The sequence below is a fragment of the Pseudomonas sp. MYb13 genome (genome assembly GCF_002980075.1).
Taxonomy (GTDB): Bacteria; Pseudomonadota; Gammaproteobacteria; order Pseudomonadales; family Pseudomonadaceae; genus Aquipseudomonas; species Aquipseudomonas lurida.
This window is the reverse complement of record NZ_PCQI01000013.1, coordinates 1-57,671: the sequence shown is the minus strand read 5'-3', so window position 1 is coordinate 57,671 and position 57,671 is coordinate 1. Positions and strand designations below refer to the sequence as shown.

Here is a 57,671-nt window from a genome sequence, read left to right as displayed (position 1 = left end):
AACTGTGGGAGCTGGCAAGCCAGCGCCCACAGTTGCGCTGCGGTGTTTCAGGTTTATTGCGCGTCAAATGCCTGCCCGTTGATCCCGGCACTGTCCGGCCCCATCAGGTACAGGTACACCGGCATGATCTCTTCCGGCGCAGGCCTTTCCATCGGGTTTTCCCCCGGATACGCCTGGGCGCGCATGCTGGTGCGCGTGCCGCCTGGATTGATGCTGTTGGACCGTACCGCCGCCACATCCTCGAGCTCGTCCGCCAGGGTTTGCATCAAGCCTTCAGTGGCAAACTTCGACACGCCATACGCTCCCCAATACGCCCGACCCTTGCGCCCGACACTGCTGGAGGTGAACACCACCGAGGCATCCTGGGACAGCTTGAGCAGCGGCAGCAGGGTGCTGGTCAGCATGAACATCGCGTTGACGTTCACGTGCATGACCCGCATGAAGTTCTCGCCGGACAACTGCTCGAGCGGTGTGCGTGGGCCGATGATCGACGCGTTGTGCAGCAGCCCGTCGAGGTGGCCGAATTCCTTTTCGATCATCGCAGCCAGCTCATCGTATTGATGGGGCAGGGCGGTCTCCAGGTTGAAAGGGATCACCACCGGTTGCGGTTGGCCCGCCGCTTCGATCTCGTCATACACCTGGGCCAGGTTGGCTTCGGTCTTGCCCAGCAACAATACTGTAGCGCCATGGGCGGCGTAGGTTTTTGCCGCCGCCGCGCCAATCCCGCGCCCGGCGCCGGTCACCAGGATGATTCGGCCTTTGAGCAGGTCTGGACGTGCGGAGTAATCAAACATAAATAGCCTCGACAAAATTCAAGGTTATACAGCTCTCAATGTGGAATCCAATTCCCACATTGACCTCAGTGTTTGCAGGGGCGGCAACCCATCAGCAACTGCACAGTGCGTTATCCAGCATCTTGCGCAATTCCAGCGGGTGATCCACCACCACATCGGCGCCCCAATGGCGCGGGTTGTCGTCCGGGTGGATATAGCCGTAGGTAACCGCTGCGGTGCGGGTGCCGGCGTCGCGGCCGGATTCGATATCGCGCAGGTCATCGCCCACGAACAGCACGCTGGCCGGGTCCAGGTCGAGCATCTTGCACGCCAGGATCATCGGCTCCGGGTCCGGCTTGCTGTTTTTCACGTGGTCGGGGCAGATCAGCAGCGCCGAGCGCTCGGCCAGGCCCAGTTGCTGCATGATCGGTTCGGCAAAGCGCAGTGGTTTGTTGGTGACCACGCCCCAGATCAGCTTGGCTTTCTCGATGTCTTCCAGCAGCTCGGCCATGCCGTCGAACAGCCGGCTGTGGACCGCGCAGCCCTTGAGGTAGCGCTCGAGGAATTCCTGGCGCAGTTCTTCAAAACCTGGGGATTCCGGGTCCATCGAGAAGGTCACGGCGACCATCGCCCGTGCGCCGCCGGAGATCTCATCGCGGATATGCTCAGGGTTGATCGGGGCCAGGCCGCGGTCGGCGCGCATCGCCTGGCAGATGGCGATAAAGTCCGGCGCGGTGTCCAGCAGGGTACCGTCCATATCGAAGAGAACCGCTCGCAACTTCACAGGCTCACTCCTCGCGCAGGGTTTGGATCATGTAGTTGACGTCAACATCGTTGGCCAGCTTGTAGTGCTTGGTCAGCGGGTTGTAGGTCAGGCCAATGATGTCCTTGACGGTCAGGCCGGCCTGGCGGCTCCAGGCGCCCAGTTCGGATGGGCGGATGAATTTCTTGAAGTCGTGGGTGCCGCGCGGCAGCAACTTCATGATGTATTCGGCGCCAATGATCGCGAACAGGTAGGCCTTGGGGTTGCGGTTAATGGTGGAGAAGAACACCTGGCCGCCCGGCTTGACCATGCGGAAGCAGGCACGGATGACCGAGGATGGGTCCGGCACGTGTTCGAGCATTTCCAGGCAGGTGACCACATCGAACTGCTCGGGCAGCTCTTCGGCCAGGGCTTCGGCGGTGATCTGGCGGTACTCCACGCTCACGCCGGATTCCAGCTGGTGCAACTGGGCCACGGCCAACGGCGCTTCGCCCATGTCGATGCCCATCACGGTCGAGCCGCGCTGGGCCATGGCTTCGCTGAGGATGCCGCCGCCGCAACCGACGTCCAGCACCTTCTTGCCGGCCAGGTTGACGCGCTCGTCAATCCAGTTGACCCGCAGCGGGTTGATGTCGTGCAGGGGCTTGAACTCGCTCTCGCGGTCCCACCAGCGGTGAGCCAGGGCTTCGAATTTGGCGATTTCGGCGTGGTCGACGTTGCTCATGGTGAATCCTCTAAATCTGATAAATCGGTTTGTCAGTCCTGAACGCCAGGGTTCAAGACCGGCGTTATTCGCTGTGCCCGCTGATCCGTTGACCCCAGGCAATGGCCGTCTCGGTCAACTGGTGTTCATCCATGCGGGTCAATTGCCGGTCGTCGAGCAGTTGCTTGCCGGCGACCCAAAGGTGTTTCACGCAATCGCGTCCGGTGGCATATATAAGTTGTGAGACCGGATCGTAGATCGGTTGTTGCGCCAGCCCCGACAGATCGAAGGCGACGATATCCGCCGCCTTGCCAACTTCCAGCGAGCCAATCTCGCTTTCCAGTCCCATGGCCCGCGCGCCGTTGAGCGTCGCCATGCGCAGCGCCCGATGGGCATCCAGCGCAGTGGCCGAGCCGGCGACAGCCTTGGCCAGCATCGCTGCGGTGCGGGTTTCGCCCAGCAGGTCGAGGTCATTGTTACTGGCGGCGCCATCGGTGCCGATGGCCACGTTAACGCCAGCCTGCCACAGACGCTCCACCGGGCAAAAGCCGCTGGCCAGTTTCAGGTTCGATTCCGGGCAATGGATGACGCTGGTGTTGCTTTCTACCAGCAAAGCCAGGTCGTCCTCGCTGATTTGGGTCATATGAACGGCCTGGAAGCGCGGCCCCAGCAGCCCGAGGCGACCCAGGCGCGCCAGTGGGCGCTCGCCGGTCTGCTCGACGGCTTGCTGCACCTCGAAGGCGGTTTCATGGACATGCATGTGGATCGCGGCGTCCAGCTCTTCGGCGATCACCCGGATTTTTTCCAGGTTGCCATCGCACACCGTGTAGGGCGCGTGGGGGCCGAAGGTGATCTTGATGCGCGGGTGGTGCTTGAGGTCGCCGAACAGTTCGATGCCCTGGCGCAGCGCCTCATCGGGCGTGCTGGCGCCGGGAATCGGGAAGTCGAGGATCGGGATGGCGATCTGCGCGCGCATGCCGCTGTTGTGCACGCAATCGCTGGCGACCTTGGGGAAGAAGTACATGTCGGAGAAACAGGTAATGCCGCCCTTGAGCTGTTCGGCGATGGCCAGGTCGGTGCCGTCGCGCACGAAGGCTTCATCGACCCATTTGGCCTCGGCGGGCCAGATGTGTTTTTCCAGCCAGGTCATCAGCGGCAGGTCGTCGGCCAAGCCACGAAACAGGCTCATCGCCGCGTGCCCGTGGGCGTTGATCAGGCCGGGGCTGAGCAGCATGCCCGGCAGCTCGCGCACGTCGGTGGCCGACAGCTTCAACGCCGCTGCCCGTGGCCCGATAAAGGCAATGCGCCCATCGCGAATGCCCAGGCCATGCTCCTTGAGCACCACGCCGGCGGGTTCGACAGGCACCAGCCAGGTTGGCAGCAGCAACAGGTCGAGCGGGGCGGCAGTGGAGGTCATCGCAGGCTTCTTCCCAGGCAGCTATAAAAGAAGGGCGAAGTATACCCGAGCGTCCTGGCTGGCGGATCGCTATAATCGGCGGCTTTGTTCATGAGTGCGGAGTAAGGGATGCGCGATCGACTGTTGGCAGCGGAGAAGGTGAAGGCCATCGATTGGCGTGATGGCGCGCTGTACCTGCTCGATCAGCGTGCCCTGCCGTCCCGGGAAAGCTGGGTGGCCTGTGTGACGGTCGATGACGTGGCGGCGGCCATCCGTTCGATGGTGGTGCGCGGGGCACCGGCCATTGGCATCAGCGCCGCGTACGGCCTGGTGCTGGCTGCCCGCGAGCGGATCGCCGAGGGCGGTGACTGGCAGGCCGCCTGGGAGGAAGACTACGCACTGTTAGCCGATACCCGTCCCACTGCGTCGAACCTGTTCTGGGCGTTGAAGCGCATGCGCGACCGGCTCGACCGCGTCAAGAAGCACGCGGACCCGCTGTCGGTGCTGGAAGCCGAGGCGATTGCGATCCACGAAAGTGATCGCGAAGCCAACCTGACCATGGCGCAGCTGGGCGTCGAACTGATCCGCAAGCACCAGGGCAACGCCCAGGCCATCCTCACCCATGGCAATGCAGGCGCCTTGGCGACCGGCGGCGTCGGTACGGCGCTGGGGGTGATTCGCGCGGCCTACCTGGAAGGCATGGTCGAGCAGGTTTACGCCAATGAAACCCGGCCGTGGCTGCAAGGTTCGCGGCTGACCGCCTGGGAGCTGGCGGGCGAGGGCATCCCGGTGACGGTGAATGCCGACTCGGCCGGCGCGCACATCCTCAAGACCAAGGGCGTGACCTGGGTGATCGTCGGCGCCGATTGCATTGCCGCCAATGGTGATGTGATCGGCAAGATCGGCACCTACCAGTTGGCGGTGTGCGCCATGCACCACGGTGTGCGTTTCATGGTGGTGGCGCCGAGCTCGACCCTGGACATGATGATCGCCACCGGCGATGACGTCGCCCTGGAAGAGCGCGATGCCGGTGAGTTGCTGGACGTGCCGGGACAGCGCCTCGAGGTGGCGGCGTTCAACCCGGTATTCGATGTCACGCCGGCTGACCTGATTGATGTGATCGTCACCGAAAAAGGCGTTGTCGAGCGGCCGGATACGGCCAAGCTGGCCAAGTTGATGTGCCGCAAGCGCTTGCATTGAGGGGCTTGGCGCTTGTGACTTTGCTATCGCAGGCAAGCCAACGCCCACACTTGGATGTGTGAACACTGTCCAAGTGTGGGGGCAGGTTCGCCCGCGATTGGCCATTTAAGTCAATAAAAACCTTGGAACCACGCCCGAAAAATAGCACCACCCCACTTCTGAGCCCCTCTCGTCGCCCTCAAGCCTGTCATCCGTCAACTTACTATGCTCCATGCGCATCAGGGGGATAGGTGCGTGGCGGCGATTGTGATAACATCCGGCGGTTTCCAGGGTTGCCCCGAGGGGTGGCCTATAACGTGCAGATCCGTGTCATAACTCGTTGATTTGTCGTAAGTCGTTGTCAGGCACTTTGCCGGCAGCGGCGAGCTTCGTTCGTCCCATATGGATGTGACGAGGTTTCACCCGAAAAAGGAATCAGGCTTCTCATGGGCGAACTGGCCAAAGAAATCCTCCCGGTCAATATCGAAGACGAGCTGAAACAGTCCTACCTCGACTACGCGATGAGCGTAATTGTCGGTCGGGCACTGCCTGATGCGCGCGATGGCTTGAAGCCCGTGCACCGGCGTGTGCTGTTCGCGATGAGCGAGCTGGGTAACGACTGGAACAAGCCGTACAAGAAATCTGCCCGTGTTGTCGGTGACGTGATCGGTAAGTATCACCCTCACGGCGACACTGCGGTGTACGACACCATCGTTCGGATGGCCCAGCCGTTTTCCCTGCGCTACCTGCTGGTAGACGGCCAGGGCAACTTCGGTTCGGTCGACGGCGACAACGCCGCGGCCATGCGATACACCGAAGTGCGCATGACCAAGCTGGCGCACGAGCTGCTGGCCGACCTGCACAAAGAAACCGTGGACTGGGTGCCGAACTACGACGGCACCGAAATGATCCCGGCCGTCATGCCGACCAAGATCCCCAACCTGCTGGTCAACGGTTCCAGCGGTATCGCCGTGGGCATGGCGACCAACATCCCGCCGCACAACCTCGGTGAAGTCATCGACGGTTGCCTGGCCCTCATCGACAACCCCGAGCTGACGGTCGATGAGCTGATGCAATACATCCCCGGTCCGGACTTCCCGACCGCCGCGATCATCAACGGTCGCGCCGGCATCATCGAAGCCTACCGCACCGGTCGCGGCCGCATTTACATGCGCGCCCGCTCGATCATCGAAGACATCGACAAGGTCGGTGGCCGCCAGCAGATCGTCATCACCGAGCTCCCGTACCAGCTGAACAAGGCGCGTCTGATCGAGAAGATCGCCGAGCTGGTCAAAGAGAAGAAGCTCGAAGGCATCACCGAGCTGCGCGACGAGTCCGACAAAGACGGCATGCGCGTGGTGATCGAGCTGCGTCGTGGCGAAGTGCCCGAGGTGATCCTCAACAACCTCTACGCCCAGACCCAGCTGCAAAGCGTGTTTGGTATCAACGTGGTTGCACTGATCGACGGCCGCCCGCGCATCCTGAACCTCAAGGACCTGCTGGAAGCCTTCGTGCGTCACCGCCGCGAAGTGGTCACCCGCCGCACCGTGTTCGAACTGCGCAAGGCCCGCGAGCGCGGCCATATCCTGGAAGGCCAGGCGGTTGCGCTGTCGAACATCGACCCGGTGATCGCCCTCATCAAGGCGTCGCCTACCCCGTCGGAAGCCAAAGAGGCGCTGATCAGCACCCCTTGGGAATCCAGCGCCGTGGTGGCCATGGTTGAACGTGCCGGCGCCGACTCGTGCCGTCCGGAGACCCTGGACCCACAATACGGTCTGCGCGAAGGCAAGTACTTCCTGTCGCCGGAACAGGCCCAGGCCATCCTGGAACTGCGCCTGCACCGCCTCACCGGCCTGGAGCACGAGAAGCTGCTGGCCGAGTACCAGGAGATCCTCAACCAGATCGGCGAGTTGATCCGCATCCTCAGCAGCGCCGTGCGCCTGATGGAAGTGATCCGCGAAGAACTGGAAGTGATCCGCGCCGAGTACGGCGACGTGCGCCGCACCGAGATCCTCGATGCGCGCCTCGACCTGACCCTGGGTGACATGATCCCGGAAGAAGAGCGTGTGGTGACCATCTCCCACGGTGGCTACGCCAAGACCCAGCCCCTGGCTGCGTACCAGGCCCAGCGTCGTGGTGGTAAAGGTAAATCGGCTACTGGCGTGAAGGATGAGGACTACATCGCTCACCTGCTGGTCGCCAACAGCCACACCACGCTGCTGCTGTTCTCCAGCAAAGGCAAGGTGTACTGGCTGAAAACCTACGAAATCCCGGAAGCGTCCCGTGCCGCCCGTGGTCGTCCGCTGGTCAACCTGCTGCCGCTGGACAGTGATGAATACATCACCACCATGCTGCCGGTCGAGGAATACACCGAAGGTCACTTCATCTTCATGGCCACCGCCAAAGGCACCGTGAAGAAGACCCCGCTGGAATCCTTCAGTCGTCAGCGCAGCGTGGGCCTGATCGCCCTGGAGCTGGACGAAGGCGACGTGCTGATCTCCGCTGCCATTACCGATGGCGAGCGTGAAGTCATGCTGTTCTCCGACGGCGGCAAGGTCACGCGCTTCAAGGAATCCGACGTTCGCGCCATGGGCCGTACCGCTCGCGGTGTGCGCGGCATGCGCCTGCCAGAAGGGCAGAAGCTGATTTCGATGCTGATCCCGGAAGAAGGCAGCCAGATCCTCACCGCTTCCGAACGCGGTTATGGCAAGCGCACCGCCATCAGCGAGTTCCCGGAGTACAAGCGTGGCGGCCAGGGCGTTATTGCCATGGTCAGCAACGACCGCAATGGCCGTCTGGTCGGCGCGGTCCAGGTGCTCGATGGCGAGGAGATCATGCTGATTTCCGACCAGGGCACTTTGGTACGTACCCGTGTGGCTGAAGTGTCGAGCCTGGGCCGTAACACCCAGGGCGTGACCCTGATCAAGCTGGCCAAGGACGAGAAGCTGGTCGGCCTGGAGCGTGTCCAGGAGCCGTCGGAAGTCGAAGGCGAAGAGCTGGAAGGCGAGGAATTCGAAGGCGAGGTGATCGCAGCAGGCGATGACAACGTCGACGAGCCAACCCTCGACGCTGCCGCAGACGAAGAAGAACCGCAGGAATAAGCGGACACACAGGGGGCGGATGAAGATTCGCCCCCTTGTTGTTTGTCCCTTGTGAAATAACACGTCCTTTGGCTGGACGCGGTCAATGTGGGAGCTGGCTTGCCTGCGATGGCAGCGCCGCGGTATCACTGCGCTACCGAGGTGCCCTTATCGCAGGCAAGCCAGCTCCCACAAGGGTTCGCTCCAGAGAAAGGATGTTGCCGAACATGATTGCAGCCCCACCAGATCAGAGTGAGATTGGATGTGAGCAAGAGAGCCTATAACTTCTGTGCCGGTCCCGCGGCGCTTCCTGAAGCAGTCCTGCAGCGCGCGCAGGGTGAACTCCTCGACTGGCATGGAAAAGGCCTCTCCGTGATGGAAATGAGCCATCGCAGCGATGAGTTCGTGTCCATTGCCACCAAGGCCGAGCAGGATCTGCGCGACTTGCTGGACATCCCATCCAACTACAAAGTGTTGTTCCTGCAAGGCGGCGCCAGCCAGCAGTTCGCCCAGCTGCCGCTGAACCTGTTGCCGGAAGATGGCACCGCCGACTACATCGACACCGGTATCTGGGGCCAGAAGGCCATTGAAGAGGCCTCCCGCTACGGCCACGTCAATGTGGCGGGCACCGCCAAGCCTTATGACTACTTCGCTATTCCAGGCCAGAACGAGTGGAAGCTGTCCAAGGACGCTGCCTACGTGCACTACGTCGCGAACGAAACCATCGGCGGCCTGGAATTCGACTGGGTACCGGAAGTGGGCGACGTCCCGCTGGTGTGCGACATGTCCTCGGACATCCTCTCGCGCCCGATCGACGTGTCCAAGTACGGCATGATCTACGCCGGCGCGCAGAAGAACATCGGCCCGAGCGGCATCCTGGTCAACATCATCCGCGAAGACCTGCTCGGTCGTGCCCGTTCGCTCTGCCCGACCATGCTCAACTACAAGGTCGCGGCCGATAACGGCTCGATGTACAACACCCCGCCGGCGTTCGCCTGGTACTTGTCCGGCCTGGTCTTCGAGTGGCTGAAAGAGCAGGGCGGCGTAGCGGCCATGGGCAAGCTGAACGAAGAGAAGAAGCGCACCCTGTACGACTTCATCGACGCCAGCGGCCTGTACAGCAACCCGATCAACCTGAGCGACCGCTCGTGGATGAACGTGCCGTTCCGCCTGGCTGACGATCGCCTGGACAAGCCATTCCTGGCCGGTGCCGACGAGCGCGGCCTGCTGAACCTCAAGGGCCATCGTTCGGTCGGTGGCATGCGCGCCTCCATCTACAACGCTGTCGACATCAACGCCATCAAGGCGCTGGTTGCCTACATGGCAGAGTTCGAAAAGGAACACGGCTAATGTCTGAGCAAGAACTCAAGGCCCTGCGTGTACGCATTGACAGCCTGGACGAGAAAGTCCTGGAGCTGATCAGTGAGCGCGCGCGGTGCGCCCAGGAAGTGGCACGGGTGAAAATGGCGTCCCTGGCGGAAGGCGAAGTGCCGGTGTTCTACCGCCCCGAGCGTGAAGCCCAGGTGCTCAAGCGCGTGATGGAGCGCAACAAAGGCCCGTTGGGCAACGAAGAGATGGCGCGGTTGTTTCGTGAAATCATGTCCTCGTGCCTGGCCCTTGAGCAGCCGCTGAAAGTCGCCTATCTCGGCCCTGAAGGCACCTTCACCCAAGCGGCGGCCATGAAGCACTTCGGCCACGCGGTGATCAGCAAGCCCATGGCGGCGATCGATGAAGTGTTCCGTGAAGTCGCGGCCGGTGCGGTGAACTTTGGCGTGGTGCCGGTGGAAAACTCCACCGAAGGCGCGGTCAACCACACGCTGGACAGTTTCCTCGAACACGACATGGTGATCTGTGGCGAAGTCGAGCTGCGCATCCACCATCACCTGCTGGTGGGCGAGAACACCAAGACCGACAGCATCAGCCGCATCTACTCCCACGCCCAGTCCCTGGCCCAGTGCCGCAAGTGGCTGGATGCGCACTACCCGAATGTCGAGCGCGTGGCGGTCTCCAGCAACGCCGAGGCGGCCAAGCGGGTCAAGGGTGAGTGGAATTCGGCAGCCATCGCCGGTGACATGGCCGCGGGCCTTTACGGCCTGACGCGCCTGGCCGAGAAAATCGAGGACCGCCCGGACAACTCCACGCGCTTCCTGATGATCGGCAGCCAGGAAGTGCCGCCGACCGGCGACGACAAGACCTCGATCATCGTCTCCATGAGCAACAAGCCCGGCGCGCTGCATGAGCTGCTGGTGCCGTTCCACGATAACGGGATTGACCTGACGCGCATCGAGACACGTCCTTCGCGCAGCGGTAAATGGACGTACGTGTTCTTTATCGACTTCATCGGCCACCACCGCGACCCACTGGTCAAGGGCGTGCTCGAGAAAATCAGTCAGGAAGCCGTGGCACTCAAGGTGCTGGGCTCTTACCCGAAAGCGGTTTTGTGAGGCTTTAACATGAGTGGCAACTTCCTCGCCCTGGCCCAGCCGGGCGTGCAACAACTGTCGCCTTACGTTCCGGGCAAGCCTGTGGACGAGCTGGCGCGTGAGTTGAACCTGGATCCTTCCAAGATCGTCAAGTTGGCGAGTAACGAGAACCCGCTGGGCCCTAGCCCCAAAGTCTTGGCGGCGATCCGTGAGGAATTGGCCGAGCTGACCCGCTACCCCGATGGCAACGGCTTTGCGCTCAAGTCCCTGCTGGCGCGCAAGTGCCGGGTCGAACTGAACCAGGTGACCTTGGGTAACGGCTCCAACGACATCCTTGAGCTGGTCGGTCGTGCCTACCTGGCGCCGGGCTTGAACGCGGTGTTCAGCGAGCACGCGTTTGCGGTCTATCCGATCGTGACCCAGGCTGTCGGCGCCGACGCGCGCGTCATTCCTGCGAAGGACTGGGGCCATGACCTGCCGGCCATGCTGGCGGCCATCGACGCACAGACCCGCGTGGTGTTTATCGCCAACCCGAACAACCCGACCGGCACCTGGTTCGATGCCCAGGCGTTGGACGACTTCCTGCAAGACGTGCCGGAGCACGTGCTGGTGGTGCTGGACGAGGCCTACATCGAGTATGCCGAGGGCAGCGACCTGCCGGACGGCCTCGATTTCCTGGCGGCGTACCCCAACTTGCTGGTCTCGCGCACCTTCTCCAAGGCCTATGGCCTGGCGTCGCTGCGCGTCGGCTATGGCCTGTCCACTGCGGTGGTCGCCGATGTGCTGAACCGCGTGCGCCAGCCGTTCAACGTCAACAGCCTCGCCCTGGCCGCGGCCTGTGCGGCGGTGAAGGATGCCGAGTACCTGGAAGAGGGCCGTCGCCTCAACGAAAGCGGCATGCTGCAGTTGCAGGACGGTTTCCGTGAGCTGGGCCTGGGCTGGATTCCGTCCAAGGGCAACTTCATCTGCGTCGACCTCGGCCAAGAGGCTGCCCCGGTATTCCAGGGCCTGTTGCGCGAAGGCGTGATCGTGCGTCCGGTAGCCAACTACGGCATGCCGAACCACCTGCGTATCACCATCGGTTTGCCGGCTGAAAACAGCCGCTTCCTGGAGGCGTTGGCCAAGGTCCTGGCTCGTGGTTGATGTCACTGCATTGCAACCTGCTGTGCCTATGATCGGTCGCCTGGTGGTGGTCGGCCTGGGGTTGATCGGCGGATCCTTCGCCAAAGGCCTGCGTGAAAGCGGGTTGTGTGGCGAAGTGGTTGGCGTGGACCTGGACCCGCAATCGCGCACGTTGGCGGTTGAGTTGGGGGTTGTGGATCGCTGTGAGGCGGACCTGGCGCTCGCGTGCCAGGGCGCTGATGTGATCCAGCTGGCCGTGCCGATCCTGGCCATGGAGAAATTGCTGGCCGTGTTGGCGGGCATGGACCTGGGCCAGGCGATCCTGACGGATGTCGGCAGTGCCAAGGGCAATGTGGTGCGCGCGGCGCAACAGGCGTTTGGCGGTATGCCAGCGCGTTTCGTGCCGGGCCATCCGATCGCCGGTTCCGAGCAGAGCGGGGTGGAGGCGTCGAATGCGCAGCTGTTCCGTCGTCACAAAGTGATCCTGACACCGCTGGAGCAAACCGATCCGGCGGCCTTGGCGGTGGTGGATCGCTTGTGGCGTGAGCTGGGTGCGGATGTCGAGCACATGCAGGTTGAGCGTCACGACGAAGTGCTGGCCGCGACCAGCCATCTGCCGCATTTGCTGGCATTTGGCCTGGTGGATTCCCTGGCCAAGCGCAACGAGAACCTCGAGATTTTCCGTTACGCCGCCGGTGGCTTCCGCGACTTCACGCGGATTGCCGGCAGCGACCCGGTGATGTGGCACGACATCTTCCTCGCCAATCGCGAAGCGGTGTTGCGCACCCTGGACACCTTCCGCAGCGACCTCGACGCCTTGCGCGACGCGGTTGATGCCGGCGATGGCCATCAATTATTGGGCGTGTTCACCCGTGCGCGGGTGGCGCGTGAGCATTTCAGCAAGATCCTGGCGCGCCGGGCCTACATGGAAACTGCTGTGAGCACCGATGACCTGACCTTCCTCGCCAACCCGGGCGGCCGCTTGAGCGGACGCATGCGGGTGCCGGGCGACAAGTCGATCTCCCATCGGTCGATCATGCTGGGTTCGTTGGCCGAGGGCGTGACCGAGGTCGAGGGTTTCCTCGAAGGTGAAGACGCCCTGGCGACCTTGCAGGCGTTTCGCGACATGGGCGTGGTCATCGAAGGCCCGCACCATGGACGCGTGACCATCCATGGCGTGGGCTTGCATGGCTTGAAGCCAGCGCCGGGGCCTATCTATCTCGGTAATTCGGGCACCTCCATGCGCCTGCTGTCGGGCCTACTGGCCGCGCAGCGCTTCGACAGCGTGCTGACGGGCGACGCTTCGCTGTCCAAGCGCCCGATGAACCGCGTCGCCAAGCCGCTGCAGGAAATGGGCGCAGTGATCGAGACGGGGCCGCAAGGGCGCCCGCCGCTGACGATCCGTGGCGGCCAATCCTTGAAAGGCCTGACCTACGCCATGCCGATGGCCAGTGCCCAGGTCAAATCCTGCCTGTTGCTGGCGGGGTTGTATGCCGAGGGCAAGACTGCGGTGATCGAGCCTGCGCCGACCCGAGACCACACCGAGCGCATGTTGCGCGGTTTTGGTTATCCGGTCGCGGTGGAGGGGGCGACGGCTTCGCTGGAGTCGGGCCATACCTTGACCGCTACCCATATAGAGGTGCCAGGGGACATTTCCTCGTCGGCGTTCTTCCTGGTGGCCGCTTCGATCGCCGAGGGCTCCGAGTTGTTGCTGGAGCATGTAGGTGTCAATCCGACGCGTACGGGTGTCATCGATATCCTGCGCCTGATGGGGGCGGACATCACCCTGCAAAACCAGCGCGAAGTCGGCGGCGAGCCGGTTGCCGACCTACGGGTGCGCGCGGCGAAGCTGAAAGGGATCGACATTCCCGAAGCACTGGTGCCGTTGGCAATCGATGAGTTCCCGGTGCTGTTCATCGCAGCAGCCTGTGCCGAGGGGCGTACCGTGTTGCGAGGCGCACAAGAGCTGCGCGTGAAGGAATCCGACCGCATCCAGGTCATGGCCGACGGTCTGCTGGCGTTGGGCGTGAAGTGTGAACCGACCCCCGATGGGATTATCATTGACGGTGGCCTGATGGGCGGTGGTGAGGTCCATGCCCATGGCGATCACCGGATTGCCATGGCGTTCAGCGTTGCTTCCCTGCGGGCGGCGGCGCCGATTCGTATCCGTGACTGCGCCAATGTTGCTACGTCTTTTCCGAACTTTCTTACACTGTGTGCCCAAGTCGGCATCCGTGTTGCCCAAGAGGCTCAATTGTGAATATCAAAGCACCGGTGATTACCATCGACGGGCCAAGTGGCTCGGGCAAAGGCACGATCGCCGGCATCCTGGCCAAGCGCCTGGGCTGGTGCCTGCTGGATTCGGGCGCGTTGTACCGCTTGCTGGCATTTGCCGCTCGCAACCATGGCGTCGACCTGACCAACGAAGAATCCCTGAAGCTGCTGGCAGCGCACCTCGACGTGCAGTTCGTCGGCGCGACGGAAGGTCATCCCCAGCGCATCATCCTCGAAGGGGACGATGTGACGGATGACCTGCGTAATGAACAAGTTGGCTCCTGGGCTTCCCAGGTTGCCGCGCTGCCGGCCGTGCGCGATGCGCTGCTGCAGCGTCAGCGGGCTTTCCAGGAGCCGCCGGGGCTGGTGGCCGATGGCCGTGACATGGGGACCGTAGTGTTTCCCGACGCGCCATTGAAGATTTTCCTGACCGCCAGCGCCGAGGAGCGAGCTCGCCGCCGTTACTTGCAGTTGAAGGGCAAAGTCGATGGTGTTAGTCTGTCGAGTCTGCTAGATGAGATCCGTGCACGCGATGAGCGTGATACCCAGCGCGCAGTAGCCCCGCTCAAGCCGGCGGCTGATGCCATACAGCTGGATTCCACGGAGCTGTCCATCGAGCAGGTGCTGGAACGCATCATGAGCGAGATCGCCATTCGCGATATCGCCGGGTGACCAAGAAGGCCGCAGGGGACCAGTCATAGTCCTGTGGTGCTTCTTTTAATTGAAACTGACCCATACCGTCTGGGGTGTGGAGATGGGCGTATTCTTCGCCCTTATCAACAGGAATTAAAATGAGCGAAAGCTTTGCGGAACTCTTTGAAGAAAGCCTAAAAACCCTGAACCTTCAGGCAGGCTCCATCATCACCGGTGTTATCGTTGATATCGATTACCAAGCTCGCTGGGTAACCGTTCACGCTGGTCTGAAGTCTGAAGCTCTGATCCCGCTGGAACAGTTCTACAACGATGCTGGTGACCTGACTATCAATGTCGGTGACGAAGTTCACGTTGCTCTGGACTCGGTTGAAGACGGTTTCGGTGAAACCAAGCTGTCCCGTGAAAAAGCCAAGCGCGCTGAATGCTGGATTGTTCTCGAAGCAGCCTTCGCAGCTGAAGAAGTGGTCAAGGGCGTTATCAACGGTAAGGTTAAAGGCGGCTTCACTGTCGACGTTAACGGCATCCGTGCGTTCCTGCCAGGTTCTTTGGTCGACGTTCGTCCAGTGCGCGACACCACGCACCTGGAAGGCAAAGAACTCGAATTCAAGGTCATCAAGCTCGACCAGAAACGCAACAACGTTGTCGTTTCCCGTCGCAGCGTCCTGGAAGCAGAGAACTCCGCCGAGCGTGAAGCTCTGCTGGAATCCCTGCAGGAAGGCCAACAAGTCAAAGGTATCGTCAAAAACCTCACCGACTACGGCGCATTCGTCGACCTGGGTGGCGTGGATGGCCTGCTGCACATTACCGACATGGCTTGGAAGCGTATCAAGCATCCTTCCGAAATCGTCAACGTTGGCGACGAGATCGATGTCAAGGTTCTGAAATACGATCGCGAGCGCAACCGTGTTTCCCTGGGCCTGAAGCAACTGGGTGAAGATCCATGGGTTGCTATCAAAGCTCGTTACCCAGAAAGCACTCGCGTGACCGCGCGTGTTACCAACCTGACCGACTACGGCTGCTTCGCTGAGCTGGAAGAAGGCGTGGAAGGCCTGGTACACGTTTCCGAAATGGACTGGACCAACAAGAACATCCACCCTTCGAAAGTCGTACAAGTCGGCGACGAAGTGGAAGTTATGGTTCTGGACATCGACGAAGAGCGTCGTCGTATCTCCCTGGGCATCAAGCAGTGCAAATCTAACCCATGGGAAGATTTCTCTGGCCAGTTCAACAAGGGCGATAAAATCTCCGGCACCATCAAGTCGATCACCGATTTCGGTATCTTCATTGGTCTGGACGGCGGCATCGACGGCCTGGTTCACCTGTCCGACATCTCCTGGAACGAAGTGGGCGAAGAAGCTGTTCGTCGTTTCAAGAAGGGCGACGAGCTGGACACCGTTATCCTGTCGGTTGACCCAGAGCGTGAGCGTATCTCCCTGGGCATCAAGCAACTGGAAAGCGACCCGTTCTCTGAATACGTTCAGGACAACGACAAAGGCGCAATCGTTAAGGGCACTGTGAAAGAAGTTGACGCTAAAGGCGCCATCATCACTCTGGCCGACGATATCGAAGCGACTCTGAAAGCCTCCGAAATCAGCCGTGACCGCGTTGAAGACGCGCGCAACGTTCTGAAAGAAGGCCAGGAAGTAGAAGCCAAGATCATCAGCGTTGACCGCAAGAGCCGCGTAATCCAGCTCTCCATCAAGTCGAAAGACGATGCTGAAGAGAAAGAAGCAATCCAGAGCCTGCGCGACAAGCCAGCTACCTCTGAAATTGCTGCTGGTCCTACCACTCTGGGCGACCTGCTGCGTGCACAAATGGAAAAACAGAACTAAGTTCTGTCAGACCATAGAAAAAGGGCGACTTCGGTCGCCCTTTTTTGTGCCTGAAATTTATTGAATCAACAACCGAGAACCAGGGCGTATAGCTCACTGTCAGAACTGACTATAGTCTTAACAAAAACGCGTTCAGCGTGGTTGCTTCAATAAGGATATGAATGAACAGGCTTATCGTAATAATCGCAGTGCTCATGCTCGCGGGCTGCTCTGCCACCAGCGCCAAGACCCACGCCAAGCGCGGCGTCAGCGGCATTGAGGTCGATTGCTCAGGGCTGGGTAACAAGTGGGAGAAGTGCGAGAAGCGAGCGGCCCGCGAATGCAAGATGCAGGGCTACAAGGTCATCACCCGGTCCAGCGACGCCAAGGACGAGGAGGGTGACTATCCTTTCGGCTGGAACCCCGCCGGTGCGGTAACGCGAACCATGCTGGTGATCTGTAATTGACGATGGAATCGGCCTATAGCGGGTTGTCATCTATCCTGCAGATAAGTTGTCGAGCGGGCTGTTCAAATTCATCAAGTCATGCTAAAACCTTCGAAGCGCTTTTCCTAGCTGCTTGAAAAAGAAGGGAAAAATATGACGAAGTCGGAGTTGATCGAACGAATTGTCACCCATCAAGGGCTGCTCTCATCCAAGGATGTGGAGCTGGCTATCAAGACCATGCTCGAGCAAATGTCCCAATGCCTGGCGACCGGGGATCGGATTGAGATCCGCGGGTTTGGCAGCTTCTCGCTGCACTACCGCGCACCGCGAGTGGGGCGCAACCCTAAGACTGGGCAGTCGGTGAGTCTGGATGGGAAGTTTGTGCCTCATTTCAAGCCGGGGAAGGAATTGCGGGATCGGGTGAATGAGGATGAGGAAGAGGGCGTCTGATTTTTTGAGGAGGGAGAACGCTATGCATGGGATTAAGCGCGTTGTTACTGTGCTGATAATGCTGGTTATTGCGTTGGTGGTGTTAGCATTTGTCTTGGAGAACCAGCAGGACGTCTCTCTCTCGTTCCTGGGGTTTGGTACGGGACAGGTGCCAGTCTCAGTGTTTGTGGTAGTGGCGTTGGTGATTGGAATGCTGGTTGGGCCGTTGTTAACGGTTTTGGTACGCCATCGGCGGCGTAGGTCGATCGCCGCTGGACGGAGTTAAACAATCGAGTTTGCTGGAGATCGATAAGTGGGCTGCATGAGTATTTATCAGTAAGTGCCGTTTTTTGTCTATGTGATTGTTTTCGGATTTCGTCGAGGGTCAAGTAAATTTGGGATTGCTAACGTCCGCTGGCTCGTTTAATCATCTTTCCTACCTTCCCCATCCTTCCTGAATGCTGCTGCTCCCCAATCATGAATGCTTGATCGCTACAAGTAGATGCTGATCGTCTTTGGCGCTGATAGATTGTGGCTCAGGCAGACATGCATTGGCCCAGTGATTTTCATCCAGAAGAAAAGACACCCGGCGAGTGCCGGGCGTGGTTACAAATTTTTCAGTTGGTAGAGGGATGCAGTAATTGCTTTAGTCTCGGGGCAAGTATCGTTTGCCCTACGTACAGGGACGCTGAAGGGGTCAGATGACCGTAGTCCACCGCCATTAGCGACTGTCCATCATCGACCTTGGCCAGGCAGGCCATGCCTTCACATACAGCACTGATAACAGAAATGTAGTCGATCACTCTCGGATCGAGTTTTTCTTTGAGGAGTGCGTCAGATTTGAGGATCCGTTGATCCAGTCCCTGATCTATGATTTGACTGTCAGCAGAGTTCCAGTGACGCTTAGTGATCACCAATGGCAATGACGGTTGCCATTGGGGTACTGGCCCGACCAGAACTATCTTCTTAACTCCCAATGTCTTGAGATGTATAGCGATTTCATTCCAATCCGTAAGCTCGTGAGCGTTCTGTTGAGCCATTACCACTATCTCAGGCTGGATCCGAGCAATCTCCTCTAATGCGAAGGCATTGGATGCATTACACATAGCTTGGAACGCCACAGGAGACTTATTTTGGCCGAGGGTCGCTCCGCAAGCAGATGAGGTGACTTGATAGAAAGAAACATCGGCAGGTAAATTGCTACGAATTCCGAATGACAGCGCTTCTGCGTGCGAATCTCCCCAAAGAAAAACTCCACCCATCCCCTTCTTTTCAGTGCAAGAAGCGTCGATATTTTTTGCACCGGTAGCGGCAAAGACCTCATAAGAATTGCATTTAAGCCAGTATGCCTCACCAAGATTTTTATGCAGCGCTGCATAACTGTCCACGAATTTTGTTTTTTCAGTGATGCTCTCACCTCGTATATTCGAATTAAGTCCATCGGATTTAAAAACGAAAACACTGAGCAACACGAGACTTACGAAACCTCCACACCAAGCCAAAGAACGCGCGCCGCTCTTAGCTTTACCCCTCTTGCGCTCAATCAATGCATAGGAGGCATAACCGAATACCAGTGAAATAACGACACCTATCAACTCACTGGAAAAACCATTGAGCTGCCCCGAATAAGTCATATAGACCATGACAGGCCAGTGCCAAATGTAAATCGAGTACGAGTACAAGCCTACGCGCTGAGACACCCAGTTGCCGGTCAGCCGAGAATTCTGTCTATTGGCGAGGATTACCATTAGTGTTCCGATGACCGGCATGAGTGCGTAATAGCCGGGCCAGGCCACAGTTTTCGATATCACGATGTAACCAGACAGGATCAGCGCTAACCCCGCCCATTCGAGAATACGGCTTTTGGCCCTGTCCAGCGCGAGAGGGAACAGGAACGCTAGCCCGCCGGCGCATAGCTCCCAGGCACGGGCTTTCAGTAAGTAAAACGCTTGATCAGGATACCGTGGAGAAAGTATGAGCGAGTAAATGAAACCAATCAAAACCGCCGACAGCAACAGCCAACGGATAGCCCTGATTCCAAATAATTTACTGAGGGCCAGTAGCATGATTGGGTAGATAATATAGAACTGCCATTCGACAGAAAGCGACCACGTGTGAAGCAGCCAATTCTCATTAGTGCTTGCGGCAAAATATCCGACGTCCTTCAGGTAAACAGTATTCGAGTAAAATCCAAGGCTACTATAAACGTGTTGCGCCAATTGCTTATATTCAGTTGCTAATAAGTTAAACCAGCCAAACACCATTAACGCAAGACACATAACAGCGAGGACGGGAATGATGCGTTTAGCCCGTGCAGTATAGAAACGAACCAGGCTGAAATCATTGCTGCTCAGCCCACGACAAATGATCGCCGTCATTAGATAGCCAGAGATAACAAAAAACACATCGACCCCAGCAAATCCGCCCGGTAACCATGACGCATTAAAGTGGTAAATAACGACGGCCAGTACAGCTAGCGCTCTTAAACCATTTATGTCTTTTCTAAAATCCATTATTCGCTATCCGGTAACTGTTATTTTCACGAAGTGCATGGTCTGGTATTTCGGCGCTGATGGCGATTCCCGAAGCCTTCGCGGGGCGAGATATTACAGTATTTCTTTCTACCTGAGCCTTGTACTTATCAACGTTCCAACGCTTGACTTCTTTGGCTTTTTCTTTTGCTTCTTACGCAGCGTACGCCTTGCCTTTCTTTCCGATGTCACACTCACCTTAGAGCTCCAACCGATGAGGGTGAATACCCGCTCCACAGCGTTAACCAGGTATTCCCCTGAACGCTTGAGCATTGACCTGTCCTCACCAAACAGGTCGGTACGCCTATCTCTCAAGCCGAACGTTTGAAACCGCGAGAAGGTTTTTTCCAACTGCTCGGCGGCGGGTCTGTTAGGGGGAATGTGTCGGTCGGCATGGGCCGGAGGCGCGTCAACGTTCTAGAGACCCATACCGACAGAGAAACACCGTCGACTGTGTGTTTGACTGGCTGAAGGAGAGCTGTCGCATCGTTACGTGCTTCGCCAAACTCGCGAAAAACTCACATGGCGATGATGTCGCTGACCAATGCCACGCGATGTGAGCACACAGCCTGACAGCCGAATTAGCCACAATCGACACCCGATGGGGCATTCAAGTGATAGAAATGTTGTTAGCGCAACGTGTCCACTAGGTCGCCGTCGGACGTTGTGATTATCATGCCATAATGCGTGAGTTTCTTATTCAAGGTTTACTTGCGTGCAATCCCGCAAGCGAACAGAGCACCTTGCTTTTCATCAGACTCTGGTTTGCCAGTTGCTTGAGCCCATTGCATAGGGGGAGAGCGCCGCTCTTGAGGCATAGCTAATCGTCTCTCATTCCCGCGGCCTGTTGTGCTTGATGACGACACATGACACAAGGTAATCGTGGGTTAAGCGATCCTATGCGCCCGAGAGAGGGGGCGAATTTACTATCGAGCTACGGTGGTCACCGCGCGTTTCAGGCGACGCTCTTGCGATACAAGATCTCAGCAGATCTTGACGGAAAGGAGAGCACGAGTGTGTTGGGACTACCGACACGTTGGTTTTTGGTATGTAGAGCCTTTCGTGGTCTAATAATAGATATTTCTATGCGGTTTGGCCTCGTGATGGCGACTTGACATGAGCCTTGATTTTGAGAGGGATCTAAATGAGTTTGGTAGATTTGGTCGACCTGCAAGTACTCGGTGACGAGCGTGGGCAGCTGGTCGTACTAGAAGCGCAAAAAAATGTCCCATTCGACATTAGGCGCGTTTATTTTCTGGTGGGGACGCGACCGGGCGTATCGCGTGGTTTCCATGCTCATCGAGAGTTGCGGCAGGCAGCTATCTGTGTCTCGGGCCAGTGTCGCATGTTGATGAATAATGGTTCAAAAATTGAAGAAGTTATTCTAGATACGTCAAGCAAAGCTATATTTATAGATAAAATGATATGGCATGAAATGCATGATTTTTCAGCCGACTGTGTTCTTTTAGTATTGGCCAGTGATTATTATGACGAGCAGGACTATATTCGGAGTTATCCAGAGTTTATAGGTCTTTTGAATCATGCCTAAAATACATGAGCTTGCAGATGTAAAAAGTCAGGATGTCGGCGAGGGAACACGTATATGGCAATTTTGTGTTGTGCTCGAGGGGGCGAAAATTGGTAAGCACTGTAATTTGTGCGCCCATACCCTAGTGGAAGGTGACGTTATTATTGGTGATAATGTCACCTTGAAGTCGGGTGTGTATTTGTGGGATGGCACTCGCATAGAAGATAACGTATTTATAGGGCCAAACGCCACATTTACTAATGATTCAATGCCTCGTTCGAAAGTATATCCAGGAAAGTTCGAAGGGATTACCGTTAAGTTTGGTGCAAGCATTGGAGCAAATGCGACTATCCTCCCAGGTGTTACCATTGGTCGCTCTGCCATGGTCGGCGCGGGGGCGGTTGTGACTAAAGATGTCCCCGATTTTTCAGTAGTAGTTGGAAATCCAGCTAAAATAATTCGGTATTTAACAGTATGATTAAGTTCTTAGACCTGAAAGCAATCAATCACGATGTTCGGGCTGAGCTACTAGAGGCGTGCGTTCGCGTTATTGACTCCGGTTGGTATATTGGTGGAGTTGAATTAGAGCGCTTTGAGTACGAGTTTGCGGAGTATTGTGGTACTAAATACTGCGTAGGAGTCGCCAACGGCCTAGATGCGTTGAGTTTGACATTGCGAGCCTGGAAAGAGCTCGGTCTTGTACACGATGGTGACGAGGTAATTGTTCCAGCGAACACTTATATTGCAAGTGTTCTGGCTATCACTGAAAACGGTCTCGTTCCAGTTTTAGTTGAGCCCAATCCTACGACCTACAATTTGAATGTTAACAGTATTGAGCAGGCAATTACCTCGAGAACGAAAGTGTTGCTGCCTGTCCATCTTTATGGGCTGTTGTCTGATATGCCCGCTTTGGTATCGTTGGCAAAAAAATACGGATTATTAGTGCTGGAAGACTCCGCGCAATCGCATGGTGCAAGTCACAATGGTAGAAAGGCTGGTGCTTGGGGAGATGCCTCAGGTTTTAGCTTCTATCCAGGAAAAAATCTAGGGGCGCTTGGTGATGCAGGAGCCATCACGACTAATGATGAGGAGCTAGCTCAAGTGCTGCGCGCTCTTCGAAATTATGGTTCGCACGAGAAGTATCAGAACTTATATCAAGGTGTAAATAGTCGTCTAGATGAGCTGCAGGCTGCAGTGCTATCTGTAAAACTGAAGTATCTGGATGAGCAGGTTATACGGCGCCGTGAGATCGTGCAAACTTATTTGAACGGTATTAAGAACTCCCATATAGTATTGCCTCTGCCTGCGGACACTGATGTAATAAAATTAGAAGAACATGTCTGGCATTTGTTTGTCATTCGAACAGCACATCGTGAGGCACTTCAAAAGCACCTCAAAGACTTAGGCGTTCAAACGCTTATTCATTACCCTATTCCTATTCATAAACAAAAAGCTTATGCCGAGATGTCAGTGTTGTCTTTGCCCATTACTGAAGCTATTCATGATGAAGTGTTAAGTCTCCCACTAGGTCCTACGTTAACTCTGGAAGAAGCGAAAAAAGTCGTTTCGGCTTGTAACAGCTTTAGTGTCGGCAGCAGCTAATGACTCTGATAAAAACAGGGCTTTTGAATAGTATTGCTGTCGCTATAAAAATGTTGACGCTCTTAGGGATCAACAAGATGCTTGCGGTCTATGTTGGGCCTAACGGCTATGCAGCACTAGGACAATTCCAGAATGCTATGCAAATGATAACGACGTTTGCAAGTGGTGCTATTAATACCGGAGTAACCAAATATACTGCCGAATACATTGATGATGAAATAACACAACGCAAGGTGTGGGGGACTGCAGGTACAGTGGCTCTGGTTGGCTCTGTGCTCGGTGCTCTTATTATCGTCGTTTGCAACGAAGCGCTGGCGAAATGGTTTTTGAACAGCAAAGAATACGGGGGGGTATTTATATGCTTCGCCGCCTCGTTGGTGTTTTTTTCATTTAATACTCTTCTGTTGGCTGTTCTGAATGGGAAAAAAGAAATAGCCCGGTATGTGCTCGCTAACATAGCGGGGAGCGTTTTTTCGTTTTTAATCACCACATTCATGGCTATAAACTTTGGATTGTATGGTGCTTTAATCGCTCTAGCGGTTTATCAGTCGTTCGCGTTTTTAGTGACGCTCATACTTTGCTATAGGGCGCCTTGGTTTAAGGTTTCATATTTTTTCTCCGGCATTGATTCATCTGTCACTGTAAATCTCAGTAAGTATGCTTTGATGGCGTTAACGTCGGCTGTGTGCGTCCCTGTAAGTCATATGATTGTACGTGAATACCTCGGTAACGTATTCGGTTTGCAGTCGGCCGGTTATTGGGAGGCGATGTGGCGTTTAAGTGCGGCTTACTTGATGCTTGTAACAACAACGCTGAGTGTGTATTACCTTCCAAGATTATCTGAGTTAAAGCGTGCTGATGAAATTAAAGCTGAGATAATTCAAGGGTATCGTATAATATTACCGATCGCTATTATTAGTGCTTTAATCATGTACTTGTTAAAAGATTTTATAATTCTTACGTTGTTCACGAAAGAGTTTTTGCCGATGCGTGAATTGTTTGCTTGGCAGATGTTTGGTGACACTTTGAAAATAGGTGGGTGGGTATTGGCTTATCTTATGCTGGGTAAAGCTATGGTGAAGCTATTTATCGTTTCTGAAGTGTTTTTTGCTATTGGCTTTGTAGCGTTTACCTGGTGCTTCACCAAAATATTTGGATTCCAGGGTGTTGCAATTGCGCATGCTGTTAATTATTTTTTGTATTGGCTGGTCATGGCTTATTTCGTTTGGCGTGAGCTGATTGGTGGCAAGTTGTCTGCAGTCAATAAGTTTGGCTATTAGTCTGATCGAGAGCTTTCAGTACAAATCGGGGTGATATTTAGTGGTGAAGAGGACAGTGTTGATTTTAACTCAAGGGCGTTTCGGAGGTACTGATTACCTTCTTGCGCGCCTTAGCGGTTGGTTGAAGCTCGGCCATTTCGATGTCGACGTTCTTACACCTACTGATACACCGAAATTTAAGGAATACGATATTGTATTTCTTCCAACCTCGGAGATGAGTCGGCTTTGGCTTTTTTCAGCAAGATTTATAAAGTTTAAACATGTCTGCGTTTGGTGCATGGGATATGCGGCATTTCGTGGTGCATATCTATCAATTGCTGATGAAGAGTACTCCCAATACATTAGTTCGAAAGGCCCTAAAGCCGCGATAATCAACGCTTTGAAAGACAGGGCTAAGCGTTCATTAGCCGTGCACCTTGCGAGCGAATCCATAGTATTTACTGATGAGGTTGGGGCATTTGCTGATATTGGTGATTTGGTAGCTTGTCAAAATATACAAGATATAATTTGCCCGATCGTCATAGACAAGAGCCCAGCTATACATTTCGAATATGAAGCTCCGAAGAACATTCTCCGATTGGGATGGGTTGGTCGCGTTGACATGGATTTCAAGTTTTATGCGTTGGAGCGAGTTATACTTGATATCCGCTCTCTACGAGAAGGACCGTTAAGACAATACAAAAAAATCGTTTTTTATATTGTCGGTGATGGTAACGCTATTGATGCACTAAAAGAAATTACCTTATCTGACTCAAGTATAGAGTACCACCTTATTCCTTCAGTTAATAAAGACGAGCTTAGCGGCTTTATCCGTGAGAATATCGATCTAATGTTTGCAATGGGCACGTCATCTCTAGAGGCAGCTAAGAATAAAATTCCCACTGTAGTAGTTCCTCCCAAGGCGCGTAGAGATGAACTTAAGGCACCTCAATACAGATGGGTTTCACAATCTAAAGGCTACTCGTTAGGTGAGTTGAGTTACGCAGGTATAAAGCCAGTACAGCAATCAAGTCCCATGGGTGTTCTAATCAACCAATTTGTCGAAGGCGCTTGTGATATTTCATCCGATGCTTATGAATACTCTAAGTTCTTTGATGCTGAGCTGGTATTTAAAAAGTTGTATAGGGCGGCCGAAAGAAGTGCGCCTTCCCGTGTTTTGTACATTAAGTCCTTCGAGCTTTTTATGGTGAAGAAGTTTAAAACGGTCGCCAAAGCTTTGCTGAGGCGGTCTTTGTGATATTAGTCAAGCGAGGTGAGTTGGCGTTCGGGTTGTTTTTACTTTTTAACTTCATTTTAACTATCTTCGTGATTCTGGCTTTAAGCCGCGAGGGTAGTTATTTAGAGGACTATTTATATAATACATTTTTAGTATCTATCACTGCGCTGTTAGGTTTTTTCTGTTTTCAAGGAAATTATAAAAGCCCATTGAGCATCGCTTCACTTGTTTCAATTTCGATATTTTTTTTCATGTGGGTTCGCCCATTTTTGACATTGTTTTTTGATAAGGACGTTGTTGAGGCGGGGATAGTTTTAAGTAGGCGCTCGATTCATGAGTCGGTGGTTGTTCTCGCGCTAGGGATTCTATTTATAGTCTCTGGATATATCTTGGGTGAGCGACTAGGTTTGAAGCTGGTCAGACGCTTGGTAACGGTAAGAACTCCGTCTTTACCCAGACTGGTAAATAGCTTTATCATAATTCTAGCGCTATGTAGCGGGCTTTTCTTTTTAGCTAAATCTTATATTCTAGCCCAGGAATATATGGTCGGTGATTATTTTGCAGCATTAGAAAATCCCGAGTTTCACGCCCATATTTTTACATTTTTTATTGCGAAGAACCTATTGTTGTTATGGGGCCTTTTTGGAAAGCACCATAATCGAATTTTGATTATTTCATTTTTGTGGATGTTTGTTGCCCTCGGGTTTTTAATGATCGGCCTTCGGGGTTACTTTTTTACATATTTGTTTTTATTCGTTTTTGTTTATGGATTGGAACGTCGAATAAATTATATGTTTCTAATTACATTGGGTTTAGGGTCTCTAGTTTTTGCTAATGTTTTGCTCGAATATAGATTAGGGTTTGAACTTGCAAGCGGTGTTATAGGTAGGATCTCGCAGACTCTGCATGGGCAGGGTGCGTCTTTTGAGGTTCTGTACGGGGCCGTAAATTTTGATAGCGCGGTGGGTGAATGTTTGAGTTCTACCAGTCAGTCGTTTGGTGTATGTGTTGATCAGGCTCGTAGTATAAATTTTGTTAGTGGCGGGTTTTCTACTAGTTTCTTCGCTGAGGCTTACTATAAAGGATGGTTGTTCTATATATTTTGGTGTCTTCTTCTTGGGTACTTGGTCCGCTCGCTGGATGGAGTCGTTGCGCTATATAAAGAGGACAAGGCTGGAATTAAAAATAGTGGAGCAATTCTGTTTTTAATTCTTTCAGTTTTGCCAAATCTTGTATATTTTTCTCGCTCAAGCATGTATGAGTTTCTTTTGAAATTTTTACAAGTTGCAATCGTACTAATGGTCGTGGCAATCGTCATGGCGCACGTTAAAAGATCTCGCGGAGTTTTTAGGTGAGCATACATATAAACGTTATGCTTCAGGGTGGCTTGGGCAATCAACTCTTTCAGTTGGCGTGGGCTAAATATGTTGAGTCTATTTCAGGTCGCACGGTTTCGTATAATAGCAAAATGTTACTCGGTAAGGGTATGCATGGTGGCATACGTTTATCAGATTTGATTGACTTTGATCATGGTCAACCCTCGCAAAGCTGTATTTTTTTTGAAACCGGTTTTTTTGCTAAGGTTGCTCGGTTGTTCGTCAGAAAATCCCATCTGCGAAAAATTGGCAGTTACCTTCTTTATGATTACGACGCGGACACAAAATTTCAAACGTCATGCAATGCGATGAATGCAGATTTTCACTTTGGCTACTTTCAATATGTTCAAAGTTCTCTGTATTTTCGAGAGGAGCTTTTGTCGCTAATACGTCAGAAACATTCTATTTTGCTAAATAAGGCAAGAAGTCTTTATTCTACCAGTGTAGGTGTTCATGTGCGCCGGGGGGACTTTTTACTCTCAACGGATCCTCGTCACAAGGTCATGGGTGAAGATTATTATTTTAAAGCAATTAAGCATTTTAAAGGGCGCCGGTTTGTAGTATTCACAGATGATAAACAGTGGTGCGAGGAAGTTTTTAAAGGTCAAGATTTTGAAATTTGTGGATTGCTCGGCACTGAAGTAAAGCCCGCAATTGCTGATTTTTTAAGTTTGATTTGTTGCAAAGATTATATAATAGGTGCGAGCACATTCGCTTGGTGGACTGCATTTTTAAGTTTAAGCGAAAATCCTGTCGTATATATGCCCCGTACGAATCACCTATTTCAATCGGAATCTAGTAATCAGCTAATTGGCTGGAACTATATTTTGAGCGAGTAATAACTTAAGAGTTAGTCGCTGAAAAGCTAAAGGAGATAGGTGGATTTGTCTGTAATGAGGGTTGAACATCCGCTTGTGCAAATGCGCCTTTCCCAGCATTTAGTGCGATGTTGCCCTATGATTATCGCGTCTCTGCCATCGTAAATTTATATGTTGACAGTCGAGTTCACGGCTGTTGCTGTGGTCTGCATTCGAGGCCAGAACTGATGATTTCGATGATTGGCGTCAAGCTCGCTGTGGTTTGGCACCGCTGCCTGATTGCCAAGACGAATTACCTAGACTCGTGCTTGAAAACTGCCACCATACTTGGATAATGAGCGGCAAGTAATGTATGTATCCAATTTTCACGCTTTCTAAAATTTTCGCAGATGATCGATATTGGGCGCGTGCCCCAAAGATTTCAAGCTCATCACGCTGTTCGACCTCGTATGCGGCGTCTTAAGCCTCTTCGACGGTAATCAGAGGACGTATCAATGTTTGTTCCAATTATCATGGCGGGTGGTTCGGGCACTCGCTTGTGGCCTTTGTCTCGTCAGCTTCACCCAAAGCAGTTTCTTCCGCTGGTAGACACACAGTTTTCCATGCTGCAAGCCACAATCAATCGGTTGGCTGGCCTGGACCACGCATCGCCGCAGTTGATTTGTAATGAGGAGCATAGGTTTTTGGCTGCGGAACAATTACGCATGCTTGGCCTTGAAAATATTAATATTTTGCTTGAGCCGTTGGGCCGAAATACGGCTCCGGCGATTGCTCTAGCGGCGCTTCAGGCCACCGCCGAAGGCGCTGATCCCCTGCTTCTGGTTTTGGCTGCTGATCACCTCATTCAAAATACTGAAGCCTTCCATGATGGGATACGGAATGCGATGGTATTGGCCGGAGCGGGTAAGCTGGTCGCTTTTGCTATCACACCTACCAGGCCTGAAACTGGCTATGGCTATCTGCGGCAGGGCTCCTCAGTAGGACACGGAGGTTATGAAGTTACTCGTTTTGTTGAGAAACCAGACGCCGAAACTGCGCAGGTTTACCTTGCTGACGGCGGTTATTACTGGAACAGCGGCATGTTCATGTTCAGAGCCAGCCGTTATTTGGAGGAGCTGGAGGCCTATGAGCCCGATATTCTATTTTGGTGTCGTGAGGCGTTGGCAAAGGGGGAACGTGATATGCATTTCACCCGGGTCGATCGAGAAGCATTCTTGCAGTGCCCTGATAACTCCATTGACTACGCGGTTATGGAGAAAACTCAGCAAGCTGTGATGGTTCCACTCGATGCAAACTGGAGCGACATTGGCTCGTGGGCGGCGTTGTGGGAGGCCGGCACTCGTTCCGAAGATGGCAATTTGCTTATGGGTGATGTGATTTCGGTAGACACGTCAAACAGTTATGTTTATTCGGAAAATCGCCTGGTGTCCACTGTTGGTATCAATGATCTTATTGTTGTAGAAACCAAAGACGCTGTACTTGTTGCTCATAAAGATCATGTTCAGGATGTAAAAAAGATAGTTGATAAACTGAAGGCCGACGGCAGGAAAGAGCACGTATCTCATCGTGAGGTATATAGACCTTGGGGAGTCTATGATGCTATTGATAGTGGTTTGCGCTACCAAGTAAAAAGAATAACGGTTAAACCAGGGCACAAACTCTCTGTGCAAATGCATCACCATCGTGCTGAGCATTGGATCGTCGTCAGTGGTACTGCAAAAGTCACAAATGGGGAACGGACCTACCTCGTGACTGAAAACCAATCCACCTACATACCAATAGGTGGCGTCCACGCACTCGAAAATCCCGGTGTCATACCGCTTGAGCTTATTGAGGTGCAATCGGGTTCTTATCTCGGGGAGGATGATATTGTCCGATTTTCGGATCACTACGGGCGGTGTTGAGATGCAAGAGTTTGACGATCAGCAGCGGCCGTTTTTCAGTGTTGTAATGTGTTGCAATCGTGATGATGGTTATATTCATCAGGCGATTGAAAGTGTTTTGGCGCAAAGTTATACCCGGTTTGAATTTGTGATCGTCTTGAATCGGTGCTCAGATGAGTTATATGAATTTGTTGCTACGTTGAAAGATTCGAGAATTTTACTATTTCGTACAGAAATAGGTCAGCTATCATTTAATTTGAATTTTGGCGTCAATAGTGCTATCGGTAAGTACATAGTCAGATTTGATAGTGATGATGTTTGTCATGTTGATCGACTTGCAGAGACGTACAAAATTATTCAACAGAATCCAGGTGCGGATATTGTCGCTGGATCTTGCCGAGTTATTGATGCAACCGGTAAGGTCGTTGGTTCTCGTGTGATGGGAGAGCAAGATTGGCGCTCAAAAATTAATTACTCAAACCCTTTTGTTCATCCGGCTATCACAATCAAGAAGGACCTTATTCTTTCTGCGAGAGGGTACTTGGGCGGTTTTCAAAGTGAAGATTATGATCTTTGGATACGGTTAGCCAAGCGTGCCGATGTGAAATGCATATTTACATCATTTCCAATGATTGACTACAGAATTTCTGATTTTCAATCGAAGGGTAGTCGTCAAGCTTACGCCGAAGTTTCTTCATATTTTTTGAGGGAGTTTCTGATTGAGCCTAGTGTTAAGAGGCTCCTAGGTGTATTTTTATCGATATTTAAAGTTTTTTTAAAATCAAAAAAATAGTTTTGGGTTTTAGGGGGGCATCTTGAAAACGGTTTTAATTACTGGAGGGGCTGGTTATATCGGTTCTCACACAATTGTTGAATGTCTTCAGGTGGGGTATCAGGTTGTGGTACTCGATGACCTTAGTAATAGTTCAAGTGAGGTGCTGGTCAGGATCAAAAATATTACTGGTATTTCCCCCGTCTTCTTTGAGGGAAGTGTCTGCGACGCTGAGTTACTTACTAAGCTATTCAACACCTATACGATTGATTTTGTGATTCATTTCGCAGGCGTCAAAGCCGTAGGGGAAAGCGTTGAAAAGCCTTTAAAATATTATAGTAATAACGTGCTTGGTTCGATAGTGCTTTGCCAAGTCATGGCTAGGATGAGTGTTTTTAATTTAGTATTTAGCTCTTCGGCTACGGTGTATGGGCAGTCTTATGAAATGCCCCTCCGGGAAGACTCGCGTGGCGCTTCACCCACTAACCCTTATGGGCGCTCCAAATTGATGGTCGAGCAGATGTTGCTTGACTTGGCTCATTCTGACCCTCGATGGGCCATTGCGGTTCTACGTTACTTCAATCCTGTCGGTGCTCACATGAGCGGATTGATAGGGGAGCATCCCAAGGGCGCGCCTAACAATTTATTCCCTTATATCAGCCAAGTAGCTGTTGGTATACGTCCTTCCGTTTCTGTTTTTGGGAATGATTACCCCACTCCGGATGGTACAGGTATTAGAGATTATATCCACGTAGTGGACCTGGCAAAGGGACATTTGGCAGCGTTAAGCTATCTTCAAAAGCATAGCGGGTGCTTCTTGTGGAATTTAGGTACCGGAAAAGGCTATTCAGTATTAGAGGTAATCAGCGCTTTCTCCACAGTCAGCCAAGTAGATATACCTTTTCAGTTTCTTGCGCGTCGGTCCGGTGATTTGGCTGAGTGCTGGTCAGATCCGTCGAAAGCAAAGAGAGACCTAGACTGGGTCGCATCGTTGGATTTGAATGCAATGGTTGTAGATTCTTGGCGTTGGCAAACTCTTAATCCTCAAGGTTATGATGGGGAGGAAGAAAAGTGAAAGTTTTATACGTTATCACCCGTTCCGATGTTATTGGTGGGGCGAGCGTTCATCTTCTTGATCTCGCCAATGGCGTTCAAGAAGCAGGGCATGAAGTAGCCATCGTTGTAGGTGGCCACGGTATTTTTATTGAAAAGGCCAGAGAGCGGGGGCTTAGATGCTTTTCCGCGGTGCATCTAGTACGCCCCTTAAGCGTTATCAGTGATTTTCGCTTTTATGTTGAATTTCGGCGCATTGTGTTGGAGTGGAAACCCGACCTTATTCATGCGCATTCTTCGAAGGCTGGAATAGTGGGGCGTTTGGTTGCAAAAACGTTGTCCATACCGTGTGTGTTTACAGCGCATGGTTGGGCATTTACCGAAGGCGTTGCCACGTCGCGGCGCATTTTGTATCGTTGTATTGAGCGTCTGGTTGCAAATTTCACAAGCAAAATTATTACTGTATCTGACTATGATCGTTCTTTGGCGCTTAGGTCAGGCGTGGGCGCGGAAGATCTAATTGTCACGATTCATAATGGAATGCCTTCGGTAACTGAAGAGGCTTCTGTTACGGGACCTTCGAAGGTAACTCGTCTCATAATGGTCGCTAGATTTGACGCCCCAAAAGATCATGTGTTTTTGGTACGTGCCTTGGCGTCATTGCCTCGCAGTGATTGGGCTATGGAGTTCGTAGGCGACGGCCCCACTATGCCAGAAGTCAAAAACCTTGTCTCCGAACTAGGTTTAGAAGATAGATTTTATTTTGCGGGGGCTTGTTCTGATGTTTCTGAGCGCTTGTCTAAATCTGACGTTTTCTGCCTCATTTCAAATTGGGAGGGGCTGCCATTGACCGTGCTGGAGGCAATGCGTACTGGCTTGCCGGTGATCGCTTCACGTGTAGGTGGCGTTCCAGAGGCAGTCGCACAGCAGGAGACAGGAATATTGGTCGATAAACATGATCATGATGGCCTGGTGTCCGCATTGAGTACTTTAATCGGCTCGCGGGATTTGCGTTCCAAGATGGGGGGCATGGGTAGGACTAGATTTCTTAGTAATTTCACCTTTGAGTTGATGCTTCAGCGAACAATAAGCGTTTATTCGGACGTGACCAAGGTGTGATATGCGTGTTCTAGTAACCGGAGCCACTGGATTTGTCGGCCGCAGTTTGATTGGCGCGTGCACAGGTCTTGAAAGTATTGATGTAGTGGCAGCGCTGCGTACCTCTCAGCTTTGCGGCGAGTTTAGTGTGGACGCTGTAGTCATTGGGGACATTAACGATGAGACTAATTGGAGACCTGCGCTTGCAGGTGTGGACGTAGTTGTCCACTTGGCCGGCCGGGCGCATGTCATGGGCGAGGCCGACTCTGACTCTCTGGCAAAGTTTAGATCTGTGAATGTTGAGGGAACCATCTCGCTTGCCCGACAAGCATGTGATGCCGGAGTGAAGCGATTCATCCTGATTAGCTCGATTGGTGTCAATGGTGCTCGAACCATCGATAAACCATTTAGCGAAGTCTCTACCCCCGCACCGCATGCAGCCTATGCCGTTTCCAAACTAGAGGCTGAGCACGCATTACGTCAGATTGCAGAGGGCTCTGCGATGGAGTGGGTGATTGTGCGGCCCCCACTCGTCTATGGACCTCAGGCTCCGGGGAACTTCGGGCGACTGCTTAAATTGGTATCATCCGGTGTGCCTTTGCCTTTTGCTTCGGTGAATAACTCAAGAAGCATGATCTCGCTAGAAAATCTGGTGCATTTTTTGCGCCAATGCATCACTCAGTCAACCGCTGCGAATCAGTTATTTTTGATTTCTGATGGCGTAGCGCTGTCTACCCCCGAGATCATTGCGCACCTGGCCGTCGGGATGGGATTGCAAACCCGTTTGCTTCCTTGTCCGCCGGTGTTGATGCGATGGGGGGCGAGTCTGATTGGCAGGCAGGGTATGTATACACAGTTATGCGAGTCTTTGACGATTGACTCAAGCAAAGCCATCTCTCTGCTTGAATGGGTTCCGCCGCTGCTTCCCGAGCTTGCACTGCAAAAATGTGGTCGCGAGTTCTTGGCGTTAAGGTCATGATGCAAGTTAACTTTCTGTAGCTCCAAGGACGTGCCTTTTTTATGAGTGTGTGGCTTTTATCTCCTCTCGTTGTCTTTTTGTCCGCATTGTTGACTGGCGGTATCCGCCGGTACGCAATTAGTCGAAGCCTCATCGATGTTCCCAATTCGCGCAGTTCGCACTCGGTTCCCACGCCCAGAGGCGGTGGAGTGGCGATAGTGCTGATTTTTTTGCTGTTCGTACCTCTCTTCGGCGTAACCGGGGGGACGGATTGGCAACTGATCTGGTCCCTGCTCGGAACTGGCATGGGTGTCGCAGCCCTAGGCTTTCTTGATGATCATGGTCATATTGCCGCTCGTTGGAGGCTACTTGGACATTTCGTATGCGCCTCGTGGGCATTGTACTGGCTGGGTGGGCTACCCCCCCTGGAGTACTGGGGAGGGGTGGTTGATCTGCAATGGTTCGGCGGGATTTTGTCTGCCTTCTACCTTGTGTGGTTGTTGAATTTATATAATTTTATGGATGGTATAGATGGACTCGCAAGCGCAGAAGCTATCTGCACTTGTGTAGGTATTTGTATTATCTACTGGTTGACTGGTTTTACAGATTTAATCGGCCCACCTTTACTCTTAGCAATGGCGGTCAGCGGGTTCCTTGTCTGGAATTTTCCACCGGCGCGTATATTTATGGGTGACGCAGGTAGCGGATTTTTGGGAGTAACGATGGGAGTTCTCTCCCTCTATGCTGCTTGGAAAAGTCCGGTCTTTTTTTGGGTTTGGTTGGTTCTGTTGGGCGTATTTGTAGTCGATGCAACGACGACTCTATTTTCTCGCATGTTGCGGGGACATCGTGTGTATGAAGCTCATCGGAGTCATGCTTATCAGCACGCTGCGCGCAATACTGGTAGTCATTTTTCGGTGACTATGGCTGTTGCCGCAATTAATCTATTTTGGCTATTGCCAATTGCTATCTGTATATCTGTTTTTGCGCTAAACGGCCTACTGGGTGTTATTATCGCTTATCTACCGTTGATGGTTTTAGCTTATAAGTATCGCGCTGGTACAGATTGTTAATGCCTTGACCGAATTTATCTTTTTTGGATGACAGTCGAGATATCGGCTCAAAGGGAATCAATTGCCTTTTATGTTAGAGGCAGGAGCTTAGTAGGGTGCTGGAGATGATGGATAAAATCAGGGCATTTTTGCTGAACCTACCGCGTAGGCAAAAGCGCGTATTGCAAGTCGCTGCTGATATTTTGCTGGTGTGGATCGCGCTATGGATGGCGTTTCTGGTGCGGTTGGGCTTGGATGAATTGATCAATCCCTTTACAACGCACTTTTGGTTGTTTTTAACCGCACCTATCGTAGCGATTCCGCTTTTTATACGCTTTGGTATGTACCGCGCCGTTATGCGCTATTTTGGTAATGACGCACTTATAGCGATTATCAAGGCTGTCAGTTTGTCGTCGTTGATTCTCGGCGTAGTTGTCTATTGGTACAGTAACCACCAGAATGTGGTTCCCCGATCAATTGTTTTTAACTACTGGTGGCTTAGCTTGATCTTAGTGGGTGGGCTACGCTTGGCAATGCGTCAGTATTTTCTTGGTGATTGGTTTGCTGCGGCCCAGCATATGCCTTTTACTAACCGCGAGGATGGTTTGCCTAGAGTTGCTATCTACGGTGCGGGCGCTGCTGGTAATCAGTTGGTTGCAGCATTGCGTATGGGGCGAGTCATGCGCCCAGTTGCTTTCATTGACGACGATGCCAGTATTTCTGATCGAGTGATTTCCGGCCTGCAGGTATATAAGCCAAAACATATTAGTCGCATGATTGATGCGACAGGTGCCCAAGAAATTTTACTTGCAATTCCCTCCTCAAATCGCGCCCGTAGACGGGAAATATTGGGCTTTCTCGAAGGTTTTCCACTACACGTTCGCAGTGTCCCTGGGTTTATGGATCTTGCCAGTGGGCGAGTGAAAGTAGATGACATTCAGGAAGTTGATATCGCGGATTTACTTGGCCGTGACGCGGTGCCGGCCCAGGGAGAGTTGTTGGAGCGTTGCATTAAGGGACAGTGTGTATTGGTAACAGGCGCAGGCGGCTCAATCGGCTCTGAACTTTGTCGACAGATACTGAATTTGCACCCCACAACATTGTTGTTGTTCGAACACAGTGAGTTTAACTTATATAGCATTTTATCCGAGCTCGAGTTACGTATTGTCCGAGAGTCTTTACCCGTTAAGCTGCTTCCAATCTTAGGCTCTGTGCGTAATGAGAAAAAATTAGTCGACGTTATGAAAAGTTGGCACGTTGACACGGTCTATCATGCTGCTGCATATAAGCATGTACCTATGGTTGAGCACAATATCGCAGAGGGTGTGCTAAATAATGTTATTGGAACACTCAATACTGCTCAAGCAGCGTTGCAGGCTGGAGTGGCGAACTTTGTACTAATCTCAACTGATAAAGCGGTTCGTCCAACTAACGTCATGGGCAGTACAAAACGCTTAGCTGAGTTGACACTGCAAGCGCTCAGCCAAGAATTGGCTCCTGTATTGTTCGGGGAGAACTCTAATATTTCGCGGGTCAATAAAACACGCTTCACAATGGTTCGTTTTGGAAATGTTCTTGGCTCTTCTGGTTCGGTTATTCCGTTGTTTTATAAGCAGATTAAGTCGGGAGGCCCCCTCACTGTCACCCATCCTAAAATCACGCGTTACTTCATGACGATCCCTGAAGCTGCTCAATTAGTGATCCAAGCAGGTTCGTTGGGGCAAGGCGGGGATGTTTTTGTTTTGGATATGGGTGAACCTGTAAAAATTATCGAACTGGCCGAAAAGATGATTCACCTTTCCGGTTTGAGCGTTCGCTCAGAGAAAAAACCTCACGGAGATATTTCAATTGAATTCTCTGGTTTGCGACCTGGCGAAAAGCTTTACGAAGAGCTGCTCATTGGTGACAACGTCGTCGCAACGCAGCACCCGATGATTATGAGGGCCAACGAAGACTACCTAAATTGGGAAGTGCTTAAGATCAAACTCGCTGAATTGCTGTTGGCGGTTGAAAAAGATGACTATTCTCGTGTTCGACAGATACTACGTGAAACAGTTAGCGGCTATGCGCCCGATGGGGAAATTGTTGATTGGATTTATCAGCAGCGTCGTTTTGAGCCGTAGGTGCTATATTGTTGATAATTAACAGGCGATACGACATTTGCTTTGAGCGAAAAGTTTCATTCTCGCTCTTAAGCGTTTGCACTGTCTATTTGCCTGTTTTGACGATTTATAATTAGGTCATGCTTGATTTTAAATCGATGGGAACGGTGGGCGGCAGAACTTGATGCCCCCTTTTCTAAAAGATAAAATCGCTCATCGTGTGCCTAAAAATTATTGAGCTTTTTAATTTCAAGCACGCGACCGCTTATTTTTTGAGAAAAGGCGATTTTCAAAAATTTTCTTTCCGACTCTACTGAATGGTAACTCAATGGTGTGGTAAGTGATTAGCGATACGAGAATTGTGGAGCAAGAGACAAGCAGGAAAAATACAAGCTTATTGTTAACAAAATAATCAGATGCAAAGCGCTCTAGAAGTATTAGCACCGGCATATGAGCCAGGTACAATCCAAAGCTAATTGCACCCAAGCCAACGGACAGTCGATTCTCGAATGTTAACGCATAAAAGGTGCTTTTTGATGTGCCGAAAACTATCACAAAAAACGTAAGAAATGACATATATATAAAATCACCCTGGGTAAAATATGTGATTAGTCCAGGACGCATAACGTAAGTTAATATGGATAGAGATGCTATAAGAAATACAATATCACCAATCAACTTGGTTTTCGGCAACTCAGGCCGTAATCTATATGCGGCGATTCCCAGGCAAAACGAAAATAGGAACGGTAGCGGGCTCCAGTAAACGGCCAGCTCTGCATCACCAGCGAGCATAGGCAGTTTATTTGAGTTTTTATCTGCGATGAGGTAGATGGCCGCGCTTAAAATGATCATTACAGCCATTGATGGCTTTGTTTTGCAAAGTACAAGTAATAGTGGCACAAATAAATACCAGAAAACCTCAATCGCTATAGACCATTCAACCCCAAGTATAGTATTTGTTATTCGATAATCAAAAACACTTAGGAAGCTCATGTGCATAATTATGTTGTAGAAATCAACGACAACATTAAATCTTTCTTGCCAATAGACGGACGTTACGGAAAGTAATATGGCTAGAAAAAGCCAAAAGTAGTATAAAGGAGCAATTCTCCATAATCTCTTATTGAGGTAATCTACGAACCCTCTAGATGCCATGAATGACTGGGCTACACTGAATCCAGATATAACGAAAAAAACATATACTCCAGAGCGACCCAGCGTGACCAGTGTATTTCCAGACTCACCGAACTCTCTTAATCCAGCCCCACCTGAATGAATTAAGATTACCGCCATGGCTGCAAATGCCCTCATGCCAGTGATGAAGTCGGTGTCACCGTAAGACTTTGAAGGCCAAATCATCCGTGCTATCCACTATTTTAGATAATGCGTATCTTATACCAAAATGGGTAAGCACGATGCTTTCAGCCATGTCTTGTTTTTTGCGCCTCAAAACGGGCAGAGTTGGCCGGTCGATCAATCTAAGAAACCTTGGCTATGTGCCTCCACGACTTAAGTTGGCTTCATCTTCAGATGCGTCACCTAGTCCACAGGACCATGCAGCGGCTTGACCGTCCCAGAACGAGTGATCCTCTCCAAATGTCACCGTATTAGGAGCACACCTGCCAGCTCGAGCAGATAACCAGCGTACGGGCAAGCGGTGCCGGATAATTTCGGTTGCAAAACACTCCTTCGATCTGATGCGTTTCTTCCAGAAGCCCGAAGAATTCATCCGGTGGAGTTTTTTCCAGTCACTTGCCATCTCGTTGGTGGTGGGTGAGCTTGCTCACATCTGGAGTGCTTCACCTCAACGATTCATCGGGTCAGTTCAATCGAAATGCCATTTGTTAGGCTTGGAAGCGAGGTCCCAAATTCCCGCAGAACTGGTTGTTCAGTACCAGAGTTCCATTTGCTCCAGATGGAAGTGTTGAATATGCTTGAGGTCAGCCTGCGCCGGAGCAGCCAATCCGCGTTCACTAGGCGGGCTTATGCGATTTTCGGCTAAATGGACGGCCAACCCGCCTCCGGAAACACCACGTACCATGTCCAACCCTTACGCGTTGGCTAAATCCTCAGCTTTCTGGCTGGTCGATCATTATCGTGAGGCTTATAATCCTTCCCCGAGTATAGGTATCCTGTTCAATCACGAATCTGAATTACGCCACCCCGGTTTGTTACGCAACGCCTCGTAACTACGGCCAACCGTATTGCAGCAGGTTTGGGGGGGAGCCATTGACGCCTGGACGCCTGGACGTCTGGATATTGCACGTGACCGAGGAGCGGCGTCAGAGCATGTCGATGCTATTTGGCGCATGTTGCAGTGCAATGAGACGAGTAATTTCAGGACAGATGCAGGCCAGGCCCACACACCGGAAGCATTCGTTGCTGCAGCATTCACACAGCTGGGCCTCGACTGGAAGGAGCATTTCTACCAATCGCAGGAATTTTTCGACCACAGATATGCTGACCAGTCGTATGGACCCGACCACGGCCTAATTGGTATTGGGACAGAAGGCTCAGTCGACCACGATCAGTGTCATTGCCAGTATGCTAAATGCAATTTAATTACACATTCAAAGAATTCTAGGACGTAGACATGACCCTGAAGAAAGCGCTTATTACCGGGATCACCGGCCAGGACGGCTCCTATCTGGCTGAGTTGTTGTTGGAAAAAGGCTATGAAGTCCATGGTATTAAACGACGCGCGTCGTCGTTCAACACCCAGCGCGTTGATCACATCTACCAGGATCCTCATGTCGATAACCAACGCTTTATCCTTCACTACGGTGACTTGTCCGACTCGTCTAACCTGACCCGAATCATTCAGGAAGTACAGCCTGATGAGGTCTACAACTTAGGCGCGCAGTCCCACGTAGCCGTAAGCTTCGAGTCGCCGGAATACACCGCCGATGTCGATGCGATGGGAACTTTACGTATCCTTGAAGCGATTCGACTGCTCGGGCTGGAAAAGAAAACCCGGTTCTACCAAGCTTCGACCTCAGAACTTTACGGACTGGTACAAGAAACCCCTCAAAAAGAAACAACACCTTTCTATCCGCGCTCGCCGTATGCGGTGGCAAAACTTTACGCTTATTGGATAGTAGTCAACTACCGTGAAGCCTATGGCATGCATGCTTGCAACGGGATTTTGTTCAACCACGAATCTCCGCGACGCGGTGAGACATTCGTGACCCGCAAAATCACTCGCGGCCTTGCAAATATTGCACAGGGTCTTGAACAGTGTTTATACATGGGTAACATGGATGCGCTGCGCGATTGGGGGCATGCCAAAGATTACGTTCGCATGCAGTGGATGATGCTGCAGCAAGATACTCCTGAAGATTTTGTGATAGCGACCGGCGTACAATATTCTGTTCGTGACTTCATTCGCTGGTCTGCCGCAGAACTCGGCATCACCCTGCGTTTTGAAGGAGCCGGCGTGGATGAGCGAGGCATTATTGAATCCATAGATGGCGACAAGGCCCCGGCACTCAAGGTGGGTGACACACTGGTTCGCGTTGACCCTCGCTACTTTCGTCCTGCAGAGGTTGAAACTCTACTTGGCGATCCGACCAAAGCGAGAACCAAGCTGGGCTGGTTCCCGGAAATTACCGCACAGGAAATGTGTGCCGAAATGGTTCGTGAAGATCTTAAAGTCGCCCAGCGTCATGCGCTGTTGAAGAATCATGGTTACGACCTGCCAGTGTCGCTGGAGAACTAGGATGTCACGCCAGTCGAGCGAGTGTGTTTTTGTCGCCGGCCATAAGGGAATGGTTGGCTCTGCCATCGTCCGACGCCTGCAGGCGTTGGGCTATACGAACATTGTGACTCGGGACAGGTCTCAATTGAATCTCCTAGACCAACACTCGGTAACGTCTTTTTTTGCGGAGAGCAAGATTGAGCAGGTCTATATGGCGGCTGCAAAGGTGGGTGGCATTCATGCCAATAACGCCTATCCAGCAGAGTTTATCTACGAAAACCTGATTATGCAGGCAAATATTGTTCACGCGGCGCATCAACATGATGTGCAGAAATTGCTGTTTTTAGGCTCTTCATGTATCTACCCAGTTAAGGTCCCGCAGCCAATGGCTGAGGAGGCTTTGTTGACCGGGGTGCTTGAGCCTACCAATGAGCCTTACGCGATTGCAAAAATCGCCGGGATCAAACTCTGTGAAAGCTACAACCGTCAATATGGCCGTGATTACCGTAGCGCCATGCCTACCAATTTGTATGGGCCGAACGACAACTTCCATCCGGAGAACTCCCACGTCATTCCCGCCCTTCTTCGTCGCTTCCACGATGCCGTTGAACAGGATGTAGAAGAAGTGGTGATCTGGGGTAGTGGATCGCCAATGCGTGAGTTTTTGCACGTCGATGATATGGCTAGTGCGTCCGTTCATATCATGGAGCTGAACCCTGAGCAGTATCAAGCCCATACTCAGCCAATGCTATCTCACATCAACGTAGGTACAGGGGAAGATTGCACTATCCGCGAACTTGCTCAAACCATTGCCAATGTCACCGGGTTCAAAGGTCGTCTGATCTTCGACGCAAGCAAGCCGGACGGCGCACCAAGGAAGTTGATGGATGTCTCCCGACTACAGCAGTTAGGTTGGCAAGCGACAATCAGCCTTGAAGACGGACTTCGGAACGCATATGCCTGGTTTTTCGAGAATGCTTTAGATGTCCGCTCGCGGTAGCGGCACATCGCATGGGTGGTTGCTTCAGCAATCATCCAGTTCGTTCCTTTCACGTCTCAACTTTTTGCCAGAGCGTTTTTTGCGCTTGCAGGGACTAATTCCGCAGGTACTGATCCGTGCTATGGCATTCGATTGCCACTCCTACCGCGACCGATTTAACACTCTGTTACTCAAGCATTTTTGACGAATCCCCACCATCGCCTAAGTTAGAAAAGCAGCTTCGGAAAAGCTGCTTTTCTCTTACGCATGTCATGGAGCGTCACAATGCAAAACACCTACCTCACCTCCTTAGTCTTCGCCTTCCTCACCACTCTCTCCGTCACCACCACCGCAGCCCCGTCCATCAAGGCCGAAGCAGCCACTCCTATCACCGCCCAGATGCCCATGGCTGAGCAGTCTGCGAAGGTCAATTTGAACGCGGCCGACGCCGAAACCCTGCGTCGCGATTTGTTCGGCATTGGTGCTGCCAAAGCCAAGGCGATCATTGCCTACCGCGAAAGCAATGGTCCGTTCACGGCGGTGGATGAGTTGTTGGAAGTGAAGGGGATTGGCAAGGCTTTGCTAGAGAAGAACCGCGGCAGGCTTGTAATCAACTAAGCCAATAAGGGGAGGCCGGTCACTGACCGGCTTTTTCAGTTTCTGAAACCTGGGTTTTCACGCTGGCCCGCACCACGTCCATGATTCGTCGCGCCAGTGCCTTGTCTTTAACACTTCGCGCCAGCACCAAAGCACCTACCAGCGTTGACATCATCACCAGGCCTTGTGCATCGGTCTTTCTATCGCCCAGGGCGGTTTCAATCTGCTGGATCCGAGCGTCGAGCACCGCATCTGTCGTCGCACTTTGCTGGCCTCTCAGCCCTAGCTCCGAAGACATGGTCGGCAATGGGCAGCCTTCAGCCGGCGAGTTCAGGTGCCACGCCGACAGGTAGCTATCAATAAACCCTTCCAGTGGCCGTTCCTGGCTGAAGAGCATTTCGCAATGAGCATCCAACTCGGCAGCTGCGGCCTGCAGCGCCTTTTCCACCAGCTCGCCCTTGGATTTGAAATGCGCGTAGAACCCGCCGTGCGTCAGGTTCAGTGCCCTCATCAGCGGCTGCAAGCCGGTGGCGCCGATTCCGTCGCGGCGAAAGCGTACGGAGGCTTCCTTGATGATGCGTTGGTGGGTCTGGGCTTTATGGTCGGATGAATAACGCATAGGGCGGCCTCGGTGACAGGCGTCAAGGTTAACCCACTCGAAGCGTTTCACACACACACGGCCTAGGCGGTGGAATTGGCATAAAAAGTGATTACCTATCCGTAGAGGATTGTTCAACAATCGTGAGGTAACCATGACGCTCAGCTTGTCTTTAGCCGACCAGATTGCGCTGGAGCTTCGTGCCGACATTATCGGCGGGCGGCTGTTGCCGGGCATGCCGTTGGTCGAAGTGGAGCTGGTAAAAGCCTACAACGCTTCGCGCAACACGATCCGCGAAGCGCTGCACCGGCTGGGCCAGGAAGGGCTGACCCGTTATGTGCGCAACAAGGGCGTCATGGTCCGTCGGCTGGCACGAGAGGAAGTGCGTGATTTGTTTGTGGTCCGTCGCACCCTGGAGTTGCAGGCCATCGCCCAAAGCGGTCCTCTGGCTGAGGATCAATCCGCGCGTATGCAAAACGCCATTGACGCCACCACCCTGGCCCGTGAGCGCGAAGACTGGCGTGCGGTCGCGACTCACAGCCTGGTGTTTCACCAACAAATCGTCAGCTTGATGCGCAGTCCCTTGTTCGATGAGTTTTTTGCCCAGGTGATCGCCCAGCTACGCCTGGTGTTTTGCGCTGCGCCCGACGAGCAACGCTTCCAGTCGCCCTGGTTGGAGCGTGATCGCGAGATTTACACGTTATTGGTCCAGCAGGATAAACCGGCTGCAGGGGAGGCGATGAGCCTGTACCTGGATGATTCGGAACGCCTGTCGTTAGCCTTGTTCAACCACCCCTGATTGAGGATCTGCACCATGTACAAAGACTATCCGGCCGCTTACCAGGTCAGCAAAGGTTCGGCGTTGCAGGTGGATACGGCGTTCTACGAGCGTATCCGTGATCGGGCTGACCAGCGCACGCTCGTTGAAAGCTTCGAGGTACCGATTCGCACGGGCAGGGCGTGGAAGGTGCCGGCCGGTCATGTGTTCCGGGTCACCACGCCGGTGGGGCCACAGGTGGGTGACTTCAATGTGTGGAACGCCAACGACCCACGCGAGCGTTTGTGGGCGGCGCGTACGCGTCAGTTGCAAGGCGCGCATGTCAGCACCCATGACCGCTTGTGGTCGAACCTGCCCTTTCTGCGGCCGTTGGTGACGATCACCGACGACAGCCTGGCCGGTTACGGTATCGATGAGCACGGCGGTCGCCTGCACGATTTACTCGGTACCCGTTGCGATCCCTATGTGAACCGCATGCTCACCGGTGAAGACTTCCATCACCATTGCCACTCGAACCTGACGCGCGCGGTGTTACCCCACGGCCTGACGGAATTCGACGTGCATGACGTGCTGAATATTTTCCAGTGCACGGGCCTCAATCACGACGATATGTACTTCATGAAAGCCTGCCCGGCACAAAAGGGCGACTACTTGGAGTTTTTTGCCGAAATTGATGTGTTGTGCGCGCTGTCGACGTGCCCGGGCGGGGATCTGTCGTTGCCGATGTGGGGGCCGGATGCACAGGATCCGCTGACGGTGTGCCGCCCGCTGGGGGTTGAGATCTATAAGCTGGAGGATGAGCTGCTGAAGGGCTGGAGCCAGCCTGAGCGTGCTGCCTACAAGGGGCAGCACGGTTTGCATATTGCCAAGGCGGCTTGGGAGTAACCCCAAGGTTCAGCGATCCTGCGCGTCCTTGGCATCCGCCTGGGCGTTGCGCTCGGCCACGCGCTTGCGTTGTTCGTCGGTGAGTTCCACTTTGTTGGCGCTGTCACGCAGCATCATCAGTCCACCGACGATCGACCCGATGGCGACTACTAATATCAACCATGCATACCACGGCATAAGGCTCTCCTTGAGGCAGATTGCCGTGGGAGAGTTTTCCCACGGTAATAACTGCTTTGAGTAACGGGCTTTCTTACTAGTTCAGTGTAGGCCCGTTCTGCCTCCAGTAGGTCAGAGCCCGGTCAACATCGCATCCGCCGGGGCATCGGCGCGGTCTTGCGCGGTCATCTGGAAGTAGGCGAACCCCACCACCATGAAGCCCAGGAAGATCAGCCCGATCAGCGCGTTGAACCAGGCCATGGCCACCAGGCACACCACCGCCAGCACCAGCGCAATGCCCGGGACGATCGGGTAACCCGGTGCGCGGAAGGTGCGTTCCAGCAGCGGTTCGGTCTTACGCAGTTTGAACAGGCTGAGCATGCTCATGATGTACATCACGATGGCGCCGAATACGGCCATGGTGATCATCGCGGCGGTCAACGTCATGCCGCCCAGGTTGATCAGGCCGTCGCTGTAGATCGCTGCGATACCGACCACGCCGCCGGCAATGATTGCTCGGTGAGGTGTCTGAAAACGCGACAGCTTGGCGAGGAAAGACGGCAGGTAGCCGGCGCGGGCCAGGGCGAAGAACTGGCGCGAGTAGCCGAGGATGATGCCGTGGAAGCTTGCCACCAGGCCGAACAGGCCGATCCACACCAGCATGTGCAACCAGCCGGAGCTGTCGCCTACGACGGTTTTCATGGCTTGGGGCAATGGGTCGTTGATGTTCGACAGGGTGCGCCAGTCGCCCACGCCGCCGGCAAAGAACATCACGCCCATGGCCAGGACCACCAGTGTCAGGATGCCGCTGATGTAGGCTTTTGGAATGGTGCGCTTCGGATCCTTGGCTTCTTCAGCAGCCATGGCCGCGCCTTCGATGGCGAGGAAGAACCAGATGGCGAAAGGGATCGCGGCAAACATGCCGGCAATCGCTGGCGCGCCGAATGTATCGGAACCGGCCCAGCCGTTCAGGGCGAAGTTGCTGAAGCTGAAGGCGGGCGCCACCACGCCCATGAACACCAGCAATTCAGCGACGGCAAGCACGCACACCACCAGTTCGAAGGTGGCGGCGAGTTTCACGCCGAGGATATTCAGGCCCATGAACACGATGTAGGCGCCGACGGCGGCGTGCTTCGGGTCCAGTGCTGGAAACTGCACATTCAGGTAGGCGCCGATGGCCAAGGCGATGGCGGGGGGCGCGAAGACGAATTCGATCAATGTCGCGAGCCCGGCGATCAAGCCGCCTTTTTCACCAAAGGCGCGACGGCTGTAGGCAAACGGCCCGCCGGCGTGAGGAATTGCAGTCGTCAGCTCGGTGAAGCTGAAGATGAAGCAGGTGTACATCGCGGCGACCATCAATGAGGTCACCAGGAAGCCGAGGGTCCCGGCGACACCCCAGCCATAGCTCCAGCCAAAGTACTCCCCGGATATCACCAGCCCGACCGCAATGCCCCATAAGTGCAGGGTGCCCAAGGTGGGTTTGAGTTGTGTGTTCATTGTGTTGCTCTCCCTGAACCGTTTGGAATGATTCAAGGTGTTGCAGCGGCCATGCCAGCCTGGGAATCATTGTCGTAAAGCCGCGCAACTGTCGCCAGGGGAACGGTTTGGCGTTTGAATTTTGCCGGTGTCGCACCAGATAAGTGCGCTGGTGCTTGAGCTGCCGCCATCGCGGGCAAGCCCGCTCCCACAGGGGGGCGCGCACTTTGTGATCAAGCGCGGTCGAGTGTGGGAGCGGGCTTGCCCGCGAATAGGCCCGCGCAGGCGCCGAAAATCCCCTGTAAACCCCGCATAAATCCACTCTTTACGCCGTCTTTACGCCCTGCCCACAGCCTCGCTCTCGTTCCTTTACACCACTCCTGCCGACAATTGCCCCACACGCGGCACTCGCCGCTAAACGGAGAGACTTCCATGAGCGTTCTGGACGGGGTGTCACTGCTATTGGCCGTGGCGCTGTTCATTTATCTGCTGGTTGCGCTGTTACGCGCGGATCGGAACTAGGAGCGGGCTATGCACAGTTATGACTATTGGCTGATCATTGCCTTCTTTGCCGTGGTGCTGGTGCCGGCACCGTTCCTGGGGCGGTTCTACTACAAGGTGATGGAAGGGCAGCGCACTTGGCTCACGCCGGTACTCGGCCCTGTCGAACGCGCCTGTTATCGCCTGTCGGGCGTTGACGAGCATCAGGAACAAAGCTGGCAGAAGTACATGCTGGCGTTGCTTGCGTTCAACCTCGCGGGCTTTTTGCTGTTGTTCGCGATCCTGTTGTTCCAGGACTACCTCCCACTGAACCCGCAGAAATTGCCGGGTCAGGAATGGACCCTGGCCTTCAACACCGCGGTCAGTTTCATGACCAACACCAACTGGCAGGCCTACAGTGGTGAGGCGTCCCTGAGCTACCTCAGCCAGATGGCCGGCCTGACCGTGCAGAACTTCGTCAGCGCGGCGACCGGTCTGGCCGTTCTGGTTGCGCTTTGCCGCGGGATCGGTCGCAAGTCCACCCAGACACTGGGTAACTTCTGGGTCGATATGACCCGCGCCACCCTCTACGGCCTGCTGCCGTTGTGCCTGGTGCTGGCGTTGTTCCTGGTGTGGCAGGGCGTGCCGCAAACCTTCGCCCACTACGTGGATGCCGTGACGATGCAGGGCGTGGATCAAGTGATCCCCCTGGGTCCGGCGGCCAGCCAGATTGCGATCAAGCAGTTGGGCACCAACGGCGGCGGCTTCTTCGGTGTCAACTCGGCGCACCCGTTTGAAGACCCGACTGCCTGGGCCAACCTGTTCGAGTTGGCGTCGATCATCCTGATCCCGGTGGCGCTGGTCTTCACCTTCGGCCATTACGTGAAGGACCTGCGTCAGAGCCGCGCGATTCTTGGCTGCATGCTGGCGTTGTTCATCATCGGCGGCGCGACCTCGCTGTGGGCCGAATACCAGCCTAACCCAACCCTCAACAACCCGGCCGTGGAGCAAACCGCACCACTGGAAGGTAAAGAGGCACGCTTCGGCACCACCGGCACGGTGCTGTGGTCGGTGACGACGACGGCGGCGTCCAACGGGTCGGTCAACGGCATGCAGGACAGCCTCAACCCTCTCAGCGGCATGGTCGCGCTGGTCAACATGATGGTCGGCGAAGTGATCTTCGGCGGCGTCGGCGCCGGCATGTACGGCATGTTGCTTAACGTGCTGATCGCGGTGTTCCTCGCCGGCCTGATGATCGGCCGCACCCCGGAATACCTGGGCAAGAAGCTGCAGGCCAAGGAAGTGCAATTGCTGGTGGTGACCCTGTTGGTGATGCCGGTGGGCGTGCTGGTGCTCGGCGCCATTGCCGCTAGCCTGCCTGGCCCGGCCGGCGCCATCAGTAACCCTGGCCCGCACGGTTTCAGCCAGTTGCTCTATGCCTACACCTCGGCCAGCGCCAATAACGGCTCGGCGTTCGGTGGCTTCGGCGCCAACACGCCGTTCCACAACCTGATGCTGGGCCTTGGCATGTTGATCGGCCGCTTCGGCTACATCCTCCCGGTACTGGCCCTGGCCGGCAGCCTGGCGATGAAGAAGACCGCACCGATTGGCCAGAACAGCTTCCCGACCCATGGCCCGCTGTTCGTGACCCTGTTGACCGTGACCATTTTGCTGGTGGGCGGCCTGACCTTCCTGCCGACGCTGGCACTGGGCCCTATTGCTGAACACTTGAGCATGGGCTTCTGAGGGATATGAAAATGAATATGCCTGCAAAAAACGCAGCTCCGGCCAAAACCCAGGAGCCTGCCAAAACCGCCATCTCCGCCCTGTGGCGTCCGGCGCTGGTCCAGGCTTTCGTCAAGCTGGACCCTCGCCAACTGCAACGCTCGCCGGTGATGCTGGTGGTCGAGTTGACCGCCATCCTCACCACCGTGCTGTGCTTCGTGCCCGACACCACTGTGCCGACCTATGTCGCCGTGCAGATCGCGGTGTGGCTGTGGTTCACCGTGCTCTTCGCCAACTTCGCCGAAGCCTTGGCCGAAGGGCGTGGCAAGGCGCGTGCCGACAGCCTCAAGGCCGGTAGCGAAGGCCTGAGCGCACGCCGCAAGGAGGCGGATGGCAGCTTCAAGGTCGTGCCGGCCACCAGCCTGCGCAAAGGCGATGTGGTGCGCGTTGCCGCCGGGGAAATGATCCCCGGTGACGGCGAAGTCATTGAAGGCATCGCGGCGGTCAACGAAGCCGCGATCACCGGTGAATCCGCACCCGTCATCCGCGAGTCCGGCGGCGACCGTTCGGCCGTCACCGGTAACACTCGCCTGGTGTCGGACTGGCTGCTGATCCGCATCACCGCCAACCCCGGTGAGTCGACACTCGACCGCATGATCGCCCTGGTGGAAGGCGCCAAGCGCCAGAAAACCCCCAACGAAGTCGCGCTGGATATCCTGCTGATCGGCCTGACCCTGATCTTCCTGCTGGTGGTGGTGACCCTGCAACCGTTCGCCCACTTCGCCAGTGGCAGCTTGCCGCTGGTGTTCCTGGTCGCACTGTTGGTGACCCTGATTCCTACCACCATCGGCGGCTTGTTGTCGGCTATCGGTATCGCCGGCATGGACCGCCTGGTGCGCCTCAATGTGATCGCCAAGTCCGGCCGTGCCGTAGAAGCGGCGGGGGACGTGCATGTGTTGCTGCTGGACAAGACCGGCACCATCACCTTCGGTAACCGTCGGTGTGCGGCAGTGGTCGCAGCGCCTGGCGTCAGCGGCAAGGAAGTCGCCGAAGGGGCGTTGTTTGCCTCGCTGGCGGATGACACGGCGGAAGGTAAATCCATCGTCGAATACCTGCGCGCCTTGCACCCTCAAGCCGAGCCGACCGCAGACGAGTTGACGGCGGTGCCATTCAGCGCTGAAACGCGTCTGTCCGGTGTCGACTACCAGGGCCGAGTATTTCGCAAAGGCGCAGTGGATTCGTTGCTGGCCTTCGTCGGTCAACAACGTCGCGATCTTGCACCGCCTCTGTCGCGGGAAATCGACAAGATCGCCCAAAGCGGTGGCACCCCGTTGCTGGTGTGTGCCGATGGCAAGTTGCTTGGTGCGATCCACCTGAAGGACGTGGTCAAGCCGGGCATCCGCGAGCGTTTCGCCGAGCTGCGTAAGCTGGGCATCCGCACCGTGATGGTCACCGGCGACAACCCGCTGACCGCTGCCGCGATTGCTGCCGAAGCGGGTGTGGACGACGTACTGGCCGAAGCCACTCCGGAGAAGAAACTCGCCCGCATTCGTCATGAGCAGAACGACGGACGTCTGGTGGCGATGTGCGGCGACGGTGCCAACGACGCCCCGGCGCTGGCCCAGGCGGACGTCGGCATGGCCATGAATGACGGCACCCAGGCCGCTCGCGAAGCCGCCAACATGGTCGACCTCGACAGCGACCCGACCAAGTTGCTGGACGTGGTGCAGATCGGCAAAGAGTTGCTGGTGACCCGTGGCGCGCTGACCACCTTCTCCATCGCCAACGACGTGGCCAAGTACTTCGCGATCCTGCCGGCACTGTTCGCCTCGATCTACCCGCAACTGGGCGTGCTCAACGTGATGCACTTGCAGAGCCCGCAGAGCGCGATCCTCTCGGCCATCGTGTTCAACGCGCTGATCATCGTGGTGCTGATTCCCCTGGCGCTGCGCGGTGTGCGCGTGCAGGCGGCGAGTGCGGCGGCATTGCTGCGACGCAACCTGCTGATCTACGGGCTGGGCGGGATCCTGGTGCCGTTCGTGGGCATCAAGGCGATCGACATGCTGTTGACGGCGTTGCACCTGGTGTAAAGACCTCCACCTTGTGTGGCGAGGGGGCGCGCTCCCTCGCTACAGGGGTTTCTTGACTGATTGAGGATGTGAAGATGACTAACATGATCCGCCCGGCCCTGAGCCTGCTGGTCCTCATGACCCTGATCACCGGCGTCGCTTACCCGCTGGTGGTGACCGGCGTCGCCCAAGTGGCTTTCCCGGACCAGGCCAATGGCAGCCTGGTGCGTGACGACAGCGGCAAAGTGCGCGGCTCCAGCCTGATCGCCCAGGACTTTACCGGCGACAGCTGGTTCCACCCGCGCCCATCGGCCGGCGCGTTTGCCACGGTTTCCAGCAGCGCCAGTAACCTGGGCCCAAGCAACCCGGCGCTGGCGACGCGTATCTTCGATGACGCCAACAAGCAACTGGTGCCTAGCCAAGGGCCGGTGCCTTTGGCGTCGCTGACTACCTCTGGCAGCGGTCTTGATCCACACTTGCCTCCAGAGGCAATTGCCTATCAACTGGCGCGAGTGGCCACGGCGCGGAATGTGCCGGTGGCAACCTTGCAACGGTTGCTGGATGAACACATCGAGAGCCCGTTGGTGGGCCCGCCTGTCGTGAATGTGCTGGCCTTGAACATGGCCTTGGAAAAATTGTAAGCAGTGAAAGCGCTTCGCGGGCAAGCCCGCTCCCACGGGGGAATGCATCCCAAATGTGGGAGCGGGCTTGCCCGCGATGGCGGCCTGAAGTACACCCGATAAACACCTGAAGGAACCCCCGCGCATGAGCGACTCCGGCCGCGCCGACGCCCTGTTAGCCGATCTGCCCCGGGACGGCCGTGGCCGGCTCAAAGTTTTCCTCGGCGCCGCGCCCGGCGTGGGCAAGACCTACGCCATGCTCCAGGCTGCGCATACCCAGTTGCGCCAGGGCGTACGGCTGATCGCCGGCGTGGTCGAAACCCACGGCCGCGCCGAGACCGAAGCCTTGCTCAGCGGCCTGCCGCAACAGCCCCTGCTGCGCAGCGAATACCGCGGCGTGATGCTCGAAGAGATGGACCTCGACGGCCTGCTCTCCGCCAAGCCCAAGCTGGTGTTGGTGGACGAACTGGCCCATAGCAACGCCCCCGGCAGCCGCCATGAAAAGCGCTGGCAAGACATCCAGGAACTGCTCGCCGCTGGCATCAACGTGTTTACCACGGTCAACGTCCAGCACCTGGAGAGCCTCAACGACCAGGTGCGCGGCATCACCGGGGTGCAAGTGCGTGAAACGCTGCCGGACTGGGTGCTGCAGGAGGCCGACGAACTGCTGCTGATCGACCTGCCCTCCCGCGAGTTGCTGGAGCGCCTGCGCGACGGCAAGGTCTACGTGCCGGAGCAGGCGCGCGCGGCCATCGATGCGTTTTTTACCCAGACCAACCTCATGGCCCTGCGCGAGTTGGCGATGCAAACCGCCGCCGCCCATGTCGATGACGATTTGGCCCAGGGGTATCGCCAACTGGGCCAGGCTGCCCCGGCCGTGCGTGGGCGCTTGCTGGTGGGGGTGGACGGTGATGCGCAGGCCGAGCGCCTGGTGCGCCATGCCAGCCGGGTAGCCCAGCGCCGGCATTTGCCCTGGAGCCTGGTGCATGTCGATAACGGCCGAGCGCGGGATGAACAGTCGCGGCTACGCCTGCAGAATGCCCAGCAACTGGCGGAGCGCCTGGGCGGTGAGGTCGTATTGCTGCGGGCGGGGGAGGTGGCAAAGACGCTGATCCAGCATGCCGCCGAACGCCGTGCCAGCCTGTTGCTGGTAGGGCAGTCGCGAATGCGTTGGCGGCGTCGCTTATTTGGAGGCGGCCTGGCCGCACGCTTGCTGCGCAATGCGCGGGGTCTGGAAATCAACGTCCTCGACAGCGACGACATCCCCGCACCGCCACGCTTGCCGGATGTGCGCGGGCTGGTGTGGTTCGACTATGCACTTGCGGTCCTGGCAACGGTGGTTGCGGCGGCAGTGGCGTGGGCGGTGTCCAGCGTCTTGCCGCTGCCGAACATCTCGCTGGTGTTCCTGGCTGCGGTATTGCTGGTGGCGGTGCGCAGCAGCCTGGGGCCGTCGCTGGTGTGTGCGGCGTTGTCGTTCATGACCTACGACTTCCTGTTCATTCCGCCGAATTTTTCCTTTGCCATCCAGCGCGAAGAAGACGTGCTGACCCTGTTGTTCTTCCTGTTGATGGCGGCGCTGACCGGCAACCTGGCCGCGCGTCAACGCCGCCAGTTGCAGGCATTGCGCGACACTCAGGAAGAAACCAGTGAACTGCTCGACCTGTCCCGCAAACTCACCGCCGCCACCGACCGCCAGGCGGTGATCAGCGCCGCGGCGCATCACCTTCAAGGCTGGAGCGACCTGGACTTGTGCCTGGTCAATCGCGATGGCCAGGGCGGTTGGGCGATCGAGACGGGCGGCCCGCTGACCCTCACCGAAGCCGAGCGCGCCGCCGCCGATTGGGCCTGGCAGCATGACCAGCCGGCGGGCATGGGCACCGGCACGTTGCCTTTCGGGCGTTGGTGGTGGTGGCCGTTGTCGGGCGAAGAGGGGCCCTTGGGGTTGCTGGGGGTGAGTCCCAAACCCGGCCTGGAGCTGAGTGGCCAACGCCGCCGTTTGCTCACCGCCTTGAGCCAGCCGCTGGCCCAGGCATTGGCGAGGGCGCAACTGGCTCAAGAGTTGGAGTCCGCTCGGCTGCACGGCGAAACCGAGCAACTGCGCAGTGCGTTGCTGGCTTCGGTCTCCCACGATTTGCGCACGCCGCTGACCTCCATGCGCGGCAGCATCGACAGCCTGCTGGCGCTCGGTGAGGCGATCCCGCTGGAGGATCGCCGTGAGTTGCTCGAAGGCACCCGCGATGAGGCCGAGCGTCTCGACCGCTATATCCAGAATCTGCTGGACATGACGCGCCTCGGTCACGGCGCCTTGAAACTGGCACGGGACTGGGTGTCGCCGGGCGACATCGTCGGCAGCGCCCTGGGCCGCCTGCGTGCGGTGCTGGCGCCGTTGCAGGTGAATACCGATGTGCCGCCGGAGCTGCCGTTGTTGTACGTGCACGCCGCGTTGATCGAACAAGCGCTGGTCAATGTGCTGGAAAACGCCGCGCGGTTTTCACCGCCGCAAGGCCGCCTGCAACTGAGTGCCGGAGTCTTGGATGACCAGCTGTTTTTCGCCGTGGCAGATGAGGGCCCCGGCATTCCCGAAGACGAGCGCGCAAAGATCTTCGACATGTTCTACACCGCCGCCCGTGGCGATCGGGGCGGGCAGGGCACGGGCCTCGGGTTGGCAATCTGCCAGGGCATGGTGGGCGCCCATGGTGGGCATATCAGCGTGGCCGACGGTATCGACGGGCGTGGCACTTGCATCACCTTGTTCCTCCCTTTACCCACACAGCCTGGCCTGGAACGCGAGGCATGAGCTACCCTGTTTTCTTCACGGATTTTGATTGGATACCATGAGCCAGACCGCGACGATTTTGGTCATTGACGACGAACCGCAGATCCGCAAATTCCTGCGCATCAGCCTGGCCTCCCAGGGCTATAAAGTGATAGAGGCCGGCACTGGCAACGAAGGCCTGGCCCAGGCCGCGTTGAGCAAGCCGGACTTGCTGGTGCTCGACCTTGGCCTGCCGGACATGGACGGTCAGCAGGTGCTGCGCGAGTTCCGCGAATGGTCGACGGTGCCGGTGCTGGTGCTGTCGGTGCGGGCCAGCGAGGTACAGAAAGTCGAAGCCCTCGACAATGGCGCCAATGACTATGTGACCAAGCCCTTTGGTATCCAGGAGTTTCTCGCCCGGGTGCGCGCATTGCTGCGCCAGGCGCCGGCGGGTGAGTCCCAGGAAGCGGCCCTGCGCTTTGGCCCCTTGACCGTGGACCTGGCCTATCGCCGGGTGCTGCTGGACGGTGCTGAAGTGGCGCTGACCCGCAAGGAGTACGCGGTGTTGGCGCAACTGGCGCGGCATCCGGGGCGGGTGATTACCCAGCAACAACTGCTCAAGGATATCTGGGGGCCGACCCATACCGAGGACAGCCATTACCTGCGTATTGTGGTGGGGCACCTGCGTCAGAAGCTGGCGGATGACCCGACCCAGCCGCGGTTTATCGTGACTGAGGCGGGGGTGGGGTATCGGTTGTTAGGCGGGTAGATCGTTGGTGCTTGCTCTGGCGTCATCGAAGGCAAGCCAGCTCCCACAGGGGAATGCATTCCAAATGTGGGAGCTGGCTTGCCTGCGATGGGGCCATCAGCGTCACCAAGGATCTCAGCGCTGCTCACTCTCGTAGCGATCCAACGTATCACTGGCAATCTCCCGCCCCAGGGCGATCAACTCCGGCGCCTTGTAGAACTCGAAAAACCGGCACACCCGCTTCGGCACGTTGATCAGCACATCCGGTGGGTAGCCGGCAATCTTGTACTGCGCCAGCGATGTCTGCATCACCTCGAAGCTCTGGTTGATCAGGTCAAGCAATGATGCCGGGCCAACGTTATCGATGATGAACGACCCGGTCGCCGACTTCGGCGCTCCGGGTTTTTCCGGTGCGGCGGCGGGTTGTTGCGATTCGGGCTCGGCGGACTCCAGCCACGGGTTGATCTCCGCCGCCTGCGCCTCCAAGGCCTCCTGCTCCAGCTTCATCAATTGTTCGGCCTGCTTGCGACGAAACGGCAGGTGCGATCCAAGGGATTTCGCCAGGTTGTTGAAGCGACTCTTGAACGCTGGCGGGCGCTGGATCACCGGCAGTTGATAGTGCTTCTGGTTGGTGGCGTTGAGGTTGACCGCAATGATCAGGTCACAATGGCTCGACACCACCGGCACGATGGGCAGCGGGTTGAGCAGGCCGCCGTCCACCAGCATGCGATTGCCTTGCATCACCGGGGTGAACAGGCTGGGAATCGCCGCCGACGCACGCATGGCCTGGTGCAGGCAGCCTTCCTGGAACCAGATTTCCTGCTGGTTGGTCAGGTCGGTGGCGACGGCCGTGTAGGGAATGCGCAGTTCTTCGATATTGATCTCACCGACGATCTTGCGGATCTGTCCGAACACCTTTTCGCCACGAATGGCCCCCAAGCGAAAACTCACGTCGACCAGTCGCAGCACGTCGAGGTAGTCGAGGCTTTCAATCCAGTTACGGTATTCATCCAGTTTGCCGGCGGCATAGATCCCGCCGACCACGGCCCCCATGGAGCATCCCGCGATACAGGCGATATCGTAGCCGCGCCGTTCGATTTCCTCGATCACCCCGATATGGGCGTAACCCCGGGCCCCGCCGGAGCCCAGCACCAAGGCAACACGCTTTTTCATGGTCCATGTCCTCCCCAAGGCAGGTACCCACAATGCACCTATTGAGGGGCTGGCTTCAATCTTCGCGGGCGGCTGAAATTTTTTTCCAGGATAGCCGTGCTGCTCGGGTATGCTCTGGTGATTAGGTACTATCGATTTCAGGCTAAGGACAGGCACTTTTCCATGTAGGCAACGTCTACAGCGTACGACTGTTTTTCTTTATTTTGAGGTGTCATCGATGAAAGCCTGGATGTGTGTGCCTGTGATCATGTTGGCCCTGGCCGGTTGTGCCGGGAAAACCGCATACCGCGACAGCTGCGGCACCCAATTGGACGCCGCCTGGAAAGAACTGGACCTGGCCAAGGCCGAAGGTTTTGCCGGCACCGTGAGCTACTCCAAGGCCTTGTCACTGTTGACGGGCGCCAAGACCCAGCAACAATTCGAAGCGTTTGAAGGCTGCTCCAACAAGGCCGAGAAAGCGCGGTTCTACATTCGTGAATCTCGCGCCGGGCGTTGACCTGTAGCGGCGACTAGGACTCTTCATCAGAAAGTGAGGGCAGGATGTCAGCGTTGGTCAATCAGTTAGTCGCTCAGGTCATTGGCCTGGAAGTAGGGTTACTGAGCTGCCAGGCTCGCCTCGCCGCCGTCACCGACGATGAAGCCCTGCATGACCTGCGCACCACCGTGCGCCGGCTGCGCAGCCTGTTGCGCCCCTTGCGTGGGTTGCCTGGGGTCGAGCAGCTTGAAATGGCCGCCAGTACCGTCGGCCAATTGACCACGCCGCTACGCGACCGTGAGGTGCTGGCGGCGTACTTGCACCAGCACGGCCATCACGAGGCCGCTGACCGTCGACTGCGCCTGCAGCCCGACGCCTATCGTCACGTGGCGCAAAGCCCGGAACTCGCGCATTTGCTGTTGATCCTCGACGCCTTCCCGCGTTTTATCCGCGCTTCTGAGCACCAGAAACTGCTCAAGGGCCTGCGCCCACGCATCGAAAAACGTCTGGCCAAGCAATGGCAGAAACTCGATGAAGCCTTGAAAGACCCCGACCATGATCGCCATCGCTTGCGGTTGTTGATCAAGCGCGTGCGCTACGCGGCCGAGGCCTATCCCGAATTGGACACGTTGCCTGCCAAGGCCATGTCGCACCTGAAAAAAGCCCAGGCCGCGCTGGGGGATTGGCACGACTGCTGGCAGTGGCTGGTCCAGGCCGAACACCAGGCAGACCTGCAACCGTGTGTCGCGGTGTGGCACCGCACCATGGCCAAGGCGGAAGGTCAGGCGGATCGCGTGCTGGATAAACTCAGCGCCGCGTGTTTCTGAACCGGTCCGGCTTTTGGCCGGAATAGGCGCTGTACCTGACCGGCTCGATGGTTAAGATCCCCCCATCTGTTTCTTTCGATGTGAGACTGCCATGCGCTTTAGTGATTTGCTCGACGCCGCCCGCAGCAACCCGTTGGATGTCACCATCCCCGCCGACTGGGCCCAGGGCCGCGCGACCTTCGGTGGCCTGGTGGCTGCATTGCAATACGAAGCCCTGCGTGCACAGGTTCCGGCCGATCGGTCTCTACGATCATTGGCAATCACCTTCGTTGGCCCGGTAGCGCCGGATGTTCCTGCCAGTTATCAAGTCGAAGTACTGCGCGAAGGCAAGGCGGTCAGCCAATTGCTTGGTCGTGTGGTGCAGAACGGTGAAGTGGCGACACTGGTACAAGCCAGTTTCGGCGCGGCCCGCGAATCGGAAATCGCGGTGGAGAGCGAAGCGCCGCCGGTGTTCAAGCATTGGGAGGAGTGCCAGGAGCTGCCCTATATCAAGGGCGTCACCCCTGAGTTCATGCGTCACCTGGCGATGCGCTGGAGTGTGGGTGGCTTGCCGTTCACCGGTCATAAATCCCGCGAGATGGGCGGCTGGGTCCGGTTGCGCGGCGATGTGAAAGAAGAGCCACTGACCGAGGCGCATATCCTCGCCCTGGTCGATGCCTGGCCCCCGGCATTACTGCCCCACCTCAAAAAACCGGCACCGGGCAGCACCCTGACCTGGACCATCGAATTCATCCAGCCTCTGCAAGACCTCACGACCCTGGACTGGTGCCAGTACCACGTCACGATCGAACACGCCCGTGACGGCTACGGCCACGCCGCCGCCGCCCTCTGGAGCCCGACCGGCGAACTGATCGCCATCAGCCGCCAGACCGTGGTGGTTTTCGCCTGACCTCAGTGCCTGTGGCGCTGCCGCCAGGCACGCCACCAGCCACCGCTCAACACAAAGCGCGGAAAGGTCACGAACTGTTCGACCACCAGGCGTTGTACCGCGTCTTTACGATCACTGAACGGCTCACTGGCCTGGGCTTCCAGGCGATGGCCATGACGTTGCAACGCCAGGCCGGCCAGGACACCGATGACACCCACGGCGAAACTCGCCAGGCTCAGGCTGAACACCCCGGATACAATCAACAGAAACCCGATGATGAACAGCGGCACGGCAATCAGGTGCAACGCCAGGTTGGTCGGGTGCTGATGGTTCTGCGGGTAGTTACGCCATTGCCAGGCGGGGAGATTGGGATGACGTTTGCCCATGATGATGAATCCTCTGTCCGTTGAAACAACATGGAGAGAGTTTAGGTGGGGTTGGGT

At 55.3% G+C, this 57,671-nt stretch carries 50 protein-coding genes and 1 pseudogene; 40 read left to right on the top strand and 11 right to left on the bottom strand.

What is annotated here, in order from left to right; translation table 11 throughout:
- Window positions 1-53: 53 nt before the first annotated feature.
- From CQ002_RS21095 to CQ002_RS21080, 4 genes are all read right to left on the bottom strand, one after another.
- Window positions 54-794, bottom strand: coding sequence for a YciK family oxidoreductase (locus CQ002_RS21095; protein ID WP_034102626.1), 741 nt, complete (start codon window positions 792-794; stop codon window positions 54-56).
- A gap of 91 nt (window positions 795-885) precedes the next feature.
- Window positions 886-1,557 (bottom strand): N-acetylmuramic acid 6-phosphate phosphatase MupP, encoded by a 672-nt coding sequence (mupP, locus tag CQ002_RS21090; protein ID WP_105161841.1) that lies wholly within the window; start codon window positions 1,555-1,557, stop codon window positions 886-888.
- 4 nt (window positions 1,558-1,561) lie between these two features.
- Window positions 1,562-2,260, bottom strand: a complete 699-nt coding sequence (ubiG, locus tag CQ002_RS21085; RefSeq protein ID WP_105161842.1) for a bifunctional 2-polyprenyl-6-hydroxyphenol methylase/3-demethylubiquinol 3-O-methyltransferase UbiG — start codon at window positions 2,258-2,260, stop codon at window positions 1,562-1,564.
- A 64-nt stretch (window positions 2,261-2,324) separates the two neighbouring features.
- On the bottom strand, window positions 2,325-3,656 hold the full coding sequence (locus CQ002_RS21080; RefSeq protein WP_069022426.1) for a TRZ/ATZ family hydrolase: 1,332 nt from the start codon (window positions 3,654-3,656) through the stop codon (window positions 2,325-2,327).
- Window positions 3,657-3,764: 108 nt separating this feature from the next.
- Between CQ002_RS21080 and mtnA the strand changes: the two genes are divergently transcribed.
- The 11 genes from mtnA to CQ002_RS21025 all read left to right on the top strand — a co-directional run bounded on the left by mtnA (window position 3,765) and on the right by CQ002_RS21025 (window position 17,339).
- Window positions 3,765-4,835, top strand: a complete 1,071-nt coding sequence (gene mtnA, locus CQ002_RS21075) for an S-methyl-5-thioribose-1-phosphate isomerase (protein WP_034102633.1) — start codon at window positions 3,765-3,767, stop codon at window positions 4,833-4,835.
- Window positions 4,836-5,260: 425 nt separating this feature from the next.
- Window positions 5,261-7,915 carry a DNA gyrase subunit A gene (gene gyrA / locus CQ002_RS21070; protein WP_010211963.1) on the top strand — a complete coding sequence of 885 codons (2,655 nt, stop codon included), beginning with the start codon at window positions 5,261-5,263 and terminating at the stop codon, window positions 7,913-7,915.
- Window positions 7,916-8,158: 243 nt separating this feature from the next.
- A complete protein-coding gene (gene serC, locus CQ002_RS21065) occupies window positions 8,159-9,244 on the top strand; it encodes a 3-phosphoserine/phosphohydroxythreonine transaminase (RefSeq protein WP_034102635.1) in 1,086 nt (361 codons plus the stop codon).
- The gene (gene pheA, locus CQ002_RS21060; RefSeq protein WP_003172650.1) at window positions 9,244-10,338 is read left to right on the top strand and encodes a prephenate dehydratase; all 1,095 of its coding nucleotides are present in this window, start codon (window positions 9,244-9,246) and stop codon (window positions 10,336-10,338) included. Before serC ends, pheA begins: the two co-directional genes overlap by 1 nt.
- Window positions 10,339-10,347: 9 nt before the next feature.
- Complete coding sequence (gene hisC, locus CQ002_RS21055) at window positions 10,348-11,460, top strand: histidinol-phosphate transaminase (protein ID WP_034102638.1); 1,113 nt, start codon at window positions 10,348-10,350, stop codon at window positions 11,458-11,460.
- A 28-nt stretch (window positions 11,461-11,488) separates the two neighbouring features.
- Complete coding sequence (locus CQ002_RS21050; protein ID WP_234010470.1) at window positions 11,489-13,699, top strand: bifunctional prephenate dehydrogenase/3-phosphoshikimate 1-carboxyvinyltransferase; 2,211 nt, start codon at window positions 11,489-11,491, stop codon at window positions 13,697-13,699.
- The gene (gene cmk / locus CQ002_RS21045; protein ID WP_034102642.1) at window positions 13,696-14,385 is read left to right on the top strand and encodes a (d)CMP kinase; all 690 of its coding nucleotides are present in this window, start codon (window positions 13,696-13,698) and stop codon (window positions 14,383-14,385) included. The genes CQ002_RS21050 and cmk overlap by 4 nt, the downstream gene beginning before the upstream one ends.
- Before the next feature lie 119 nt (window positions 14,386-14,504).
- Window positions 14,505-16,199 carry a 30S ribosomal protein S1 gene (gene rpsA, locus CQ002_RS21040; RefSeq protein ID WP_034102645.1) on the top strand — a complete coding sequence of 565 codons (1,695 nt, stop codon included), beginning with the start codon at window positions 14,505-14,507 and terminating at the stop codon, window positions 16,197-16,199.
- A gap of 161 nt (window positions 16,200-16,360) precedes the next feature.
- Complete coding sequence (locus tag CQ002_RS21035) at window positions 16,361-16,645, top strand: hypothetical protein (RefSeq protein WP_098466071.1); 285 nt, start codon at window positions 16,361-16,363, stop codon at window positions 16,643-16,645.
- Window positions 16,646-16,777: 132 nt separating this feature from the next.
- On the top strand, window positions 16,778-17,074 hold the full coding sequence (gene ihfB / locus CQ002_RS21030; RefSeq protein WP_003218804.1) for an integration host factor subunit beta: 297 nt from the start codon (window positions 16,778-16,780) through the stop codon (window positions 17,072-17,074).
- Window positions 17,075-17,096: 22 nt separating this feature from the next.
- Complete coding sequence (locus CQ002_RS21025; protein ID WP_105163107.1) at window positions 17,097-17,339, top strand: lipopolysaccharide assembly protein LapA domain-containing protein; 243 nt, start codon at window positions 17,097-17,099, stop codon at window positions 17,337-17,339.
- Window positions 17,340-17,670: 331 nt separating this feature from the next.
- On the opposite strand, the gene CQ002_RS21020 is transcribed toward CQ002_RS21025, so the two are convergent.
- Entirely contained in the window at window positions 17,671-19,566 is a 1,896-nt protein-coding gene (locus CQ002_RS21020) for an acyltransferase family protein (RefSeq protein WP_105161844.1), read from the bottom strand.
- 1,162 nt (window positions 19,567-20,728) lie between these two features.
- On the opposite strand from CQ002_RS21020, the gene CQ002_RS21010 reads away from it, so the two are divergent.
- From CQ002_RS21010 to CQ002_RS20945, 14 genes are all read left to right on the top strand, one after another.
- Window positions 20,729-21,133, top strand: a complete 405-nt coding sequence (locus tag CQ002_RS21010) for an FdtA/QdtA family cupin domain-containing protein (RefSeq protein ID WP_105161846.1) — start codon at window positions 20,729-20,731, stop codon at window positions 21,131-21,133.
- The gene (locus CQ002_RS21005; protein ID WP_105161847.1) at window positions 21,126-21,590 is read left to right on the top strand and encodes an acyltransferase; all 465 of its coding nucleotides are present in this window, start codon (window positions 21,126-21,128) and stop codon (window positions 21,588-21,590) included. The genes CQ002_RS21010 and CQ002_RS21005 overlap by 8 nt, the downstream gene beginning before the upstream one ends.
- Window positions 21,587-22,714, top strand: coding sequence for a DegT/DnrJ/EryC1/StrS aminotransferase family protein (locus CQ002_RS21000; RefSeq protein WP_105161848.1), 1,128 nt, complete (start codon window positions 21,587-21,589; stop codon window positions 22,712-22,714). Before CQ002_RS21005 ends, CQ002_RS21000 begins: the two co-directional genes overlap by 4 nt.
- A complete protein-coding gene (locus CQ002_RS20995) occupies window positions 22,714-23,994 on the top strand; it encodes an O-antigen translocase (protein WP_105161849.1) in 1,281 nt (426 codons plus the stop codon). Before CQ002_RS21000 ends, CQ002_RS20995 begins: the two co-directional genes overlap by 1 nt.
- 58 nt (window positions 23,995-24,052) lie before the next feature.
- The gene (locus CQ002_RS20990; protein WP_146117968.1) at window positions 24,053-25,231 is read left to right on the top strand and encodes a hypothetical protein; all 1,179 of its coding nucleotides are present in this window, start codon (window positions 24,053-24,055) and stop codon (window positions 25,229-25,231) included.
- On the top strand, window positions 25,228-26,565 hold the full coding sequence (locus CQ002_RS20985; protein WP_105161851.1) for an O-antigen polysaccharide polymerase Wzy: 1,338 nt from the start codon (window positions 25,228-25,230) through the stop codon (window positions 26,563-26,565). Before CQ002_RS20990 ends, CQ002_RS20985 begins: the two co-directional genes overlap by 4 nt.
- Window positions 26,562-27,425: an alpha-1,2-fucosyltransferase gene (locus CQ002_RS20980; RefSeq protein ID WP_105161852.1), complete on the top strand. Its 864-nt coding sequence runs from the start codon at window positions 26,562-26,564 to the stop codon at window positions 27,423-27,425. The genes CQ002_RS20985 and CQ002_RS20980 overlap by 4 nt, the downstream gene beginning before the upstream one ends.
- Before the next feature lie 473 nt (window positions 27,426-27,898).
- Window positions 27,899-29,308, top strand: a complete 1,410-nt coding sequence (locus CQ002_RS20975) for a mannose-1-phosphate guanylyltransferase/mannose-6-phosphate isomerase (protein WP_105161853.1) — start codon at window positions 27,899-27,901, stop codon at window positions 29,306-29,308.
- Window position 29,309: 1 nt separating this feature from the next.
- Window positions 29,310-30,080 carry a glycosyltransferase gene (locus CQ002_RS20970; RefSeq protein ID WP_158260144.1) on the top strand — a complete coding sequence of 257 codons (771 nt, stop codon included), beginning with the start codon at window positions 29,310-29,312 and terminating at the stop codon, window positions 30,078-30,080.
- 19 nt (window positions 30,081-30,099) lie between these two features.
- Window positions 30,100-31,134 carry a UDP-glucose 4-epimerase GalE gene (galE, locus tag CQ002_RS20965; protein WP_105161855.1) on the top strand — a complete coding sequence of 345 codons (1,035 nt, stop codon included), beginning with the start codon at window positions 30,100-30,102 and terminating at the stop codon, window positions 31,132-31,134.
- Window positions 31,131-32,231 carry a glycosyltransferase family 4 protein gene (locus CQ002_RS20960; protein WP_105161856.1) on the top strand — a complete coding sequence of 367 codons (1,101 nt, stop codon included), beginning with the start codon at window positions 31,131-31,133 and terminating at the stop codon, window positions 32,229-32,231. Before galE ends, CQ002_RS20960 begins: the two co-directional genes overlap by 4 nt.
- A 1-nt stretch (window position 32,232) precedes the next feature.
- Window positions 32,233-33,189, top strand: coding sequence for an NAD-dependent epimerase/dehydratase family protein (locus CQ002_RS20955; protein ID WP_105161857.1), 957 nt, complete (start codon window positions 32,233-32,235; stop codon window positions 33,187-33,189).
- Window positions 33,190-33,230: 41 nt separating this feature from the next.
- The gene (locus CQ002_RS20950) at window positions 33,231-34,241 is read left to right on the top strand and encodes a glycosyltransferase family 4 protein (RefSeq protein WP_105161858.1); all 1,011 of its coding nucleotides are present in this window, start codon (window positions 33,231-33,233) and stop codon (window positions 34,239-34,241) included.
- A 107-nt stretch (window positions 34,242-34,348) separates the two neighbouring features.
- Window positions 34,349-36,343 carry a nucleoside-diphosphate sugar epimerase/dehydratase gene (locus CQ002_RS20945; RefSeq protein ID WP_105163108.1) on the top strand — a complete coding sequence of 665 codons (1,995 nt, stop codon included), beginning with the start codon at window positions 34,349-34,351 and terminating at the stop codon, window positions 36,341-36,343.
- 228 nt (window positions 36,344-36,571) lie between these two features.
- Here CQ002_RS20945 and CQ002_RS20940 read toward each other — a convergent pair whose 3' ends face one another.
- Window positions 36,572-37,681 (bottom strand): acyltransferase, encoded by a 1,110-nt coding sequence (locus tag CQ002_RS20940; RefSeq protein WP_105161859.1) that lies wholly within the window; start codon window positions 37,679-37,681, stop codon window positions 36,572-36,574.
- Window positions 37,682-38,307: 626 nt separating this feature from the next.
- On the opposite strand from CQ002_RS20940, the pseudogene CQ002_RS28960 reads away from it, so the two are divergent.
- From CQ002_RS28960 to CQ002_RS20915, 4 genes and pseudogenes are all read left to right on the top strand, one after another.
- Window positions 38,308-38,913 (top strand): annotated as a pseudogene (locus tag CQ002_RS28960) (GDP-mannose 4,6-dehydratase).
- 2 nt (window positions 38,914-38,915) lie between these two features.
- Complete coding sequence (gene gmd / locus CQ002_RS20925; RefSeq protein ID WP_105161861.1) at window positions 38,916-40,040, top strand: GDP-mannose 4,6-dehydratase; 1,125 nt, start codon at window positions 38,916-38,918, stop codon at window positions 40,038-40,040.
- Between the two features lies 1 nt (window position 40,041).
- The gene (locus CQ002_RS20920; protein ID WP_105161862.1) at window positions 40,042-41,019 is read left to right on the top strand and encodes a GDP-L-fucose synthase; all 978 of its coding nucleotides are present in this window, start codon (window positions 40,042-40,044) and stop codon (window positions 41,017-41,019) included.
- Window positions 41,020-41,283: 264 nt separating this feature from the next.
- Entirely contained in the window at window positions 41,284-41,616 is a 333-nt protein-coding gene (locus CQ002_RS20915; protein WP_105161863.1) for a helix-hairpin-helix domain-containing protein, read from the top strand.
- Between the two features lie 19 nt (window positions 41,617-41,635).
- Here CQ002_RS20915 and CQ002_RS20910 read toward each other — a convergent pair whose 3' ends face one another.
- Window positions 41,636-42,214 carry a TetR/AcrR family transcriptional regulator gene (locus tag CQ002_RS20910; RefSeq protein WP_105161864.1) on the bottom strand — a complete coding sequence of 193 codons (579 nt, stop codon included), beginning with the start codon at window positions 42,212-42,214 and terminating at the stop codon, window positions 41,636-41,638.
- Window positions 42,215-42,347: 133 nt separating this feature from the next.
- On the opposite strand from CQ002_RS20910, the gene CQ002_RS20905 reads away from it, so the two are divergent.
- A complete protein-coding gene (locus tag CQ002_RS20905) occupies window positions 42,348-42,992 on the top strand; it encodes a GntR family transcriptional regulator (protein ID WP_098467658.1) in 645 nt (214 codons plus the stop codon).
- Window positions 42,993-43,007: 15 nt separating this feature from the next.
- Window positions 43,008-43,856 (top strand): DUF1989 domain-containing protein, encoded by an 849-nt coding sequence (locus tag CQ002_RS20900; protein ID WP_069022469.1) that lies wholly within the window; start codon window positions 43,008-43,010, stop codon window positions 43,854-43,856.
- Between the two features lie 9 nt (window positions 43,857-43,865).
- Here CQ002_RS20900 and CQ002_RS20895 read toward each other — a convergent pair whose 3' ends face one another.
- Window positions 43,866-44,033 carry a DUF2897 family protein gene (locus CQ002_RS20895; protein WP_012722955.1) on the bottom strand — a complete coding sequence of 56 codons (168 nt, stop codon included), beginning with the start codon at window positions 44,031-44,033 and terminating at the stop codon, window positions 43,866-43,868.
- 111 nt (window positions 44,034-44,144) lie between these two features.
- Window positions 44,145-45,509, bottom strand: coding sequence for an ethanolamine permease (eat, locus tag CQ002_RS20890; RefSeq protein ID WP_034102691.1), 1,365 nt, complete (start codon window positions 45,507-45,509; stop codon window positions 44,145-44,147).
- A gap of 411 nt (window positions 45,510-45,920) precedes the next feature.
- On the opposite strand from eat, the gene kdpF reads away from it, so the two are divergent.
- The 6 genes from kdpF (at window position 45,921) to CQ002_RS20860 (ending at window position 53,906) form a co-directional block, all read left to right on the top strand.
- The gene (gene kdpF, locus CQ002_RS20885; protein ID WP_003218754.1) at window positions 45,921-46,010 is read left to right on the top strand and encodes a K(+)-transporting ATPase subunit F; all 90 of its coding nucleotides are present in this window, start codon (window positions 45,921-45,923) and stop codon (window positions 46,008-46,010) included.
- 9 nt (window positions 46,011-46,019) lie between these two features.
- Window positions 46,020-47,714: a potassium-transporting ATPase subunit KdpA gene (gene kdpA, locus CQ002_RS20880; protein WP_034102692.1), complete on the top strand. Its 1,695-nt coding sequence runs from the start codon at window positions 46,020-46,022 to the stop codon at window positions 47,712-47,714.
- 11 nt (window positions 47,715-47,725) lie between these two features.
- Entirely contained in the window at window positions 47,726-49,783 is a 2,058-nt protein-coding gene (kdpB, locus tag CQ002_RS20875) for a potassium-transporting ATPase subunit KdpB (RefSeq protein WP_371919466.1), read from the top strand.
- 74 nt (window positions 49,784-49,857) lie between these two features.
- Complete coding sequence (gene kdpC / locus CQ002_RS20870) at window positions 49,858-50,403, top strand: potassium-transporting ATPase subunit KdpC (protein WP_034102696.1); 546 nt, start codon at window positions 49,858-49,860, stop codon at window positions 50,401-50,403.
- Window positions 50,404-50,527: 124 nt separating this feature from the next.
- Window positions 50,528-53,179 (top strand): sensor histidine kinase KdpD, encoded by a 2,652-nt coding sequence (locus CQ002_RS20865; RefSeq protein ID WP_098466094.1) that lies wholly within the window; start codon window positions 50,528-50,530, stop codon window positions 53,177-53,179.
- Window positions 53,180-53,216: 37 nt separating this feature from the next.
- Window positions 53,217-53,906: a response regulator gene (locus CQ002_RS20860; RefSeq protein ID WP_034102700.1), complete on the top strand. Its 690-nt coding sequence runs from the start codon at window positions 53,217-53,219 to the stop codon at window positions 53,904-53,906.
- Between the two features lie 114 nt (window positions 53,907-54,020).
- Here the strand turns inward: CQ002_RS20860 and CQ002_RS20855 are convergent, their stop codons facing one another.
- Window positions 54,021-55,058 (bottom strand): patatin-like phospholipase family protein, encoded by a 1,038-nt coding sequence (locus CQ002_RS20855; protein ID WP_069022479.1) that lies wholly within the window; start codon window positions 55,056-55,058, stop codon window positions 54,021-54,023.
- 217 nt (window positions 55,059-55,275) lie between these two features.
- Between CQ002_RS20855 and CQ002_RS20850 the strand changes: the two genes are divergently transcribed.
- The 3 genes from CQ002_RS20850 to CQ002_RS20840 all read left to right on the top strand — a co-directional run bounded on the left by CQ002_RS20850 (window position 55,276) and on the right by CQ002_RS20840 (window position 57,249).
- The gene (locus CQ002_RS20850) at window positions 55,276-55,554 is read left to right on the top strand and encodes a hypothetical protein (RefSeq protein ID WP_024074187.1); all 279 of its coding nucleotides are present in this window, start codon (window positions 55,276-55,278) and stop codon (window positions 55,552-55,554) included.
- Between the two features lie 44 nt (window positions 55,555-55,598).
- Window positions 55,599-56,360 carry a CHAD domain-containing protein gene (locus CQ002_RS20845; RefSeq protein WP_034102705.1) on the top strand — a complete coding sequence of 254 codons (762 nt, stop codon included), beginning with the start codon at window positions 55,599-55,601 and terminating at the stop codon, window positions 56,358-56,360.
- Between the two features lie 91 nt (window positions 56,361-56,451).
- On the top strand, window positions 56,452-57,249 hold the full coding sequence (locus CQ002_RS20840) for an acyl-CoA thioesterase II (protein ID WP_034102706.1): 798 nt from the start codon (window positions 56,452-56,454) through the stop codon (window positions 57,247-57,249).
- 2 nt (window positions 57,250-57,251) lie between these two features.
- On the opposite strand, the gene CQ002_RS20835 is transcribed toward CQ002_RS20840, so the two are convergent.
- Window positions 57,252-57,614: an Mpo1-like protein gene (locus tag CQ002_RS20835; protein ID WP_034102708.1), complete on the bottom strand. Its 363-nt coding sequence runs from the start codon at window positions 57,612-57,614 to the stop codon at window positions 57,252-57,254.
- Between the last annotated feature and the right edge of the window lie 57 nt (window positions 57,615-57,671).

Bases quoted from the DNA above. Each gene is read 5' to 3' on its own strand.
- CQ002_RS21000 (WP_105161848.1), top strand. From the start codon at position 21,587: ATGATTAAGTTCTTAGACCTGAAAGCAATCAATCACGATGTTCGGGCT.
- CQ002_RS20970 (WP_158260144.1), top strand. From the start codon at position 29,310: ATGCAAGAGTTTGACGATCAGCAGCGGCCGTTTTTCAGTGTTGTAATG.
- CQ002_RS20835 (WP_034102708.1), bottom strand. From the start codon at position 57,614: ATGGGCAAACGTCATCCCAATCTCCCCGCCTGGCAATGGCGTAACTAC.
- CQ002_RS21050 (WP_234010470.1), top strand. From the start codon at position 11,489: ATGATCGGTCGCCTGGTGGTGGTCGGCCTGGGGTTGATCGGCGGATCC.
- CQ002_RS21010 (WP_105161846.1), top strand. From the start codon at position 20,729: ATGAGTTTGGTAGATTTGGTCGACCTGCAAGTACTCGGTGACGAGCGT.
- CQ002_RS20900 (WP_069022469.1), top strand. From the start codon at position 43,008: ATGTACAAAGACTATCCGGCCGCTTACCAGGTCAGCAAAGGTTCGGCG.
- CQ002_RS20920 (WP_105161862.1), top strand. From the start codon at position 40,042: ATGTCACGCCAGTCGAGCGAGTGTGTTTTTGTCGCCGGCCATAAGGGA.
- CQ002_RS21005 (WP_105161847.1), top strand. From the start codon at position 21,126: ATGCCTAAAATACATGAGCTTGCAGATGTAAAAAGTCAGGATGTCGGC.
- CQ002_RS20855 (WP_069022479.1), bottom strand. From the start codon at position 55,058: ATGAAAAAGCGTGTTGCCTTGGTGCTGGGCTCCGGCGGGGCCCGGGGT.
- pheA (WP_003172650.1), top strand. From the start codon at position 9,244: ATGTCTGAGCAAGAACTCAAGGCCCTGCGTGTACGCATTGACAGCCTG.
- kdpC (WP_034102696.1), top strand. From the start codon at position 49,858: ATGACTAACATGATCCGCCCGGCCCTGAGCCTGCTGGTCCTCATGACC.
- ihfB (WP_003218804.1), top strand. From the start codon at position 16,778: ATGACGAAGTCGGAGTTGATCGAACGAATTGTCACCCATCAAGGGCTG.
- eat (WP_034102691.1), bottom strand. From the start codon at position 45,509: ATGAACACACAACTCAAACCCACCTTGGGCACCCTGCACTTATGGGGC.
- CQ002_RS21025 (WP_105163107.1), top strand. From the start codon at position 17,097: ATGCATGGGATTAAGCGCGTTGTTACTGTGCTGATAATGCTGGTTATT.
- kdpB (WP_371919466.1), top strand. From the start codon at position 47,726: ATGAATATGCCTGCAAAAAACGCAGCTCCGGCCAAAACCCAGGAGCCT.
- kdpA (WP_034102692.1), top strand. From the start codon at position 46,020: ATGCACAGTTATGACTATTGGCTGATCATTGCCTTCTTTGCCGTGGTG.
- CQ002_RS20945 (WP_105163108.1), top strand. From the start codon at position 34,349: ATGGATAAAATCAGGGCATTTTTGCTGAACCTACCGCGTAGGCAAAAG.
- CQ002_RS20955 (WP_105161857.1), top strand. From the start codon at position 32,233: ATGCGTGTTCTAGTAACCGGAGCCACTGGATTTGTCGGCCGCAGTTTG.
- CQ002_RS21080 (WP_069022426.1), bottom strand. From the start codon at position 3,656: ATGACCTCCACTGCCGCCCCGCTCGACCTGTTGCTGCTGCCAACCTGG.
- kdpF (WP_003218754.1), top strand. From the start codon at position 45,921: ATGAGCGTTCTGGACGGGGTGTCACTGCTATTGGCCGTGGCGCTGTTC.
- CQ002_RS20940 (WP_105161859.1), bottom strand. From the start codon at position 37,681: ATGATTTGGCCTTCAAAGTCTTACGGTGACACCGACTTCATCACTGGC.
- mtnA (WP_034102633.1), top strand. From the start codon at position 3,765: ATGCGCGATCGACTGTTGGCAGCGGAGAAGGTGAAGGCCATCGATTGG.
- CQ002_RS20860 (WP_034102700.1), top strand. From the start codon at position 53,217: ATGAGCCAGACCGCGACGATTTTGGTCATTGACGACGAACCGCAGATC.
- rpsA (WP_034102645.1), top strand. From the start codon at position 14,505: ATGAGCGAAAGCTTTGCGGAACTCTTTGAAGAAAGCCTAAAAACCCTG.
- CQ002_RS20865 (WP_098466094.1), top strand. From the start codon at position 50,528: ATGAGCGACTCCGGCCGCGCCGACGCCCTGTTAGCCGATCTGCCCCGG.
- CQ002_RS20840 (WP_034102706.1), top strand. From the start codon at position 56,452: ATGCGCTTTAGTGATTTGCTCGACGCCGCCCGCAGCAACCCGTTGGAT.
- gyrA (WP_010211963.1), top strand. From the start codon at position 5,261: ATGGGCGAACTGGCCAAAGAAATCCTCCCGGTCAATATCGAAGACGAG.
- CQ002_RS20895 (WP_012722955.1), bottom strand. From the start codon at position 44,033: ATGCCGTGGTATGCATGGTTGATATTAGTAGTCGCCATCGGGTCGATC.
- CQ002_RS20850 (WP_024074187.1), top strand. From the start codon at position 55,276: ATGAAAGCCTGGATGTGTGTGCCTGTGATCATGTTGGCCCTGGCCGGT.
- CQ002_RS20910 (WP_105161864.1), bottom strand. From the start codon at position 42,214: ATGCGTTATTCATCCGACCATAAAGCCCAGACCCACCAACGCATCATC.
- CQ002_RS20995 (WP_105161849.1), top strand. From the start codon at position 22,714: ATGACTCTGATAAAAACAGGGCTTTTGAATAGTATTGCTGTCGCTATA.
- hisC (WP_034102638.1), top strand. From the start codon at position 10,348: ATGAGTGGCAACTTCCTCGCCCTGGCCCAGCCGGGCGTGCAACAACTG.
- ubiG (WP_105161842.1), bottom strand. From the start codon at position 2,260: ATGAGCAACGTCGACCACGCCGAAATCGCCAAATTCGAAGCCCTGGCT.
- CQ002_RS21035 (WP_098466071.1), top strand. From the start codon at position 16,361: ATGAACAGGCTTATCGTAATAATCGCAGTGCTCATGCTCGCGGGCTGC.
- CQ002_RS21020 (WP_105161844.1), bottom strand. From the start codon at position 19,566: ATGGATTTTAGAAAAGACATAAATGGTTTAAGAGCGCTAGCTGTACTG.
- CQ002_RS20950 (WP_105161858.1), top strand. From the start codon at position 33,231: ATGAGTGTGTGGCTTTTATCTCCTCTCGTTGTCTTTTTGTCCGCATTG.
- CQ002_RS21095 (WP_034102626.1), bottom strand. From the start codon at position 794: ATGTTTGATTACTCCGCACGTCCAGACCTGCTCAAAGGCCGAATCATC.
- CQ002_RS20905 (WP_098467658.1), top strand. From the start codon at position 42,348: ATGACGCTCAGCTTGTCTTTAGCCGACCAGATTGCGCTGGAGCTTCGT.
- CQ002_RS20915 (WP_105161863.1), top strand. From the start codon at position 41,284: ATGCAAAACACCTACCTCACCTCCTTAGTCTTCGCCTTCCTCACCACT.
- gmd (WP_105161861.1), top strand. From the start codon at position 38,916: ATGACCCTGAAGAAAGCGCTTATTACCGGGATCACCGGCCAGGACGGC.
- CQ002_RS20845 (WP_034102705.1), top strand. From the start codon at position 55,599: ATGTCAGCGTTGGTCAATCAGTTAGTCGCTCAGGTCATTGGCCTGGAA.
- CQ002_RS20975 (WP_105161853.1), top strand. From the start codon at position 27,899: ATGTTTGTTCCAATTATCATGGCGGGTGGTTCGGGCACTCGCTTGTGG.